Consider the following 57,671-nt stretch of genomic DNA (forward strand, 5'->3'; position numbering starts at 1 on the left):
GTAGCAGGCGGCGTGTGGCTGGGCTCAACGCCCCCAGGCCGCGGCGGTCCAGGCCCGCAGCGGTTTGCAGAACCCCTAGTGCCATCTGGCTGAGTTCCGTCTGACTGTCCCGCACCTGGGACACCCGTTCGGCCAGATCGCTCATCCTTTGGGTGCTGCCTGGATGCAACGCCTCCAGCACAGGCAGCACCTCCTGGCGGATCCGGTTGCGGCTGAACTCCGGGGATTGGTTGCTGGGGTCCTCCCAGATCGGCAGGGCGAGGTCTTGGCAGATCTGGAGGGTGTCACGGCGCTGCAGGTGCAGCAGCGGCCGGCGCAGGAGGGGCCCTTCAGGGCTGAGGGGGCGGATGCTGGGCAGGGCCGCCATGCCGGCCATGTCGCTGCCGCGGGCCAGCTGCAGCAGCATCGTTTCGGCCCGGTCGCTGGCGGTGTGGCCCGTCACCACATCGGCGTCCGCTTGGCGGCCCCGTTGGGCCAGCCGTTCGTAACGCCACTGCCGGGCCTTGGCTTCGCTCGGCACCTTTCCCGGCGCTGCCTGGTCCACCTGCAGTGGGAGCTGCCGCTGCTGGCACCAGCTGCTCAGTTCCGCGGCGATTCGGCTGGAGTTGTCGTGCCAGCGGTGATCGCCATGCCACAGGCTCAGGCTCCAGCCATGCAAGGGCGCCAGATCCTGCAGCAACGCCAACAGGGCTATGGAGTCCTGTCCGCCGGACACCGCCAGCAGCAGAGAGCTGCCCTGGGGCAGCAGCTGTGGCTGCATCAGCAGGCGCCGGTGCAGGCGGTCATGCCAGGACGTCCAGCCCAAAAAGGAGGGGTGCGTTTCCCCCACGGTGTGAGAATCAGGGCATTGCTGTCCAGTCCCCCATGACCCGTCTTCAGCACCTGCCCGTTTCTCTGCAGCGCAGCTTTGAGCAGCGCACTGCGCTCAAGGTGATCGCTGGCTTGATGAATTTCGATGCCGCCAGTGTGGAGCGGGTCGCCCGTGCCGCTGGGCGTGGCGGTGCTGATCTAATCGACGTGGCCTGCGATCCTGCCCTGGTGCGTCTGGCGATCGAGGCCTCCGGTGGCGTGCCGGTGTGCGTGTCGTCAGTGGAGCCTGAGCAGTTCCCCGCGGCGGTGGAAGCCGGTGCGCTGATGGTGGAGATCGGCAACTACGACGCCTTCTATCCCCAGGGCCGGATCTTTGATGCGGCTGAAGTGCTGGAGCTCACCCGCCGCACCCGCCAACTGCTGCCCAGCGTGGTGTTGAGCGTCACCGTGCCCCACGTGTTGCCGATGGATGAGCAGGAGCAGCTGGCCATCGATCTGGTGGCGGCCGGAGCTGATCTGATCCAAACCGAGGGCGGCACCAGTGCCAAGCCCTTCAGTGCTGGTCACCTGGGCCTGATTGAGAAGGCTGCCCCCACCCTGGCGGCCGCCCACAGCATCAGCCGCGCCGTCGATGTGCCCGTTCTCTGTGCTTCGGGTCTGTCGGCGGTCACGCTGCCGATGGCCATCGCTGCCGGTGCAGCCGGCGTGGGCGTCGGTTCTGCCGTGAACCGCCTGCAGGATGAGCTGGCGATGGTGGCGGTGGTGCGTGGTCTGCGTGATGCCCTCGGCAGCGCTGTCGCGACCCGCGTCTGAACCTGAATCTGCGCTGAGCGGAGGCCTCTTCCCCTTCATGGTGTGAAGAGTGCTCCGCTCGCTCGCGGGAGCAACACCTCTCGTGTGAAAATCGACTCCTGACTTCCAGCTCCATGCAGTTCATCAACACGCTGACCGTTCTGGCCCTGGTGGTGGCATCGTTTGCCTTGATCGTTGCGGTCCCTGTGCTGTATGCCTCCAGTGAGGACAGCGGCCGCTCCAACCGTCTGATCCTGCTGGGCAGTGCTGTGTGGGTGGCGCTGGTGCTGCTGAACTGGGGTGTGAGCTTCTTCGTCGTCTGAGCTCAGCCTCAGGCAGAACCTGGCGGGTGCCACGATGGCTGAGATTCAGTCGGCACCTTCCCAATGGCCACGTTTGAAGGACGTTTCTCTGACGCAGCCGGGCTGCGCGTCGGTATCGTCGTGGCCCGTTTCAATGATCTGGTCACCGCCAAGCTGCTGAGCGGTTGTCTCGACTGCCTCAAGCGCCATGGCGTGGATGTGTCGGAGACCAGCTCCCAGCTGGACGTGGCCTGGGTGCCGGGGTCGTTTGAGCTGCCGATCGTGGCCCAGCAGATGGCCCGCTCCGGTCAGTACCAGGTGCTGATCACCCTCGGGGCGGTGATCCGCGGCGACACGCCCCATTTCGATGTGGTGGTGGCGGAGGCCAGCAAGGGCGTTGCAGCGGTGGCGCGCGACACCTCCGTGCCGGTGATCTTCGGCGTGTTGACCACCGACACGATGCAGCAGGCGCTGGAGCGGGCCGGCATCAAGAGCAATCTCGGCTGGAGCTACGGCCTGGAAGCCCTGGAGATGGGCAGCTTGATGCGGGCCTTGCCATCGGCTTGATGCTTCAGGCCGCCAACTGATCCAGCACCTGACGGGCCCGTTGCACCACGGGCTTGGGAACGCCGGCCAGGCGTGCCGCTTCGATGCCGTAGCTGCGGCTGGCGCCGCCGGCCTGCACCTGATGGAGGAACACCAGATCCTCACCGGTTTCCTCCACCAGCACCTGGAAGTTGGCCACGTTGTCGCGCTCGGCGGCCAGATTGTTGAGCTCGTGATAGTGGGTGGCGAACACCGTGCGGCTGCCCAGGTCGCCGGCCAGGTGCTCGCTCACGGCCCAGGCGATCGAGAGGCCATCGAAGGTGGCGGTGCCCCGCCCGATCTCATCGAGCAGCACCAGGGAACGCTCGCTGGCGTGGTGCAGGATGTTGGCGGTCTCGGCCATCTCCACCATGAAGGTGGACTGACCGGCGGCCAGATCATCCACGGCACCCACCCGGGTGAAGATCCGATCGGCGATGCCGACCGTGGCGGATCGGGCCGGAACCCAGCTGCCGATCTGCGCCATCAGCTGGATCAGGCCGATCTGGCGTAGATAGCAGCTCTTGCCACTGGCGTTGGGGCCCGTGAGCACCACCAGATCGGTGCCCTCACCCAGCTGCACATCATTCGGGGTGAAGGCAGTTTCCACCAGCCGTTGCTCCACCACCGGATGGCGGCTGGCCTCCAGCTGCAGCCCCCGACTGTCGGTGATGTTCGGGGCGCAGTAGCCACCGCTGGCGGCCACATCGGCCAGGCCGGTGAGGGCATCGAGGGCAGCAACGGCTCGGGCCGCTTGGCGGATCGGGGCGGCCATGGCCCCCACCTGCTCACGCAGCTGGCAGAACAGCTCGTATTCCCGCTGGCAGGCTCGGGCCCGCAGCTGGAAGATGCGGCCCTCCCGCTCCTTGAGATCGGGGGTGATGAAGCGTTCCTCGTTGGCCAGGGTCTGGCGCCGGATCCAGTGGTCCGGCACGGCGGTGGCCTTGGCTTTGCTCACCGCCAAGAAATAGCCGAAGGTGCGGTGGTGCTGCAGTTTCAGCGTGCTGATGCCACTGCGTTGGCGCTCCTGCTGCTCCTGGTGGCTGAGCCAGGCGTCCTGATCGTCCAGCTGGTTGCGCAGCCCATCCAGCAGCGGGTCGACGCCGTCATGGATCAGCTCGCCCTCGGAGAGGGAGAGCGGTGGGGCCTCCACCAGCTTGTGGCGAATCGTCCGGGCCAGCTCGGCCAGTGCTGGATCGGGGCTGAGCAGCTGCTGCAACCACTCCGGCCCCGAGTTGATCGCAGAGTCCAGCCGAGCGGTGAGATGGGGCAACCGTTCCAGGCCATCGGCGATGGCCACCAGATCGCGGGCACCGGCATGGCCCGCTCCGGCCCGGCCGGCCAGCCGTTCCAGGTCGCCCATCGGCCGCAGCAGTTGGCGGATGGCCAGCCGCAGGCTGCGTTCATCCACCAGGCTGCTCACCAGATCCTGGCGCTGCTGAATGGCCTGGCGGTCCATTAATGGTGCTTCGAGCCAGCGGCGCAGGCAACGGCCGCCCATCGCGGTGAGGGTGCGATCGATGGCCCAGAGCAATGACCCCTGCAACTGGTTGTCCCGCTGGGTGGCGGTGAGCTCGAGGTTGCGGCGGGTCTGGGCATCCAGCACCAGGGCATCGCCGCGATGCACGATCGCCGGCACCTCCAGGGGAATGTGGCTCTCCTCCTCTAGGGGCTGGGTGTCCTGCAGGTAGCGCATTAGGCCGCCGAGGGCCTGCAGGGCCAGGGGGTGCTCCGGCAGGCCGAGGCCATCGAGGCTGCTGAGGCCGTAGTGCTGCTGCAGGGTGCGCTCCGCCTCCGCTGGGCTGAAGGGGGTGCTGGCCATCGGCGTGAGCCGTAACCGTTCCGGGCACCAGGCCGGCCGCTCAGCATCGAGGGCGGCGGCCCAGAGCAGTTCGGAGGCCTCCTGCAGGGCCAGCTGCTGGTGCAGAGCGCTGCTCTCCTCCCGTTGCATCACCTGCACTTCGCCGGTGCTCACATCGGCGCTGGCCAGGCCCCAGCGCAGCGGTTGTTTTCCCTGGGCCGGCTCCACCACCACCGCCGCCAGCCAGTTGTTGCGGCGGGCGCTGAGCATCCCCTCCTCCAGCACCGTGCCGGGGGTCAGCACCCGGGTGATGTCCCGCTTCAGTAGGGCACCCTTGGTGGGGGTGGTTTCGAGTTGATCGCAGAGGGCCACGCTGTAGCCCTGCTTGATCAGTTCGGCGCAGTAGCGCTCAGCGGCGTGGTGGGGGATGCCCGCCATCGGCACCCGGCCGATCGCCTTGCCGCCCTCCTTGCCGGTGAGGGTGAGCTCCAGCACCCGGGAGAGTTCGATCGCGTCTTCGAAGAAGCATTCAAAGAAGTCGCCCAGGCGGTAGAGCAGCACCCGTTCGGGATGGGCGGCCTTGAGCTCCACGTAGTGGCGCAGCATCGGTGTGAGCTGCAGCGGGTCCAGCTGGCTGTGGTGGGCCCAGGCCGGTTCGTCGCTGCTGGGTTCGGAATCATTTGCAGCCGGAGCTTTGCTGCTGCCCTCGCTTGCCGTGGCCTGGCGTGTTCGGGGCCGGGCGGCGGCATCGGCCCCCAGTTCGTCGTCGCTGAGGTCGTGGCTGGCGGCCTCAGGCTCGCTGTTTGGTGCAGTCGGTGCGGCCGGCTCCGGCGCCCCGAACAGATTGCCCTGCAGGGCGTCGTCAGGGGACTGGGACGCGGACCGGGGCATCGGCTGATCTGACGGATCCGGATCGTACCGGGCCTGACTGGATTGAGATGCTTCAGCGGCGCAGCACCATCAGCTGCTGGGGGTTCGCATCCTGGAAGCCCAGTTGCCGGTAGAAACCGGCACTCTTGGTGGTCATCAGATACACCCGTTCCACGCCCACCACCGGTGGGGTGTGCAGCAGTTCTTCGATCACCCGGCGGCCGAGGCCGTGGCCCTGCAGATCGCCGGCCACCACGATGTCCCAGAGCACGGCCCGGCTGAAGCCATCGGAGGTGGCCCGGCCGAAGCCCACCAGCCGTTTGCCGCGCCAGAGGCTCACCACGGCATCGCTACCGGCCAGCAACCGCCGCAGCTGAGCAAAGCTGCGGCCGCGGGCCCAGAAGGCGTGGCGATCGAACAGCCGTTGCAGTTTGAGCAGCGCCCGGCTGGGGCGCAGATCCGGCCCGAGGCCCAGCCAACGCAGGCCGGGGGCACCGGGGGCATGGTGAACCAGCCGGATCGGGGTCACGGGTCGGGGAGCCGCAGCACTTCATCTTGCTCCCCGGCGATAATTGACGGCCGCCGTCTGGCCCCGCACCCATGCCCGCCTACGACCTCACGGCTCCGTATTCGCCGAAGGGCGACCAGCCGACGGCGATCAAGCAGCTGGTGAAGGGCGTCAACAGCGGTGAGCGCTATCAGACGCTGCTGGGGGCGACGGGCACGGGCAAGACGTTCACGATGGCCAACGTGATCGCCCAGACCGGCCGGCCGGCGCTGGTGCTGGCCCACAACAAAACGCTGGCGGCCCAGCTCTGCAACGAGCTGCGCGAGTTCTTCCCGGAGAACGCCGTTGAGTACTTCATCTCCTACTACGACTACTACCAGCCGGAGGCCTACGTACCGGTCAGCGACACCTACATCGCCAAGACGGCGTCGATCAACGAGGAGATCGACATGCTGCGCCACTCGGCGACCCGTTCCTTGTTTGAACGGCGCGACGTGATCGTGGTGGCCTCGATCAGCTGCATCTACGGCCTGGGCATTCCGAGCGAATACCTCAAGGCGGCGGTGAAGTTCGAGGTGGGCGAGACCCTCAACATCCGCAGCCAGCTGCGGGAGCTGGTGAACAACCAGTACAGCCGCAACGACACCGAAATCGCCCGCGGCCGTTTCCGGATTAAGGGGGATGTGCTGGAGATCGGCCCGGCCTATGAAGACCGGTTGGTGCGGATTGAGCTGTTCGGCGACGAGGTGGAGGCGATCCGTTACGTCGACCCCACCACCGGCGAGATCCTGCAGAGCATGGACGCGGTGAACATCTACCCGGCCAAGCACTTCGTCACCCCCAAAGACCGGCTGGATTCCGCCATCAGCGCCATCCGCTCAGAGCTGCGGGAGCGGCTGGATGTGCTCAACGGCGAAGGCAAGCTGCTGGAAGCCCAGCGGCTGGAGCAGCGCACCAAGTACGACCTGGAGATGCTGGGGCAGGTGGGCTACTGCAACGGGGTGGAGAACTACGCCCGCCATCTGGCCGGCCGCGAAGAGGGCACGCCGCCGGAGTGCCTGATCGATTACTTCCCGGACGACTGGCTGCTGATCGTGGATGAGAGCCACGTCACCTGTTCGCAGCTGCAGGCGATGTACAACGGCGACCAGGCCCGCAAGAAGGTGCTGATCGAGCACGGTTTCCGCCTGCCCAGTGCCGCGGACAACCGGCCGTTGAAGGGGGCCGAGTTCTGGGAGAAGGCACGCCAAACCGTGTTTGTTTCAGCCACCCCGGGGGACTGGGAGATGGAGGTGAGCGGCGGCGAGGTGGCTGAGCAGGTGATCCGCCCCACCGGGGTGCTCGATCCGATGGTGGAGGTGCGGCCCACCAATGGCCAGGTGGACGATCTGCTGGGTGAGATCCGCGATCGGGCAGCCAAGAACCAGCGGGTGCTGGTCACCACCCTCACCAAGCGGATGGCGGAAGACCTCACCGACTACCTGGCGGAGAACGAGGTGCGGGTGCGCTACCTCCACTCGGAGATCCACTCGATCGAGCGGATCGAGATCATCCAGGATTTGCGCCTTGGGGAATACGACGTGCTGGTGGGGGTGAACCTGCTGCGGGAAGGTCTGGACCTGCCGGAGGTGAGCTTGGTGGCGATCCTCGATGCCGACAAGGAAGGCTTCCTGCGGGCTGAGCGCTCCCTGATTCAGACCATTGGCCGGGCTGCACGCCACGTTGAGGGGGTGGCGCTGCTCTATGCCGACAACATGACCGACTCGATGGCCAAGGCCATCTCCGAAACCGAGCGGCGCCGGGCGATCCAGCAGACCTACAACGAGAAGAACGGCGTGGTGCCCACTGCCGCGGGCAAGAAGGCCAGCAACTCGATCCTCAGCTTCCTGGAGCTAAGCCGCAAGCTCAAGCAGGACGGGCCCGATGCCGATCTTGTTGAGGTGGTGGGCAAGGCCGCCCAGGCCCTGGAGAACGATCACGATGCTGGCTTGGCGCTGGAGGCGCTGCCGGAATTGATCGATCAGCTCGAGGCCAAGATGAAGGAGGCGGCCAAGAAGCTCGACTTCGAGGAAGCCGCCAACCTGCGGGATCGGGTGAAGCAGCTGCGCCAAAAGATGGCGGGGTCGCACTGATCCGCGACTCAAAGAAGCATCAATCAGATTTGAATTGACCAAGGGCACCTCTGTGGTGCATCATCATCATGTCGCTGAGATCACTTCCAGCGGACACCTTGCGGATGTAGCTCAGTGGTAGAGCATCTCCTTGCCAAGGAGAGGGTCGAGAGTTCGAATCTCTTCATCCGCTTAATTGATAATTATTGAACAAATATTCGCGCTCAATTTTACTGCGCGCTTTGTTCGACTGATTTTTTGGTGTTGATTCGTGCGTCAACCACGCTGATTCGATTTGTTTGCATTAATTTGTTACCCAAGCTTTTGGCAAAATCAAATATTTGTCGATGTTCGCCCATGTGACAGTCTCTGCACCTGTGCAGAGTCTTCTGTTTGAGACTGATGTCTGGTTTTGAAGGAGGATGTGGTGATGTTGGTTTGCAGTCGACATGCATGATCCGCGCTCGCTGATCATTCGAGCGTTGCTGCTCGATGGCGCTGGTCAGCTGTTGATTCTTGGTTTCATTCTCTGGGTGCCGCCGTTGATCGGTTGGTCGATCGGTGGGAGCAATTTGGAGGGACAGGGCAGCTGGCTGTTGTTCTCGTTGCTGCTTTACCCCTTCTTGGGCTGGTTGTTCGGCAGTTATACGGTGTTGCGCTGGCGGCGCCTCACTCTGCCGGTGCTGTTTCAGCGGCTTGGGATCACAGCGGTGGTGAGCGTGATGGTGGTGGCTGTTGTCCGCTGGTTGATCAATCCTGACGATTCCGTATGGCTGGTGTATCGAAGCGTTCAATTGTTTTGGATGCTTGCACTCACCGGTTGGGCCCTATTGGTGCGTCTGGCACTGCGGAGAGGTCTTCTGTTGCCTGAGAGTCCAAGGCTGTTGTTGCTGGCCCAACAGAACGAGATCCCTACCGTGCTCGCGGCCTGGCAGCGCGTTCCTCACCGACAGCGTTTGTCCCCTGTGGATGCTTTGCGTCTGCGAGGCCGACTGGAGCGGCCGGAACAACCTCTGCTGGTGGCTGTGAGTTCGGAGATGCGCCGTGATTCAAGCCATTGCTCGCTGCTGGAGAGCCTCGAGATGAGGGATCCACGGGTCGTGCGCAGTGTGTCGGTGCTGAGATTGTTTGAACAGCAGCAGGAACGTTTGCCACCCGTGTTCATGGGGGATATTTCTTTTACTTATGAAGACCTCCCCTGGGCATCCACCTTCAGTGTTCAGGCCCAGCTCAAGCGCCTGGCAGACCTGGTGGTGGCGGCCCTGTTGCTGTTGATCACGGCGCCGTTCATGGCTGCGGCGGCCTTGCTGATCTGGATCGAGGATCGTGGACCCGTTTTTTACGCTCAGCAACGCAGCGGCTGGCTAGGGCGCCCGTTCACCGTGCTGAAGCTCCGCACCATGACGGTGCAGCCGGCCGATGCCCCAGCGGAATGGACGCAGGTTGGTGATCAGCGCATCACGGCTGTTGGAGCTGTGCTCCGCCGGGTGCGCTTGGATGAATTGCCGCAGCTGCTGAGTGTGCTCACTGGCGAGATGAGCCTCATTGGTCCGCGGCCAGAGCGCCCGGAACTCGAGCAGCAACTGGAGCAAAGCATTCCGCACTACCGCAAGCGTCACTGGATGCGTCCAGGCTTGAGCGGTTGGGCTCAGGTGTGTGCGCCCTACGCCAGCAGCATCGAGGATTCAGACCTCAAGCTCTCCTACGACCTTTACTACCTGCGGCACTTCAGCACCTGGCTTGATCTGGTAATCCTGTTTCGCACAATCAAGACGGTGCTCAAGGCCGGAGGCCGCTGAGCATCCTTCATCCCTCTGTCATCAGTCATGGCTTGAAGAGGATTCAGACACATTTTGGCCATGCGATTTCGGTACGTTAATTACATAATTCTTTCCGGCTTGGTCTGCCATGTGCCTGCTTTGTGATCAAGCAAGCGGACGGCAGTTTCAGGCCGGTGAGGGATCTGATGGTCGGGCGCTCTATGGGCTTTCGATTGCTCCGGCTGAATTGCTTGACAACGGCAGTGTGGCGGTGACGCGCCGCGCGACGCATACCGACGGCGTTCTCGACTATTACCTGCACAGCCCGGGTGGTGCAGTGACGGTGTCCGGGGGTGGATTCGGCGAGCAGACCATCCAAGCGCTGTCGATGTCTGGCGCAGATCAGGCCTATTTCAACGCCATGGTGCGTCGGCTCGACAGCATCATTGACTTGGATTTCCGCCAGGTGGGTGGTGCGGCCGCGGCGGATGTGGGGCTCTACTACGACAGCGAAATTGAGTTGGGTGGCGGCAGCAACTTGATCGGCCTCGCCACAAACGATCCAAATGGTGGCTGGGAGTTGTTTGTGAATTACCCCAAGGTCGAAAGCGACGAGGCCTACAGCCGTTACGTGTTGATCCATGAGTTTGGCCATTCTCTTGGTCTTGAGCACCCCTTCGAGGCGGGCGATGGCGATGCGGTCAATGGCATCACCGACCCCTGGCTGAGCGCCTATTCGGAAGACACGGTGATGGCCTATCGGAATCCATTCAGTGGCTCCTGGCCGGACTTCTTTACCGACAACGACATCAACGCCCTGATCGAGGCGTGGGGTGCGGAAACCAGGCTGTTTGGCGATGCGCGGGATCTCATCACCGGAGCTGCATAACGCGACATTCTCCTCGGTGCTGGCGGTGACGATGAATTAAGAGGCTGGAAAGGCGCTGATCGTGTTGAAGGCGGTCTAGGTAATGACCAGGTGATGGGTGGTGATGGGGCTGATGATTTGCTGGGTGGTGCTCGTGATGACTCCATCTTTGGTGGTTATGGGCATGACACGATTACCGGTGGAAGCGGAAATGATCGTATTCGTGGCGGTTTCGGGAGAGATCTGTTTGTTTGGTCATCGGGCTTTGATCTGATTGAAGATTTTCGATTATCAGAAAATGACCGCATTGGTCTCCAATCTGGGATTGGCTACGAACTGCATCAGCAGGGTGATGATCTCCAGTTGATTTCCTCCCTGGGCGTTACCACGCTCTTGAATGTTGACTTAGGTGGCTTTTCGGCTATTGATCACATAGTCGCGCTTTGATCTTGATTTTTTGGCGTGATGAATTCTCTGGTGCTCCCTTCTGTTCAGTGTTTCACTGTTATCGGAGTTGAAAGCATCATTGGCATGGTTTCTCAAAGGTTTTCCGGCTGCATTGTTGTGCGCATTGGAATAAAGGGATGACCTTGCGTCTCCAGCTCCATGTAGGCCATGGCAAAACCGGTAGTTCGTATCTGCAGAGCTGGCTGGCTGCCAATGCCGCCGTGCTGTTGAACAAGCATCAGCTGCTGTATCCGCAGGTCTGCCCGCTGACGCGCGTCCGCGACTGCCGCGCGGAGCAGAGTCAATTCAGCATGGGCAATGGGTTTGTGCTCAACCCGGTGCTGGAGGACGGGGTGAACTGGCGTCGTCAGCAGCGTTGGTGGCGGCGGCTGTGCCGGCAACAGTCCCTGCAGCCGCAGCAGCTGGCATCGCTGGTGTTCAGCCATGAGCCCTGGGCGCGCCAATTGCCATCGCAATGGCCGCAGCTGATGCAGCTGGTGGCGTTGATGGAGGTGCAGGCCCTGGATTGCTGGTTGCTGGTGCGCGATCCCCTCGAACATGCCCTCTCCGTGTACGGACAGATGGTGAAACGCCATGGCTTTTCTGGCTCAGTGGAGGACTGGCTCGGCGTCTACGACTTCCCTGACGTGTTGATGCGTTTTCTGGATGCCGTTGAGGCCTCAAGCCATGCGGTGTGTCTGCGGGTGGATCACTACGGATCCAGGCGTCAGGAGCTGTTGCAATGCCTGAAGCAATGGTTGGTGCTTCCCGCCGATGGCGACTGGAAGGCGATCAGCGAAGACCGGGTGAATCGCTCACTGACTGCCGCGGAACTGACCCTGATGCGTTGGTTGAACGCCCGTGACCCTGACTTGGCCTTGCGCACGGGTGAGCATCTGATTCAGCGCCTGCCGCAGTTGCGTGGTGCTGTGCAGCCACCGTCCGCGCCGGTGATCGAACGCTTTGTGCAGAGATGGCAGGGCACGGTGGATCGGCTCAATCAACGCCTGCCATCCCATGCGCGGCTCCACTTGCCGAGGCCGGAGGAGCATGGCTTGCCTGGCGACGATGTACTTGCTGACCCTGCCCTGACCTTGACACGGGAGCAGCTTGACTGTCTGTTGGATGCAGCCCAGGGGGTGCGGTGATGACGGAGCGCAGCGGTCCCAGCAATTGGTTGCTGATCAGCGTCGATCAATGGCGGGGTGACTGGTTGCACCAGCCCTGGTTGCAGCTGCCGCACCTCCAGCGCATGGCCCGTGAGGGCTGGGACGTCAGGCGTTGCTACACCTCGAGCCCCCAGTGCATTCCGGCGCGGGCCAGTTGGCTGACGGGGCTGACGCCGGGGCAATTGGGCGTGACCGCCAACGCGCACTACACCGTGCCTGCGGATGCTCCTTCGTTTGTGCGTGACCTGCGCGATCAGCACGGTTTTCACACGGTGCTGGTGGGCAAAACCCACTGGACGCCCCACACCAAAGGCGTTGATCTGCGCGACAACCTCCCTTTGATGCGGGAGCTGGGGTTTGAGCATGTGCGCGAAATTGCCGGGCCGCGGGCTCTGGCGGAGGTGTCATGCGAGTTGACGGATCGATGGCAGGAGGCCGGCGTGATGGAGGCCTATTGCGCTGATCTGCTGGATCGCTACCAAGACGGTTGCGCCCACACGGTGCGTCCCTCGGTGCTGCCGGATGCGCTCTATCCCGATCTGTGGCTGACCGGCGTGGCCCTCGAGGAGTTGGCCCGTATGCCGCAGGATCGACCGTGGTTGCTGTGGGTCAATTTCCCCGGCCCGCATGAGCCCTTTGATGTGCCAGCCAGCTGGCGCGGACACCACGGTGCGATTCCTGCGCCGGAGCCTCGCCCGCAGGATGCACAGGAGCTTCAGCGCTGCGCTCCCGAAGGATCCGAGCTGGCGCGCAAGTTGCAACGCTGGCCCGATGGCCTGCCCGCAGAAGCGCTGCAGGCGCTGCGATCGGACTACGCCGATCACCTGCATCTGTTGGATGCCCAGATTGGAACGTTGTTGAAGGCGATGGCCGACCGCAGCGACGGAGCCCAGACGGCGGTCAGCGTCTGCAGTGACCACGGTGAATTGCTGGGGGATTGGGGCCTGTTGCTCAAGGGCTGCTTCCTCGAGGGAGCTATGCGCAGCCTGTTCCTGCACCGCCCCCCCGGTGGACGCTCCTGGCCGCGGCGTCTGTGGCAACCCAAGGGGCGGTCGCATGGGTTGACTCAATGCCTGTGGGATGCCGCAGCGGCCGTGACCTGGCCGCAGGAGGGAAGTTTCGGCTGGCGCTTGCGCCGTCAGGATCCGGAGGTGTTGGTGGAGTTCGCCGCTGAAACGCTCACGCTGCGTTGAGCGGTTGCCGGTTGCTGTCGATCAGGGTCTGGAGGTCGAGCTGGAAGGTTTGGCAGAGCTCGGCGGGTGTGCCGTAGAGCTTCACGCCTTGCACCCGTGGCAGAGCGATCTGCTCGCCAGCCTCCAGCGCCGCTTGCAGCATGGGAGCGATGTAATGCTCGCCATTCATGGTGGCACCGTTGTTCAGCTGCTGATGGGCTCGGTCCAGAAACTGCGCGGCTGACAGGAAGCCGTAGAGACCGATGGAGGCGAGATTGGAGATGCGCCGCTTTTCGGCGATGGCGATTGCTCGCAGAGGATTCTGCGGATCCGGTTGCCCGAAGGACCAGTGCTCTCCTTCCGCTTCAAACACCGGCATGCTGGCGAGCCCGTCCACCTGCCCCAGGGCCGGAGACCAGTGGAATCCGGTGTCGCAGTTGTGGATCAACAGGCTGAAATCCCTGCACTGCGGTTGTTCCTGCAGCAGGGCGTCCACAGCCGCTGCGCTGGTGGCCAGCTGGCCGGGCAGCAGTTGATCCAGCTCCAACCAGTGCAGGCGGAGCTGGGGATAGCTGTGCGCCAGACGCGCGCTGATGGCCTCCTGGATGCCGTGGCGCCGTTGCACCGCCAGCATCAGATGATCACCATCTTCGAAGGCAAAGCTGGTGAGCGTGTGCTCCAGCAGGGTCTGTCCCTGCACCTGAATCAGAGGCTTGGGCGCTTTGATGCCGGCTTTGGCAAACCGGCTCCCCTCGCCGGCGGCGGGGATCAGCACAAGACGGCTCATCGGTGATGCGGAAATGTTTGTAGGTAGCTCAGAAAGGAGGGGTGGCCGTGCTCCACGGTTAGAAATCCCTGATGTGGTGCGGCTGGTTTGAGCACTGGAAAGTGCTGCAGCACGGTGAGGGTGACTGCTGTTTCTAGGGGGCTGACGAAGCCGTCATTGGGGAGCGCCTGCTGGCGCAGGTGTGCGACCTGCTTCGGGCTCAGCACGAAACAGCCTGAATGGGGGTTGTCGGTGATGTTGAAACTGATTTCATCGCCTTGTGGATCGAAACGTCCTCGCACCGCATTGGCTTGGGGGGTGCAGAAATGACCAATGAACTCAGGGCGAAGTGGGCCATCTACCAGCAGCCGAGCCTGAGGGCCGGAGGCAATGGGTTCGAAGCGATGGGGCATCAGCACCAGTTGCTCGTCTGTTCGACTCAAAAACCAGTGCTGCTTATCGAGAAACAAAGGATCGACGATCACCAGATCGTCTTCTAGGTAGAGCGTGAGATCGGCTATGGGCTCCTGCTGAATCAACCAGTTGCGAGTGGCCAGTGGCAAATGACGTGGGTTCTCCAGCTGCACGTCATGCACCTGTATGCGGCTGCCATAGAGGGCCAGCACATCCTCCAATCGGTGTTCGCCGTCGGTGAATACATGCAGATCAATTTCAATGCAATCGAGGCGTTGCAGAACATCGCGAGGATTGCTCCAGTGGTCGATGCGTTGCCCCCCGATGTTGAGTAGGGCATCGCTTGGCGATCGACGCAAACCAAGCAAGCTGCCGAGGCAACGGCTCAGGGCAAGGCATCGAGTAAGCCTATGGCCAGGACGGCCGCTGCCATATCCACTCCCACCCTCCGTTTCGCGGAAGAAATGCGGGATCCCGATTCTTACTTTGATGGTGGTTTTTGCTGTCATCGCAGCACCGCGTTGAACTGGCCATCAAGGATCATCAGGCCAATGGCGATAAAGGCCAGGCATCGCCCCCCATCCTCGCTATGGAGCGGCAGCATCGAGAAGAACAAGCTGCTGGTGAGCCAGCGTTCCTCTTCTGGCACCAGATCGTGCAACAAGCCCGAGCTGTGCATCGCTTGCTGGACTTCGTCGTAGTGAGCCGGCACATCTAGTTGGAGGCGCAGATGTCCAGGGCTGAGCTTTTCCAGATCGAACAGATCATTCACCACCACGTCGTAGAGGTAGCGGCCTGAATGCAGCAGTTTGATCTGGTCATATCGCGGATCGCCGAAGCCAATGGGCCATGGCGCGTCATCTGGTTGTTCTCCCCGGGGGTCGATCAAGCGAATGGAGCCGCTTTGGGGTTCGGCAAGGATGTTGTTGAAGCAAAGATCACCGTGGATGCGCTGAAGTTGGCGTGATGCCTCCAGGCTGGGGAGGTGCTTCAGCAATGCGCTGGCGGCAGCGGCGGGGGCCGGCAGCTTCAGGGTGTGGGTGGCATCGCCATGGCGTGCGCTGAGGTCCAGCGTCCAGGTCCGGGTCCACCAGTCAGACCAGAGGCTTCCATCCGCCAACACGGGTGGTTGGCGCTGCAGTTGCTCCAGCCGCTGCTCCAGTTTGCGGCTGTAAAGCCAATTCACGGTCACGGCCGGCGGCGTCGTGATGGCGGGGGCTTCCGCCAGGACGGTGCGCACACGGCTGAGGCGTTGCATCAACTGACGCCAGCTGTTGGGCCCGATCTGCCAGTGCAGAAACAGTTCCGCGAGGCTGGGGAAGGGGATGTATTCCAGTTCAAGCTGCCCCGGTTGATGGCCAAGGCAAGCCGGGAAAAAGCGCTTTAGGGGCTGCGGCAGCGCCTCGAAATAGGCCGCCTCCTGGGCCAGCCGCGTGGCGTCCTGCGAGCGCTTGCGGATCAGGTCGTCGCTGGCGCAGTAGCTCACGCTGTTGAATCCGCGACTGGTGAGCCGGCTGAGCCGGCGGCGACTGGCGGTGGCCCGGTGACCCAGATCCAGCCACGGCAGCCGTTCCAGGCGGGTGTCGCCCTGCTTCCAGAGGGCTTCAGCGATGGAGAGCAGATCCAGATCGCTGCTGGGTGCCCAGCTCGGTTGTTGCTGGCGCTCTGCCAGCAGCTGGCGCAGGCGTGCGGTGGGAGCGCTGATCAGGCCGGTGAAGGGATGGCTGTCAGGTTCGTGATCCGTTTTCAGCTGCTGCTTCGGGTGGAACTGTGGTGTATCAGTGTCGAGGGCACTGACGGCCGACCAGTTCTCCCGTGGCAGCGCTTGCTCCCCCAGTCCGATCCAGCAGCCCTGCGGTAGTGAGGTGGGCGGCAGGGTGGTGATCGGTTGCACCAGCACCTGCTCGGTGGTGATCGAGGCTAAGGCAGCCTCCAGGCTGGCCACCACACTGGGCTGGGCGGGGATGGCCAGCCATTGCCATTGCTGGCGCTCCCGCATCGGCCTCGCCTGGGGAGGGTCGGCATCGACCACCACCATCAAGGCGATGATCGCTGGCGCGTTGTGCAGGCGTTCGCGGATGTGATCCAACGCGTAACCACTGCCATCGGGAAGCTCCGCCGGGCTGCGGCTCAGCAGGGGGCTGGGTCCCAGGGTTTTGCCTGCCAGGCTGCCACCGGCGAGCACCAACGCAGTGGTGGAGGTCACAGGCAGGTGTTTCGGTCGCTGTAGAGGAAGCCTCGCAGGCTGCGGCAATCTCGGAAGGGAATGCCGTTGAAGTTGAGAAAGCGGGCGAAGCTCACTTCAGAGGCAAAACGCGGGTGGCCTTGAAACAGGCGGTGATAGGTGGTGTTGGGGCCTGGTTTGAACTGAGCCAGGGCCGTGGCCAAACCATCACCGCCCTTGAGCAAAACCTGGCGCCAGGCTTCGGTGGTCTCGGGCTGGCCGATCAGTTCCACAGGCCAGTTCATGCCGTACCACTTGAGGGCCTCGTCGGAGGCCAGCACCTGCGCCAGGTTGATCGGCCAGTAGTGCTGTTCGCGATCATCGAACCAGCCTTCCAGGCTCTGGAAGAACCCCTGGAACAGCATCATCCAATCGCGCGGTCCGCCAAACACCTTGTCGGAGGCACCGACCAGCCCAGCCTCGGGCTGTTGTGTCTGCTGGATCACATCCTTAATAAGGCGTTGAGGGTGCACATAGAAGTAGTCACTGCGCAGCTTCAACAGATGGCTGTAGCGCCGCCCGCGCCGTTGCTCAGCGGTTTGCACCAGCTGCAGCGCCAGGTGGAGCTTGTGCCACTGCTTCATTGAGCCCACGGGGAAGCGCTGATCATGTTGTGCTTCGGCGGGCAGCTGATCCACGATCAGGATTTGATCAGATCGGGTCAGTCGCTGCGCGGAGTCGGCATAGGCGGCAGTGGTGACGATGAACAGGTCGGCTTCCTTGTTCAGGCGCTGCAGCAAGGCTTGGCTACGGCTGAGACAGCGCAACTCTCCCGTGAGTAGCAGCGCGCAGTTGTGTTTGCGCCAGCGAGGCCGGACTGATGATTGTTGTTGCTGCAGAGAGCTGGGTTCTTGTTGGTTTTGCAGGCGAGCCTGAATTAGAGGTGGGTCGTCAAGGGGGGGGGTGCCCGTTACGAGCGGGTGATCTGCCGAAGCACTAAGCAACACCCAGCTTGCCTGGTGTCTTGTTGGCTGGGATGGGGGCACGGCAACACCAGGGCTAGCGTGCAACTGCGTAACAGGGCTTTTCCAAAACACCAAGCGTTTGCTATAAGACAAAAACAATTACGTTTGTATGCTGATATTTGGCTTCGAGCCAGTTAGTCAACTGCCTTGCGTTCATTGACGTGTTGGTGATGTTTCGATAGACATGGGCCGCACGTTCAAGGTTTTTTAACCAGTGGTTGCTTCCCTTCCTTCGCAAACCATTACCGGAACCTCCGCCGCCGATACCCGGACATCCACGCCCGGAACCAACGCGCTGGTTGAGACTCTCGCAGCTGCCGACTCCATCACGCTGAGTAATGGTGGTGACTACGCACTGTCAGGTGATGGAAATGACTCCATCGTCGTTGGTGGTACCGCCTCGATCAGTCTTGACAACAGTGTTATTGGTGGCTCCGGTAACGACACGATTCGCGTCACATCTGCGACTACGACCGTAGTAGACGTTGGGGCTCGACTTGAAGCTAATCAGGGCAACGACTCGATCGCCCTTGGCGCTGCTGGTCAGAGCTACATCCTTAGCGACGCTTTCATCGGCGGTGGTTTGGGCAACGACACCGTCATCGTTTCTTCTGCTGTTTCTCAGTCTGTCTCCTCCAGCATCAAGGGCGGTGACAACGCAGACAGCATTACCCTCCAAACCGGTTTCGGCATTCTCTCGAATACCTACATCTCCGGTAACAAGGGCGCTGACACCATGGTGGTGGCTGCCACTTCCGCCAACGGAAGTTCCGTTGTTGGCGGCGCTGGTCATGACTCCATCACCATCGACACTGGTGCAGTTGCTGGCGTCATCAACGGTGGTGCAGGTAATGACACCATCACCCTTCTGACAGGCGCCAACGCAGCCACCATTGCTGGCGGCGGCCTTGCCGACACCATCGCCATTGCATCTGCTGGTCTTAACGGCACCGTCATTTACGGTGACGCCTACGGATTCACTGGGTCTAAGGGTTCCGGAACAGGTGGTACCGCTGACGGTGCTGACCAGATCGGTACCTCTGCGGTGCAACTCAACTCCGGAACCTCTGTTTATGGCGCCGGCGGTAACGACACCATCGAATTCCTGGGAGCAGCGGCTGTTACCGGCGGCACTGTCATCCTCAATGGTGGTCAGGGCGCTGACTCCATCAACCTGCAAAGCAGTTTGAATACTGGTGGTGCTTCCTTGTTCGGTGGCGATGGTGCTGACACCCTCAGCCTTGCTACCGCTGGCAAAGTGGCTCTTTACGGTGGTGCTGGACAAGACAGCCTGTTTGTTGGTGCTAACTCAGCTCTGACCATCAACGGTGGTGCTGGTGTTGACACCATTCTGTTCACCAACGGTGCTTCAGCTAACACCATTGACGGTGGAAACCACGGCGACAACATCTATGTCGGCGCTTCAATTTCTGCTGGCACAGCTCTGGCGGTATTCAATGGCGTTGGTACCCTGAACGGCGGTGCTGGTGCTGACACCATTGCAGCTCTCGGATTTGGCTCTGCTGGCTCTATCACAGGTGGTGCTGGCAACGACAGCATCGTTATGGGAACTGCTGCAACACTGGCTTGGACTGCCAATGGCACCATCAACGGTGGCGCTGGAGTTGACACCATTATTCTTCAGGGTTCTGCTGGAGCAGGTCTCTCTGCAACCAGTGGTCTTGCAACTGGTATTGCAAGCATCGCTTATGCAGCTGGTGACGTCATCAGAATTGACTTCACTGCAGGTGGTACTCAGGCTGTGGGTGGCACTGTCAACATTGGCGCAAGTGCAACCAATGGTTTGACTGGTATCACCGTTTCTGCAGCAGCCAATGGCGGTCTCTACGCCTGGAGTGATGGAACCGATACTTACTTCGGCTTCAACTCCCAGTCTACTGACGCTGGTCAAATCGTCTCCTTCCGTGTTACTGGTGCTGACTTGATCAATACCACTGGTATTGATCAGAATGTGGCAGCTAACACTTCTAACGTGAGCTTCTCTCTGGGTGGTTCTACTACCACAGGTCTCACCATCACACTGATCTGATCCCTGAGTTCATTCTCTTGTAAATTAAGGGCCTTCGGGCCCTTTTTTTTATGGCTGCTGTGCTGAGCCACGATGCTATGCAATTGCTTGCAGTGAATCAGCAGGCAGCCAAAGCATCAATGGGTAAACGCTATGAGCAACTAGATTGGGATGTTATTGAATCTCGACGTGACAACTGTCAAATAAAAGAGTCTGAAAGTCCATGGAAAGTTTCACCTGAAAACTTTTTGAAGTTACCGGCATTAATGCCGAAGTCAGACAAGATTGCCAATATCTATGCAGAGATGAATAAGGGATTGATTTTGGGCGGTGAAATTGAGCAGTATCTTGATGTTCATGCCAAAGATCCTCATCTTCTTCAGCCATTGTTAGAGATGAGGCAAGTTGTTTCTGATTTGGGATTTGATCCTAATAATGACATAACGACTAGTGAAGGATTACGGCCTTATTTTTTGATAGCGCTTGGAACCGGGGATGGGTCGACGCTCCAATCGCTAGTTAATTATTTCAAGCCTTATCATCTTGTAATTGCAGTTACTGATTGGCAAGATTTTGCTACCAGTTTTTGGAAAATTAACTGGCAACAGTTATCTCATCTTCAAGAGAATGAATGGGGTGGCAAGATTACTGTAGGATGTTATCGTGAAAGTAATCAGTTGCTTTCTTTGCTTGTCAATGAATGTCATGCTGGCGTTGACCATGCAGTAGTATATGTTCCACCTGAAGGTGGATGTTCACCAAAGGCTAAAATCCTACGCGATCAAATTACAAGTAGTACTTTAAGTAGTACTGTCAATTATTTGGGTTATACAGTTGACGAGCATAATATGGTGTGGAACACATGGCAGGCATTGTCACGACAGCCCCGAATATATCGTAAGCCTCAATTGCCGTTAGGTGAACGTATGGTGGTTTGTGGAAGTGGTCCTAGTCTAGATGAAAGCCTTGAAAAATTACGTGAATTAAGTCGTACTCATTGGGTCGTATCTTGTGGGTCTAATTTTCGTACATTGAAGGCAAATAATATCCGCGTTGACTTTTTAGTACATATGGAGCGTTCAGATGATACTTATCATGATATGAAAGAGGTAGTTGATGTATATGGTGCAGACAACACCCGTTTGATTGTGTCTTCAACGTGCCATTGGCAGATGGCTGAAATGTTTGTTGATAACATGACCTTTTTTAGGCCAGCCTTAACTCCGCTCTCTATTTTTTCAAATAGTCCGAACGAAGTTTTGAATTTTGAGGGGCCTGAAGGTGTTAATGCAGGGGTTGGCCTGGCAGCTGCTTTGGGTATGAAGGAACTTTCGTTGATTGGCGTTGATTTGGGTTCAAGGTCCTTGGATAAGGTCAGAAGTCAGCAAGCTATTGGAGCTTCTCCGAGAGTTTTGGATATTGAATGTGAAGCCAACTTTGGCGGTGTTGCATATACATCACAACCGCTGCAGGATGTTCGTAACAGTTTAGAGGCGTGCTTTCATACGTACCCCGATGTCGAAGTGTTTAACCTAAGTGATGGTATCACTATTAAAGGCACTAAGACGTGCAGGATTGAAGATAGAGTCAAAGCTGTTTCTGATAAGCCTGATTTGCATAGCTTTGAAGATACAAAATTGGGTGAGTGGTGGTTAACATCTATGCAATACACTCCCAGACGTTTTTTGTCATCATGGGCCAGTCGTCGACCTCGTGCAGAGTCTGCAAAATTGATTAATTCACTTAGGCAGTTGCTTGAATCGGAGCAAGATTGGAATCCTTTTGTTATTAAGAAAATGACAGATCTTTTAAGCCTAGACGTTCCCCTGTCGGCTCAGTTCCCTCGACGTGTTTTGCGAAGTACATTTCACAAGCTAGTTTTTGCAGCTAATCGACAGCTCATTGTTATGGCATCTGATCCTGAAAAAGCAAAATTATTTGAACAATCTGCTCGTAAGATTATGTCTGATTTGCTTGAGCCATGTGAAAGAGAGCTGTACGCCTTGTGTGATGCGGTCGAAGCTCTTCCTGTTCAGATGGCGTGCGACGATAGGAGGGCTTGATAGATGAAGGCATTGGAGCAACTAGGTACGGATCTTCTAGAGACTAATCGCCTGTGGTTGAATAAGATGGCGCCTTCTTTGGCTAGTCTTGTTACTGATCATCAAGATGATTGTGTTTTAAGAAGCCGATCCGTTGATGCTGATCAGGACCTCTTTTTTAGGGGTGAAAGAGTCCTTGAGGCGTGTCATACAACCTTGCAGTCGGTCCTTAAGCAGCAGCTGGAACGTACTGATGGTGTGGCGATGACCCGAATCATGCGCTCTGCTGATGCCAAATCAGCCTCTTCAACAAAGATCTTGTCGCAGATGGTTGATGTTCACCGTGAAGTTCTCTTTGATTATTTGCCTTCCTTCCCATATGAGGGGACGCCGGAAGCAAATGAAAAGCCTTCATATAAGAATTTAATTTTGTTCGGGAGCCTTATGCTGCTTCCTCTTTATAACTATCTTAATTCTTTAACTGACGCACAATGGATAAGTATTACCTTGGTTGAAGACGATCCATTGCAGTTAAAGGCGTCTTTGTCGTTGTTCAATCTCCCTGACTTTGTATCACTTTGTCGTGAACGAAAGATTGGATTGACTCTTCATATCGATGAGAATAAGATTGCGCTGCAAGACAGGCTTTTTTCTCAGGTTGGAAAAGAAAACCCCACACTATTATATGGATGGCAGGTTCTGCGGAGTCCTGTTCTTTCTCCAGACTTGATGGAGCTGCATAGTTGGCTTCATGCCCCTGAAGGTGCTGCGCAGCATGTCAGTGGTTTGCTAGGTTTTGCTACGGATGACTTTAATCAAACCCAGCAAGCTTTGTGGAATGCACTTACCAATAAGGGTATGAAGGTGTTGTCGCCAGGTTGTTTAGATTCAGATACTCCCATAGTCTTGGTGGCAAGTGGCCCATCATTAACGGAAGAGTTGCCATGGCTCCGTAAGCACGCGGCTAAGTTGAATATCGTTGCGGCTGGAAGTGCTCTAGGATCACTTTTGCGAGCTGGAGTGAAGCCTTCTGCTGTTGTATGCCTAGAGCGTAGTGCTGAAACTTACACTGATCTCATTGACTTGCTCGCAGAGGGGCTTAGCCTTAAGGATATTGATTTGATTGTTAGCAGTACGATTGATCCACGGCTTCCAAAGTTATTTAAGAATGTATGCTTTTTTCACAGGCCTGCGTCTGCGTCTGCCGGATTGTTTCCTGATGATGCAAATGCAGTTTTGAGAATTAGTGGCCCTCATGTTATTAATGCCGCATTAGAAGCAGTATTGGCTCTTGGTTCTCGAAGATTATTGTTCGTTGGCGCTGATTTTTCTGCGGCATCACGTAGTCAGCCTCGCGCTGAAGGTGCTCTAGGTGTTTCCCCTCGTGAATTTGCAATACCTGTTAAAGGTAATAAAGGTAAGACCGTATTCTCCGAGCCAGGTCTGATGCACACTAGTTATTTGTTAAATAGAATGATTGAAGTTACTCCTGATTGTATAGCTAAAAGGCTAGGACAGGGTGTGATTCTCTCAAATGTAGAGTCTGTTGACGATTCTGATGCTTTGGCTGCTGAGTTTTCTTTGGCTCCTGGAGCTCTTCGTCGTGGATTATTATCGTTGCCTTATAGCAGTTTTACGGTTGAAGATTGTGATGCCCTCTTTGACCTTTTGCTTGTAGATTTGGCTGAGATCATAACGAAACTTCAGTCTGTGATTGAATCGTCGAATGGCTGGTCGAAGGATCTTGCAGATAGTTTGTCGCCGTTACTGCAACGTTTGCATGATGGCGACAGTCGTCAGCGTCGGATACTTTCACAACTGCTATGCCAGCCATTGTTCTATTCAGCAATGTCAATGTATGACTCCTTGTCTAAACATCCAGAGACTTTTGCCGTGTCTAAAGATAATTTTCTTTCGAGCTTGAGGCTTTTAGATTCTGTGGTGACGACTTGGTTGACTGTTATGAGGCCTTGGCTTCATGTTCCTGAGTTGCCAAGTTGGGATCCTGAATGGTTGCGCACGCGGTATCGCAGAATGGATTCTCAGCAGGCTTGATCCGATGTTCGATTCTTCTTCCAGGCTTTTGATCACTGGCGGCACTGGCAGTTTTGGAAAGGCCTTTATTGCTCGTGTGCTTCAGCGTTTCCCAGACATTCGTCGTCTTGTCGTTTATAGCCGTGATGAGCTTAAGCAATGGGAGCTTCAGCAGCAATTTCCTGTAGATGAGTTCCCTCAGCTGCGTTTCTTCTTAGGCGATGTTCGTGACCAGGTTCGCCTTAGGAGAGCACTCGAGCAAGTCGACACCGTCATTCATGCCGCAGCGCTCAAACAAGTTCCAGCCGCAGAATATAATCCAATGGAATTTGTTAAAACTAATGTTCTTGGGGCTGAGAATCTTATACAAGCTTGTTTGGATACCTCGGTGAGTAGAGTTGTTGCATTAAGCACTGACAAAGCTGCTGCTCCAATCAATCTCTATGGTGCGACTAAATTGTGCTCCGATAAGTTATTTGTTGCTGCCAATAATATTAAAGGTGCTCGTGACCTTCGTTTCTCTGTAGTCCGTTATGGCAACGTAATGGGTTCTAGAGGTTCTGTCATTCCTTTTTTCCTGTCTAAAGCTTCTACCGGTGTACTTCCGATTACTGATCCTGCAATGACAAGGTTTAATATTTCACTGGATGATGGAGTCGAAATGGTTCTTTGGTCATTACAGAATGCTCTTGGTGGTGAAGTGTTAGTTCCTAAAATACCTAGTTATCGAATTATGGATGTTGCGAAGGCTATCGGTCCCAATTGTGAAATGCCTGTAGTCGGTATTCGTCCAGGAGAAAAAATACACGAGGAAATGATCACAAGCTCTGACAGTTTTTCTACGATAGATTTAGGTGACTATTATGCAATCCTGCCTAGTGATGGATCTGTCCAGAAACTGTATCGTGATGCGGGTATGCCGGTGAATCCTGTTCGTGCTGGTTTTGCCTATAATTCTGGGTCTAATTCCGATTTTCTCGATGTTGAGCAAATCCGCTCATTAATTTTGGAGCATGTTGATTCTTCCTTTAAACCTGTTTGACATCCCAGGTGGTTATGGATCCCGCTGAGCCCTTTCTTCCTTATGGTCGTCAAACGATTACAGAAAGTGATATTAAGGCGGTAACTGATGTTCTTCGGAGCCCCTACCTCACTCAGGGTCCAGTAGTCCCGTTATTTGAGCGTGGTGTTGCCGAAAAGGTTGGTTGTGATCACGCGATTGCTGTTAATAGTGCAACCAGTGCTTTGCATATTGCATGCTTAGCCCTTGGTCTAGGTCCAGGTGATTGGCTGTGGACATCTCCGATTACTTTTGTAGCTTCCGCCAACTGTGCGCGGTATTGCGGTGCAAATGTCGATTTTGTTGATATTGATCCCTCAACAGGTCTGATGAGTGTTGATGCGCTGGAGCAGAAATTGATACAAGCTGAGCAGACTGGTTTGCTTCCAAAGGTAGTAGTTCCCGTTCATTTATGTGGTAGCAGCTGTTCAATGCAGCAAATTTCTTTCTTAGCAAAGCGGTTTGGATTTGCAGTGATTGAGGATGCTAGTCATGCAGTAGGTGCTCGTTATCAGGGTGAGTTTGTTGGTTCCTGTACTTACAGCCAGATTTGTGTCTTTAGCTTCCATCCTGTGAAAATTATCACATGTGCTGAGGGGGGTATGGCTACAACGAAAGATCCACAATTGGCACAACATATGACAGATTTGCGTAGTCATGGGATCACGAAGGATGACAAGCGTTTTGAGTTTCCTGCCCCTGGCCCTTGGAGTTATGAACAACAAAAATTAGGCTTCAATTATCGGATGACTGACCTCCAGGCAGCATTGGGGCTAAGTCAATTGCAGCGTCTGGACGAAATAGTTGCCGAGAGACAGCGTCTATTTTCAGTTTACGAAAAATTGCTAGTCGACCTGCCGCTCCATCTTCTTTCAATTCCTTCCGAAGTAAGTTCATCACTTCATTTGGCAGTGATTCGCCTGCTGAATCCTGATGCGAGACATCATCGTTCTGTATTCGAGGGTCTCAGAACCCTCGGGATTGGTGTGCAGCTGCATTATTCGCCTGTTCACCTGCAGCCCTATTACCAGCGATTAGGCTTCCAAGTAGGTGACTTCCCCGTAGCGGAGTCTTACGGCTCGAACGCAATCAGCCTTCCCTTATACCCAGGTCTTCAGGAAGCAGATCAAATGCGCGTTGTCCGTGCACTTGCTCAAGTGTTGTCTGCATGATCCAACAGCCTCGTTTGTGCTTAGGCACTGTGCAGTTTGGTCTTAACTATGGCATTACCAATTCTGCTGGTCAGGTGTCTGAGATCGAGGTTGCTCGCATCCTGATGAAGGCTGAGCAATCAGATGTTGGTTGGTTGGATACAGCACAGGCATACGGCAACGCAGAGGACGTCTTGGGTCGTCAACTACCCCAAGGCCATCAGTTGCGTCTTATCAGTAAGCTTCCCCCACAACCTTCCTCAGGGTTTGTTGCTCAGGATGTTGAGGCTTGGGATGCGGCATATTTCAATAGCTGCCGTCGTCTTGGCTGTTCCAGTCTCGACTCCTTTTTGTTACACCAGCCGTCAGATCTTCTTAAACCTGGAGGCCGTATTCTTGAGGCTTGGTTGCTGAGTTTGCGTGAGAGAGGCTTGGTGCAGCGTCTTGGGGTCTCTATTTACTCTGCAGCTGACCTTGAGGGCGTCAATCCTGACCTGCTGGATTTGGTCCAGCTGCCGCTTTCGTTGTACGACCAACGTTTGCTTGCGGATGGCACCGTTAGCCGTCTGAAGGCTGCGGGAACGGCGATTCATGCGCGTTCCCTGTACCTGCAGGGTCTGCTCTTGAAACCAGCGGACGAATGGCCTGCGTGGGCTGATGGATCCGTTCGTGACCATCACATGAGTCTGGAGGCTCTGGCGGACGCTAAGGGCTGCCACCTGCTTGATCTGGCTTTGGGCTTTGCCCGTGAACAGACCGATCTTGAAGCGGTGGTGCTGGGTCTTTGCAGTCTTGCGGAGCTCAATCAGTTGCATCGGGCTTGGTCAGGCCCCTTGCATTGGGGGAAGAGTGAGTGGCGAACCTGGGCTCTCCAGGAGCCCGGTATTCTTGACCCACGATTTTGGCCGCGCTGAGTCATGGGTGCCCCTTTTTCCGCTGCTCTGAAGCGCTGCAAACGCTGTTTGTTGCCTGAAACACACGAAACCCTGGTGCTGGATGCTGAGGGCGTGTGCAATGTCTGCAGGGCTCAGGAAGTCAAGGCTGAGATCAATTGGACAGAGCGCCTTGATCAGCTTGATGCATTGGTGGCTGAATATCGCGGCCGCTATCGCTATGACTGTCTGGTTCCGTTCAGCGGCGGCAAAGACAGCACATGGACTCTGTATTACCTGATGAAACGTTACCCAGGGCTCAAGCCCCTGGTGGTTCGTTTTAATCATGGGTTTCTGCGACCTAATTTAAGTGCAAATTGTGATCGCGTATTTCGTAAATTGGGAGTCGATGTTCATGATTTTACGCCTAGTTGGAAAGTTGTCCAACGTTTAATGCTTCAGGCCTTTTTGGAGAAAGGTGATTTTTGTTGGCACTGCCATACAGGAATTTTTGCATATCCCATGCAAGTGGCTTTGAAGGAGCAGGTTCCTTTGATTTTTTGGGGTGAGCCTTCGGCGGAGTACACCGCTTATTACAGTTATGATCAGCCGGAGCAAGTCGATGAAGAGCGGTTTAACCGCTACGTGAATCTCGGTATTTCTGCTGAAGATATGTTGATTCGCTTAGATGGCTTTTTGGAGGAGCGTGATCTTGAGCCTTTTCGATATCCTGCGTTGAAAGATCTGCGCTCCCTTGGCTATCGTTCTGTGTGTTTAGGGAGCTATATCCCTTGGGACGTGAAGATGCAGGTTGGCAAAATTCAGTCTGAGCTGGGTTGGCAGGGTGATGTTGTTGAGAACGTTCCAGAGGATTTTAATTACGAAAAAATTGAGTGTTGGATGCAGGGTGTGCGTGACTTTATTAAATACATCAAGAGGGGTTATACAAGGCCCACTCACTTGGCTGCTATCGATTTACGTAACGGCCGTATTTCCAAAGAGGAAGCTCAGGCGATGATTCGGCAGTTTGAGGGTCGCCGACCTCCAAGTCTCGATTTGTTCCTTGACTATGTCGGCTTGAACGAAGAAGAGTTCTACACGATTGCTGCAGGACATCAGGTCTCACCTTGGAAGTTTGAGGTCTCTGAGCTGCGTCAAGGTGAATCCACGCCTGACTTTTCAGATTGGCTTCGTGGAGATGGATTAGATCCTGCTGATGCTGAAGATCAGGTTGGCCGTTGGGCTGAAACCTGCGCGAATTGTGGCTCCTCTGAGGGGTGTGGCGCGGGATGACGCGTCCTCATGTTTTGGTGATTGATGCAGGTCTCGGCAACATTGGCTCGGTGGTTGCTGCACTTCAGCGTCAGGACTGCGATGTACGAAAATTGAAAGAGCCTCCTGCCTCACAGTTACAACATCCATTCACCCATGTTGTTTTGCCGGGGGTTGGTGCTTTCGCCGCGGGGATGCATGCGCTGAACTCGACAGGATGGTCGGCATGGATCAAGAATGTTTGGCTTGAGGTCGATCGTCCTTTGTTAGGGATTTGCCTGGGTATGCAGTTGCTGGCAAGCCATGGTGTGGAAGGAAGTCAGGACGGCAGCGACATTGCTGGTCTTGATCTTGTTCCAGGCCATGTTGAGCGTCTCGCGATAGATCCGCAACTTGCTCTGCCACATGTTGGTTGGAACTCACTTTATTGGAAACATACTGGTCATCAGCTATCTAAATCCATTCCAGCGGGGGGTGATATGTATTTTGTTCATAGTTATGCTTTCCAAACATTTGCCCCTGCTGATTGTTTGGCGGTTTCCGATTATGGGGATAAGTTTGCGGCTGTTGTCGGACGCGGAATGTGTCTTGGCGTTCAGTTTCATCCAGAAAAAAGTCAGCGTTTAGGTCGTTTTTTGCTCGCAAACTTTTTGGGTATGACCTCATGTTAAAGAGACGCCTTATTCCTAAATTGCAGCTTGCTCTTCGACAGAGTTTTCGGGGTGCACAGCCTGTATTGGTTGTCACAAGAAAATTTTCAAATCGTCGTGCCATTGGAGATCCGTTATCTCAGGCCAAAATCTATGAAGCTCAATTAGCTGATGAATTAATTCTCGTTGACCTGGAGCGCACGCAGCATAGTTGGCCAGTTTTGCTTGAGACCGTTGAGAATGTCAGTGACGCTTTGGCGACCCCTTTGGCTGTAGGTGGTGGTTTGCACTCGTTTGATCAGGTGCAGGCTTTGTTGGACCGAGGTGCTGACAAGGTGATTTTGAATACTGCCGCTCTGGATAGCCCTCAGCTGATTGATCAGGTGGCGAGTGCATACGGTGCTCAGTGTGTGGTCCTCAGTCTTGATGTGCGCCTGCAGTCAGGGAATGATTGGCGTGTGTGGACCGATAGCGGTCGTATTGACAGTGGTCTTCACCCTTTAACTTGGGCTGAAGAGGCCGTCAAGCGTGGCGCTGGTGAGGTGATGGTGACATCCATCGATCGGGACGGTAGTGGTTCAGGATTGGAACTTCGTTTAATATCTCTCTTATCTGAGAATTTAATCGTGCCTGTTATCGCCTCTGGCGGTTGTGGATTAGCCCAGCATTTTGTTGAGGGCTACGCGGCTGGAGCCTCCGCCGTTGCTGCGGGTACATTTTTTTCACAACGTGATCAAAATCCAATGCAATGCAGGTCTCATATCCGTAATGCTGGTGTCTCTATACGCCTCGAGGTTTAACCATGCTTAACTCAAAGCGTCTTGTGCTGAGAGCACTTCACCCATCTGACCTTAGTACCCAATACTTGAGTTGGTTGAATGATGGTGATGTTAGCCGCTATCTGGAAACTCGCTTTTTGCCACAAACGATGGAAGCGCTCCAATCGTATTGGCAGAATCATCGTGACGACCCTGCGAATCCTTGGTTTGCAATTTGCCTTGTCGAGGATGGGCGTCACATCGGCAATATCAAATTAGGTCCCATTCAATGGCTGCATCGACGTGCCGATCTCAGTTTGTTCATTGGTGATAAAAGTTGCTGGGGCTTGGGTTATGCCAGCGAAGCCATTGGGCTTGTTCGCGACTGGGCGTTCCGGGAGTTAGATCTTCAGAAGTTGAACGCTGGAATTTATGCCGGCAATATCGGTAGTCGTCGTGCTTTCGAGAAGAATGGGTTTGAACTTGAAGGAACCTTGCGCCAAGAAGCGGTGAGCGATGGTTCCAGGGTTGATGTCTGGCGCATGGGTTTGCCTCGATCCTCTTGGTTGTCTGCATCATGACAATCCTCGGCATTGTTCAGGCGAGATCTACTTCATCACGTTTGCCTGGGAAAGTGCTGTTGCCCATTGAGGGCGTTCCGATGGTCGTCTACCAGTTAGAGCGCCTGAAGCGGTGTGAGAGTTTGGATCGTCTTGTGCTTGCCACGTCATGTGACAGCTCAGATGATGATTTGGCATCCGTTGTTGAATCGGCTGGTTATACGGTTTACAGAGGTGACTTGCAGGATGTTCTTCGCCGTTTTCGCGATTGTGCGCTTCATCATGATGCAGACATTGTTGTCCGTTTAACAGGTGACTGCCCATTCAGTGACCCGATATTAGTTGATGAATTGGTCGAGGCATTTATCGATGGAGTCTGGGATTACTTGGCTAATTGTGTTGATGAGAAACAGTTAAGTGTTCCTGATGGTTTTGATGTCGAAGTTTTTCGTGCTCCTCTATTGGAGCGAGCCCTCAATGAGGCGCGATTGCAGTCGGAGCGTGAGCATGTAACGCCATGGTTTCGTAGCGAGCATGCTGGTCTTGTTTGGGGCCACTTCCAGCACACGCCTGCTCGTCCTTTCTATCGCGTCACTGTTGACGACCCTGAGGATTTAGAGGTTGTTCGTCAGATTGCCTCAGCCTTGGGTGCTGATAATCCGTGTTTTGGTGTTGATGCCGTTGTGGATTATTTGCACAACCACCCCGCTCTTGCTGGTCGTAATTTGCACACCGAGCGCAATGCTGGATACCTGAAGTCGTTAGCCTCTGATTCTGATGGAGGTGTGTAAGTGACATTGGGGCAAGGCAAAGGTCAGGAGCTCTGGTTGCGGGCTAAAAAATGCATTCCTGGCGGCAATATGCTGCTTTCAAAGCGGGCGGAAATGTTTCTGCCGGATCAGTGGCCTGCCTATTTCTCCAAAGCGAAGGGTTGCCGCGTATGGGATTTGGACGGTCGTGAGTTAATTGATATGAGCATTATGGGTATTGGCACCAACTTGCTTGGTTATGGCCACTCAGATGTGGATGCTGCGGTGGCCTCCACTTTGGCAGCCGGCAACATGAGTACCCTCAATTGTCCAGAAGAGGTTTGGCTTGCTGAGCGTTTGATCCAGTTGCATCCCTGGGCAGAGATGGTTCGTTTTGCTCGTAGTGGCGGCGAGGCCAATGCCATTGCAATTCGTATCGCGCGTGCTGCCACTGGTCGAGATACTGTTGCGATCTGTGGCTATCACGGTTGGCACGATTGGTACCTAGCCACCAACCTTCAAAACGACTCTGGCTTGCAAGAGCACTTATTGCCGGGTCTTGAACCCAAAGGAGTTCCTCAAGGCCTTGCAGGTAGTGTTCAGCCTTTTTCTTTCAATCGGTTGGATCAATTAGAGGCGATCGTGTCTAGCCACGAACTCGCTGCCGTGAAGATGGAGGTACAACGATCTTCTCCGCCCGATCCTGGTTTTTTAGAGGCTGTTCGTGAACTTTGTACGCGTCGGGGCATTGTGCTGATCTTTGATGAGTGCACATCTGGCTTCCGTGAAACCTTTGGAGGCCTTCATCTCAAGTATGGAGTTGAGCCGGATATGGCCATGTTTGGCAAAGCCCTTGGCAACGGTCACGCGATCACAGCTACGATCGGCCGACGTTCCGTCATGGAGGCTGCACAGACAACGTTCATCAGTAGCACGTTCTGGACAGAACGCATTGGACCAGCCGCTGCACTTAAAACGCTCGAGGTGATGGAACGTGAGCGCAGTTGGGAGGTGGTTACGGCGATTGGTAATCAGATTCGTCGCCAATGGCAAGAGTTGGCTGACCGTCATGGACTCTCCATTCGCCACAACGGTTTGCCTGCCCTTGCTGGATTCGCTTTTGAGAGTTCGTTGGCGTTGGAATACAAAACACTGTTGACTCAGGAAATGCTCAAGATGGGTTATTTAGCGTCGACCAGTTGTTATGCATGCATCATGCACACACCAAGAGTTTTGAGCCCATATTTTGAAGCGTTGGATCGGGTTTTTGCTTTGATTTCTGAATGTGAGGATGGTCGCTCTGTTCACGCATTGCTTGAAGGTCCTGTTTGTCACTCTGGGTTTAAACGGTTGAATTAATGGATTGTTGTTTCTGGTTGTGAATCAGGTTCTCTTTCGCTGCGATGCGTCCATGACCATTGGGAGTGGTCATGTGATGCGTTGCCGCACGTTGGCTCGAGAGTTGCTTCGGTCTGGGGCTGATGTTGTATTCCTCTGTCGTCGTCAGCCTGGTGATCTGATTGAGATTCTTGCGCAGGAGTTTTGTGTTTTGACCTTGCCTGAGCTTCCTCTATTGACTTGTGAAGAACTGGAGGGACGTACGTTGTATGAAGCCTGGCTGGGCTGTAGTCAGCAACAGGATGCAGATCAAACCTTTGACCTGATTTCAGCCGCGGGGCTCCAGTCGATTGATTGGGTCGTGGTTGATCATTATGGAATTGATGCTGTTTGGGAAAATCATCTGCTTCAGCGGTTTGGTACGCGTTTTTCTTCAAAACTTTTGGTGATCGATGATCTTGCTGATCGGTCGCATCAAGCGGATCTGTTGTTGGATCAGAACTACGTCGGTTCAGGAGTGGACACGCGCTATTCAGGTCTTCTTCCGCAGCACTGCCGCACATTTCTTGGGCCTCACTACGCTCTCCTTGGTCCCGAATATCCCCGGTTTCATGCTCTCGTTCCTGCCCGCAGAGAGTTGCACCGAGTGCTTGTGTTTTTTGGTGGAGTCGATCTCAACAACCTGACGACGCGTGCTTTAGAGGCGTTGATGGCGCCTGAGTTGTCTTGCGTCGCAGTTGATGTTGTTCTCGGTCATCAGTCTCCCCATCGCGAGACTGTTGCAGATATGGTTTCGCGTCGACCCCTCACCACCTTGCACGACCCTCTTCCCAGCCTTGCTGGGTTGATGGTGCGTGCTGACCTGGCTATCGGTGCTTGCGGGTCGACTGCTTGGGAGAGAGCTTGCTTAGGGCTTCCAACTTTGGTCGTGGCGATCGCTAAGAACCAATTGCCCTTTGCCCAGGCTCTCGATCAGGCAGGATTTCTGATGCTTCTGGGGGATGCATCAGAGGTGCAGGTGCCGCAGATCGTTGATGCATTGAAGGCGCGACTTGTTGAGCCGTGGCCCGCCGAACGCAGTATTCAACTGACGGATGGTTATGGTGCCGCTCGTCTCGCCATGGCCATGCTGCGCTTGAATGCTCCCCTCACATTGAGGCGTGCAGAATTAAGAGATGAAGCACTTTTGTTGAAGTGGGCCAATGACCCTGACGTGCGAGCCAACAGTTTTTCGCATGATCTGATTTCTGCGGACGATCATCATTGCTGGTTTGAACAAGGCTTGCTGAATCCGAACCGTTTGATGTTGATTGCTGTGACTCACGATGGCTGCCCCGTTGGACAGATCCGCTTCGACCGGAGTCCGGCGACTGGCCCTGGGGGAGTAGACGAAGCTTTGATTGGCTTGTCTCTCGATCAATGTTCTCGTGGATGCGGCCTCTCGGTTCCCTTGGTGCGTCTTGGTCTTCAGGTCATGCAGCAACGCTGGGGGCAAAGCACCCACGCCGTTGCGGAAGTGCTCAGTTCAAATGATGCCAGCAACGCCTGCTTTGAGCGATGTGGCTTCAAGTCCGATGCTGAGGTTTCCTCGAAATCCCGGCATGACATGAAACTCTGGCGATGGTGTTCCATGGATTAGACCCTTCTGCCGAATCAGTGAGATCATTTTGAACTTTGGGTCGTTGACCTCCACAACCGCCTCCCTATGACGATTGACATCGCAGGCCGCTTGATCGGCACGGGTTACGCTCCGTTTGTGATTGCAGAGATGAGTGGCAATCACAATCAAAGCCTGGATCGAGCTCTCGAGATTGTTGAGGCTGCTGCCCGTGCCGGTGCCCATGCCATCAAGCTGCAGACCTACACAGCCGACACCATGACGTTGGATGTTCGTGGCGGCAGTTTTGAGATCAAGGATTCAGATTCTCTTTGGTCAGGAAAGAATCTGCACGACTTGTACAAACTGGCTTATACACCCTGGGATTGGCACAAGCCGATCATGGATCGAGCCCGGGAGTTGGGTCTGATCTGTTTCAGTTCACCGTTCGATGAGTCTGCTGTTGATTTTCTGACTGACCTGGGAGCACCTGCCTACAAGATTGCCAGTTTTGAGAACAACCATTTGCCATTGATTGCCAAGGCTGCATCCACCGGTAAGCCTTTGATTATCTCCACTGGCATGGCGTCTCTGGCAGAGCTGGAGAAGGCGGTTGAGACCGCTCGAGCTGCGGGTTGTGACCAGTTGGTTTTGCTCAAGTGCACTAGTACATACCCTGCTAGCGCTGAAAACACCAACATTCAAACCATTCCTCATCTGCGCGACTTGTTTGGAACGGAGGTCGGCCTCAGTGATCACACTATGGGCTTGGGTGTGGCTGTTGCATCCGTGGCCCTGGGGGCCAGTGTGATTGAAAAGCATTTCACGCTCTCGCGTGCGGATGGAGGTGTTGACAGCGCATTTTCATTGGAGCCCAATGAGCTTCATGCCCTGGTTACTGAGGCTGAACGTGCCTGGAAAGCATTGGGCCAGGTGCGTTATGGCCCTACAGATGCAGAGCGTAAAAGCCTAGTGTTTCGCCGTTCTATTTATGTTTCAGCTGATATTGAGGAAGGTGAGGCCTTCAGCACAGAAAATCTGCGGATCGTTCGCCCTGGTGATGGGGCGCCACCTTATCTCTATGAGCAGTTATTGGGGCGTCAGGCCAGGCGAGCCTATACGCGCGGCACTCCGCTGAACTTCGATCAACTGTTGTGAGTGAGGCAGTGGTTGATGAGATTTTGCCACTGTGCGAGGCTATTGGTAAGGGCGAAGTCTGTTTTTAACGAACTGCGTTGTTTGTTGCCATGATTTTGAAGTGCCCTGACTATTGTGTTGTTTAGTGTTGTTTTATTATCAAGATTAACCCATGTGACCAACTCTGAATTTTCGACAATATTTTCCGTTGCAGGGGACTGGTTCACGCAAAGTCTGGCTCCGCACGCAGCTGCTTCAAAAAGGCTCCAGCTTGTCACATATGGGCGTGTGAAATAACAGTGAAGGTTGCTGCGTTGGAGTAGTTGTTTGTAGTGCTCATATGGCATTAAGCCGGTAAAGTGCAACCTATCTTGTCCGGGAAAATCTCCGAGTTCCTCGAGGATTTTGCTTTTCCAGCTTCCTGCGTGGCTTGGTGCGTCATAGCTGTAGGCGCGTCTGTCGCGTCCGGCGATCACTACTTGAAGATTGGGAATTTCGCTGAGCGCACGGGCTGCTGCTGCGAGAAACTCTGGAAATCCGCGAAGGGTTTCCATGCCACGCGTTGCGTAGCTAAGTAGCAAGTTGCTAGGTTTTATTTGGAGTGGGGCTGTAAGTTCTTCGCCCTCAAGATTGATAGTGGTTTGATCAATGCTTGGTTCTGGCTTGAAAAAGTTCATGTCGATTCCATCAAAGATCACTTGTAGCTTATGGTGAAACTCTTTCGGGAATTGTTGCTTCTGCCAGGTAGTGGGGACGACGCCAACGTCGCAGCTGTTTAGTTCATCGAGGATCGGCAAATTTCGCATTCTGGTTTGTAGCTGTTCGTTCAGTTCGAAATTTGGCAGCAGCCACCGGGCGGTTTCGGGTTTGAAGAACCACTCAAACAGGCCAATATGAACTGCCTTTGGTAACAGGTCTTTTACAAACAGTCCGAGTCCTGTGCCCGCATGACTGATCACTAGTCGTGGGATAACCCCCTCTTGCAACAGCTCATGCAGAGCCCGCAACACCGATTGACCTTTTAAAACCGCTTCTTCTGTGGCCACGAGATAGTGATGTGTGCTCTCACACGGCATGCGGTGCATAGCAAGCTGACGTGTCTCGACGCCTTGAATCGGTTGACTAGCGGCGTCAACCCGGTCCGTCAGGAAAATTACCCGATGGGCTTCCGTGCTGCCTAGAGCAGCGGCGAGATGGCGGAATTGGGCGGGGTAGTTGCCATGGATGAAAACGATGTCCAAGGCCTTTCAGTTGCGGATGTCTGATTCTCTCCTGTCAAGATCGACGCATTGCTCCCTATGCATGCGAATTCTCTTTGTCCACCAGAGCTTCCCAGCTCAGTACCTTCATGTGGTGCGAGCTCTGGCCTCCCAGGGTCATCAATTGGTGGGGCTAGGGATTGAACCGCTCACGGAACCCATTCCTGAGGCCGTGACTTATCTCCGTTATGGCCTTAGTCGCGGAACAGGACAGGACGTACATCCCTGGGCTGCTGAAACGGAAGCCAAAGTGATCCGTGCCGAGGCCTGTGCAAGAGCTGCATACCAGCTGCGAGAGCAAGGTTTCGTGCCAGATCTCATTTGTGCGCATCCTGGATGGGGTGAGGCCTTGTTCCTGCGTGATGTTTGGCCAGAGTCGCCACTGCTCAGTTATCAAGAGTTTTATTACAACGCTCGTGGTTTCGACTTTGATTTTGACGACGAATTGCAAGGGCCATTGGAGTGGGAGGCGTGTGCCAAGTTGCGTATGAAGAATGCCAATCAGTTGTTAATGCTTGAGGCCAGCAGTTGGAATGTCAGTCCAACTTCTTTCCAGCGCAGCAGCTTTCCTCATCACCTACGTAATCGCATAAGTGTGATTCACGACGGCATTGATACACGCATTGCTGCGCCGGAAGTAAACCCTTCTCCAATTCAGATGTCGGATGGAACTCTTTTGTCTGCTGGAGACCACATCATCACTTTTGTGAATCGGCGAATTGAGCCTTACCGCGGATGTCTCACATTTATTCGTGCGATTCCGGCCATCCAAAAGTTATGCCCTAATGCGCATATTGTGATTGTTGGAGGGCATGAGGGTGCTGCCTACGGGAAGCAGCCGCCTGTAGGGACTTGGCGTGACCTTTCTCTAGCTCAGATTAAGGGTCAATATGATCCCTCTAAGGTTCATTTTCCTGGGAATCTTCCCTATGGGCTATTTCTGCAATTGTTGAAACTTAGTTCATGCCACGTTTATCTCACCTATCCCTTCGTTCTCAGCTGGAGTTTGCTTGAGGCGATGAGCACTGGATTGCCCATTGTCGGGTCGTCCACAGCCCCTGTTCAGGAGGTGATTCGAGATGGTGTCAATGGATTATTGGTGGATTTCTTTTCTCCGGATCAGTTGGCCAATGCTGTTTCTGACTTGCTGGGCAATCGAGAACGTGCTGATTCACTTGGCAGAGCAGCGCGGGAGTCGATCCTCGCCGACTACAGCCTGGAGCGTTGCGTTCCCCGTCAGCTGCAGTTGATGCAGTTGGTGGCAGATCGGGTGCTTCAGGCGTCACCTTGATGGGCATAGAGGGTGGCATAGCGCCCGCCAAGATCCATCAACTGTTCGTGAGTCCCCTGCTCGACGATCCGTCCCTGATGCATCATCACGATGCGGTCGGCGTGTCTGACAGTGCTGAGACGGTGGGTGATGAAAAACACCGTTTTCCCCTTGAGCTGATCTTGGAGATTGCGACACACGTTGGCTTCGGTGTCGTAGTCGAGGGCGCTGGTGGCCTCGTCTAAAACAAGAAGATTTGGATTTTGAAGCAAGGTCCTGGCAATGGCGATACGTTGTCGTTGCCCTCCGCTCAGACCTGCTCCGCGTTCACCGAGGTGTGTGCCATAGCCATCTGGGAGTTCCATGATGAAGTCATGGGCCTCTGCGGCACGAGCAACCCTAATGACTGCTTCGGTGTCAGCTTCTGGAACATTCATGGTGATGTTCTCGCGGATAGTGCCTTCAAAAAGAAGACAATCCTGGGGGACAATGCCGATTTGCTGGCGAACACTGCTCAGGCTCACTTTGCTGATGTCATAGCCATCGATCAGGATTCTGCCCTCGTTGGGTTCATAGAGCCTGGGAAGAAGTTTCATCAATGTGCTTTTGCCGCTTCCGCTCTGACCAACGATGCCGATGAAGCTACCCGCCTCAACAGAAAGATCAACGCCATCAATCTGCATGGGGCCCTGAGTGCCAAATCGGAATTTCAGCGTGTCAAAGCTCACGTTGCCCTTGATTGGTGGAAGCGAGATTTGATCGGCATCCCGTTCGCCTGCTTCCGGCACTTGGTCAACGATGTCAGCGAGGCGCTCCATGGAGATCCCAACTTGTTGGAAGCCCTGCCACAGACTGGACAATCGCAGGATGGGTCCTGTGACATAGCCCGCAATGATGCGGAAGGCAATCAGTTGTCCCAGACTTAGATCGCCGTTTACTACCTGATAAACACCCACCCAGATAATCAGTAGTGAACTGAGTTGATTTAAGAAGTTACCTATTTCGCCTGCACTGCTTCCCAGTACGACACTTTTGAAACCTTCAGCAATCTGGCCTGAATATCGCTCCTGCCAACGCCAGCGGGAATTGAGTTCAAAATGCTGTGCTTTAACGGTTTGAATCCCCCCCAAGGTTTCGATCAAGTGGCTTTGTGTTCGGGCAGCAAATTGAGCTTGGTGGCGGATGAGCTTCCGATAGATCGGCGCGATTAACAGGATCATCAGCACATACAGAGGCACTGTGCCGAGAGCTACAGCCGTCAGGAGTGGGCTGTACATCAACATAATTAGGATGTAAATGGTGGCAAATAGCAGATCCAATGCGCTGGTAATTGCCGTACCTGTGAGAAATCCACGCAGCGTTCCAAGCTCGCTGAGGCGTTGCGAAAGTTCACCTACAGGTCTTTTTTCGAAAAAGCGAAGCGGTAGCCGCAACAGCTTGTCGATCACTTGGCTTCCCAGCAGTAAGTCCATGCGGTCGGTGGTGTCGATCAACAACCAGGTGCGCACCGCTGTAAGCAGCCCTTGGAACAACGCAGCCACGACTAGAGCGGCACCCAACACCTGTAGGGCTGAGAGGTTGCTCTGATTGATCACCTTATCGATGATCTGTTGCAGCAGCAGAGGATTGGCGAGTTGGAACAATTGGATGAACAGTGAGGCCAATAAAACCTGAATCAGCGGCCACTGAAAGCGCTTTAGAACAGGGGCAAACCAGCTCCATCCAAATTGCTTCGTTGGTGTGTCGGCGAGGCGTTTGACCAATACCACTTGCACGTCGTTGCCCCAATCCGCCCGAACCTCTTCAAATGGCAGGGTGCGCCAGCCGCGTTCTGGATCTGCCAACAACACCTTGCCTTCTTTAACCTGTGTTAACAGCGCAAAATGACTATGAGCTGCCACGATTACGGGCAGCTCAAGGCGATGCATCTGTTCGAATTTCACGGAGCCAACTTGGGTTTGTAAACCCATTGATTCGGCCAGCTGGCCAATGGTGTGAATCGGAATCTGGCCACTGCGTTCGCTTGCCCCCTCCAAAACTTTTTCGATCACGTCCACTGGACAGGGCGTGTCGTAAGCTCGAGCCAGCATGCGCAGAGTGGCTAAATTGGCACCAACGGGTCCATGCCCTCGTATGGGCCTAAATCCCTGCAGGTCAGTCTGACTTTTTGCGTTGCGCAGACCCAGTTGGTCTAAATCGAGATTGTGGCTCGCATTCCAGATCTTGGGTGTTTCTTGGTTGCTTGTGGGGTCTGATTGTTCAATTTCAACGGGTTGTGATACTGAAGACGCGGGTGAAGCGTCTTGAACGGGAGTCCATGGCCAAAATCGAAGCGGCAGCGGGCTGAATTGGCTTAGCGCCTCGTTTTGTTCAGAGTTGAGTGTTGACCCTGTGAGTTCTGCATGCTCAGGCAGGACCGTGCTCAGCAGTTGTTTTGCCTGATCGGAGTGATTTGTTCCTGGTGCGCTGTTTCGCAGCTGCGCCAGGATCCATTGGCAGGGATCGGCTGGAGGGTGGGGCAGCTTGCGCAGGTGCTGGCTGAGCACGGCTGCCCCCTCGCATGCCGACCAATGGTTCTGGAGACCCGCTTGTAGGCCCTGATCGTCTCTCATCAGAGTGTTTAGAAGTTCAAGCGGGAGGCTTATGAGTTGTGTGGGGCGGCGTGCGATCGCTCCTTCGCAGGGGGATTGACGCAACAATCCGACAACTCCCACCAGTTCGCCAGCTTCAGCTCGGCCCACGCTGAACAGATCGCTGTGAAAGGGCTCTTCAGCAAGCAACCGCAGTGCTCCATTGGTAACCACGAATGCATGCGTTCCCAACGCGCCAACCTTCAAAAGAGTCTGGCCTTGTCGCAGCTCGATCAACTCGGCCTCATCAGCAAGCCGCTGTATGGATGTGTTTGAGGCTTGCTCAAACTCCTTCAATCCTCGAAGCAAGGCCAATCGGTTGGTGGGGTTGACGCTCGCAGTCATTCCGGAAACTTGATCTTGTTCAGCATCCTGCTGCATTCCTGGGCAATCCACTCGTCGAAAGCTTGTCTCAGTAGTGCTGTCCGCACCTCATCTCCGAACACGCTTGGCCGAAATTGCTCAAGAGCGACAACGATCACCTGGCTGCCAATTCGCACAGGTCGGGCTACGCGACCTGGTTCGCTTTTCCGTAGGGCGTCAAGCACTGGCGCTTCCACATCAGCCACAGGGATTGGCCCCCGCATAGCGGTGGCATCAGCGGGTGCACCAGGAAATTGGCGGGCCAAACCGTCCCAGCTTTCTTCACCATCCTTCAATCGGAAATAAATTTCCTGCATCACATCAGCATTACTCGACTCGAGGCGCTGATACGTCACCATATCGAAGCGCTCCTTGTGTTGAAGATAGAGGCTTTGCGCAAATGGACCCCAACGTTCTTCCCGATACTGAACAACTTGCAGCGGACGGGACAATATTTTAATTAAAAGAGATTCGTCGATATGACGTGTTTGTAAGTGGTCCGCATATGCTTCGTCGCTCGTTAAGTGGTTGTTTTCTCTGTAGTCACTAAGCGCATTTAATTGCGTTTCTGGATCAATATTAATATGAGCTAATGTATTATCCAATATCCAATCTTGTACTAAAAGGGGCAATCCTCCCTGCCTGCGTATGATTTTAACGATCTCATTGCCAGATATAGGAGCTTCGTCGATCCACATTGCCGATTTGTCGTAGTTTTGATTCAAGCTCATGGTTGACGCAGGCGCTTCAGGCTTTCGCTCCGATTGGTAAACAAATCGCTTAATAATTCAATTAATCGTCTATCACGGAGTTTCAAGTTCGTAGTGATAGTCATACCTGATTGCAGCGGAATTACTGTGCCGTCTTTGGTCTCAAGGTTTGAGCGGCTCAGGCTCAAGTTAACGGGAAAGTGATAAGAACGGATCAGTTCGTTTGGGGGCAAGGAATCGGCACCAATGCTTCGAATGGTGCCGTCGATCTCGCCGTACTCCGTGTATGGAAAAGAGTCGATGCGAATTTTGGCTGCTTGCCCAGGACGTATAAAGCCAATGTCTTGATTCCCTACGTTAACCTCCCCGCCTAATTTGCCTTTAGGCACAATTTTCAGCAGCGGTTCAGCGTTGGTGGCCACGTAGCTATTGTTGTCAGGCTGCAGGTCAAAAATAGTGCCGCTGATAGGTGCTTTTACGATTTCGTTACGTAGCTGGCTTTGTATTTGCTTCAGTTGACCTTCGAGATTTGCAGTTCTGCTTTGGCTGTCGTTTTGAAGCTCATCACGTTGTGTTTGGAGCTGTAGCAATTCGTCGCGTTGTGACTCCAGTTGGTTGGATTGCTGCAGGACTTGTATTTCACTAATTGCACCACCACGTTGTAGTGGTATGAGTCGTTCGAGTATTTCCTCGGACAGGCTGATGTTACGGGTGAGGGTCTGTTGGCGTTGGCTGTTCCGCCGCAGCTGATCTTTCACGCGCTCGCGTTCCAGTTCTAGTTGCCGTCTTAAGGAGTTCTCCTGGGCTCTTGCCGCCTTGACATCAAAACGCAGCAGTGGCTGATCCTCCTCGACCTGATCTCCATTACTCACCAGCAGCTCGTTGAGCTGCCCGCTCACGGGACTCTTTACCTCAACTCCACCTTTCTGTGGCACGAGGCGGCCTTGGACTGTGATCACTTCATCCAGCCGATAGAACCAGGCCGTGGCGAATGCGGTTGCACCCAGGCCCACCAGCGAAAGCAGGAAGATCTGTCCCCATTTGGAGGTCTGACGCACCATCACAGTGTGTTCCTGAGGCAGGAGCATGAAGCGCCGTTTCTGCCGTGTGCTCAAGAACCTTTGGGCAAAATCTTCGGCATAGCCTACCGGTCTCCCCCGGTGTCGCTTTGCCCATGGCAGCCAGTGATGTGCTGTTCATCAGCTTGGATTCCTGCCGCTTCGACACGTTTGCGACCGCCCATAGCCAGGGTGCGTTGCCTCATTTCGCTGCCATCGGCCCCCTGCATCAGGCCCTGGCACCCAGCTACTTCACCTATGGCAGCCATGCTGCCTTCTGGATGGGCTTCACGCCGGGGGTTGAGGGTTGTGCTGAGCCCTGGTTGAACCCCAAGGCAGGCAAGTTGTTTCGGATGGCTTTCGCTGGCCATGCCGGCCATGACGGTGAGCAAAGCTTCCGCCTCGAAGGCGCCAACATCATTGAGGGTTTTCGCCGGCAGGGCTACTGCACGATCGGCAGTGGCGCGGTCGATTGGTTCAACACCGCCAGCGACACCGGGGCCGTGCTGGCCCAGCCCTTTGAACACTTTCACTTCGCAGGTAACACCTGGAGCCTGGGCGCGCAGTTGCTCTGGATTGAGCAGCGTCTGGCGCAGGCGCCGGAGAGTCAGCCACGCTTTGTGTTCCTCAATGTGGGCGAAACCCATGTGCCTTACTGGCATGAGGGGGCTGATTGGGAGCGTTGGCCCAGCCCCTGTGTGCCGTTTGGATCGGAGCACTGCTGCGCAGTCGAGAGCGCCCGTCGTCAGCGCGCTTGCTTGGAGTGGGTTGACCAACAGTTGGAACCCCTGCTCGAGTGTTTTGCTCATGGAACAGTGCTCGTCTGCGCCGATCACGGCGATTGCTGGGGGGAGGATGGCTTGTGGGAGCACGGCATCAGCCACCCCGCCACGCTCACGGTGCCTCTGCTGATGCGGGTGCGTGGTGTGCCCGTTCAGGCTCAAACGACCTCAAGACTCTCCAAACGGCAGCTTCTGCGCCGCATGCTCACCAACCTCCTGCCCTGAGTGCTGTGCGGTCCTTGGCCGTGCAGCGTTGTGTCTGGATCGGCAGCGTTTGCTGCAGGTGAGCCAGTTGCGCGTTGGCAGCGTTTTCCAAACCGCTGATGTCGTTCGCGGTGGCCTCCCAGCCGAAACGTTCACGCAGCTCCGCTGTCAGCTGTGTCCAGTTCAGTTGGGCGACGCCTTTCACCCTTGGGTTGGCGGGGGGCAGCCAATGCAGGGCTTGCACGGCATCGATCCAGCGCAATTGAGGGAAGCGGCTGCGCAGTGCTCGGTCCATGCCCCGCCAAAGGGGGCGCCTGGCGATCACCGTCACGGTCTTGTCTGGTTGGCGGCCGATCAGTTCCAGTGCATGCAGTGCACTGCCTTCCGCCACAATTAAATGTTGCGTGGAGTGCAGCAGCTTCAGCTGCTCTTCGAGTGGCAGCGTTTCTGGATACACAATCCGAGCGCCTTGGCGTTGCATCCATGCATCCAGGGCCGCTTCCCCGGCCACAGATCCCCGCAGGCTGGGCTGGTCGCGGCCGGCTGCATAGCGAGAGCGCGACAGCACCAACACCTCATTGACGGACGAGGCTGAGCGCTTGAGACGGCCGAGGGACCGCAGATGGTGAGCTGTGGGCGGGCAGCCCAGGCGTTGCTGTTGAGGGATCACCACCAGCTCTCGTGCCCGCAAGCCCCCGCCGCGGATCAACACCGGTTTGTTGGTTGGGTTGAGATAGCGGATCCAGGCCTGCTGCCAGCTGGTGAGGTTGTCGAAGGCTTGATCCCCGTCTGGATGCAGAAACAGCAGCTGCCCTGGTCGTGGATCGAGGCTGGCCAGCAGGATGCGGCCGCCGAATTCCCCCAGTTGGTGGCCGAAGTGATGCACGATCGGGCCGCACCAGAACAGGCGGCCGCTCTCCACAGGCCACTGATCGGCTGACTCCATCCTTAGGGCGGGATCATCGGCCGGTTCGTCTCCGCGGTAGTGGCGTAAGCCTGGGCAGATCGGATGCCACGGCATCAGTTGCGGACCTCCTCTCCAGACGCTGCCGCCTGCCCAACGCATCAGCAGTTCTTCAATCGGCGCAACCGGGACGTCCCGCAGGGTCATCCGTTGCCAGCGTCCGGGTTGGCGTGTGCGAAAGCGCCAGTCCTCCCAGATCAGCTGACTCCAGTCCTTGACCTCTCCGATCCATCCCACGCGATCAGCTCCAGCCCCAGTCGATTCCGTAGCGCTGCTTCACGCCTGAAGCGGTGGTTGAAAGCGCCTCTCTGAGTTGGCCCCGCACCGCAGCAGGCACCTGTGCTGCCTCACCACTGCCGGCATTCGCTTTCGGCAGGGCCATCGGCAGCGGGATCGCCTCCAGATTGAGGAACTGCTGGATGGTGTGCCAAACAGCAGGGGTGTTGTTGAACAGGGCTTCGCTTTTCAGCACCAGCAGCTGTCGCTGAGGGAACAGCGCTTCGTAGCGATCGAGCTGCTCCAGGTAGCGACTGCGCGCCACGTAGCTGTGTTTCTGGAAGCTGTAGGCACCCCCTGTGGCCAGTCGCTCAGGTTCCGCCGCCAGAGCATCCGCCACTTCCAGCGCTTCAAAACCATGGCGGCGGGCATGAAATACCTGTGACAGGGTCCGTTCCACCGGATCCCGCAGCAGCACGATCATCTTGGCCCTCGGCAGCAGCGCGCGGATGCGGGCCGGCACGTCGGGATGGAACAGATAAAAAGGTGTGATGTCGCCCCGTCGCTGGCCGCGCCGGGCGTCGCGGTAGTGCTCGGCGTACCAGCGCAATGGTTCTTCTGCGTGCTGGCTGAAGTAATGCACCTCCTTGCAGGGCGGCAGGTACACCCCGGGGTGCTGCTCCAGCAGTTTCTGAAGGCTGGTGGTGCCCCCTTTCTGGGTACCAAGCCCGAGAAAGTGGGGCAGTCGCAACCTCTTCCAGGGCCATCCGAGTTTTTTGGGGGGATGGAGAGCCACAGGGTGCGGGTTAGCGTCACCCCATCCTGCAGCGCTTGTTGTGTCCAGGCCTCCTCTGTTGCTGGTGGTCGGCATGCATCGCAGCGGCACCTCACTGTTGGGCGGGATCCTGCAGCGACTGGGGGTCGAACTTCCTGGCGAAACCATTGCTGGGGATCAGAACAACCCCGAGGGGTATTTCGAGTGGGATGCCGTCGTGGCTTTGCAGGAGCGCCTGCTGATTGATCTTCAGCGTTGGTGGCCAGCAGAAGAAGGCACTTTGGCCTTGCCTGAGGGGTGGTTGCAGCATCCCGCCACTCGTCAGGCTTACGTCCAGCTCCTTGCTCTGCTGGCAGCGGCCAGGGATCAGCAACAGGGGTTGTGGGCGATCAAGGATCCCCGTAGCAGTCGTTTGCTGCCGCTGTGGGTGGAGCTCTGCCGCGAGCTAGCCATCCCCTTGCGCCTGCTGTTGGCGGTTCGTGATCCGGCAGAGGTTGTCACCTCCCTGGTGCGGCGTGATGGCCCATTGGTGGGAATGGATGCCAACCGCGCCCAGCAGTTGTGGTGGCGTCACAACCTGGAGGTGATCAGTGCCGCTCAGCAGGCGGATCTGCCTTGGCTTGTGGTTGATTTTGACCGCTGGTTTCAGGCGCCAGAGCAGCAACTTGAGGCTTTGGAACAGGCTTTGCCCGATCTGCGTCCCTCCCCGCAGCAATTGCAGCAGGCCTTGGCTTTGATCAAGCCCCAGCACCGCCGCAGCCTTCGCCCCAAGCAGGCATCCAAGGTGCAGGGCAGCGTGCGCCGCTTGCACCGCCGCTTGATGCGCCAGCCCTTGCCCCATCGCTGGCCTGCTTTGCGCCCTCCCTTCGGCGGAGCTGATTCAGCAATGGCACAGTCGACTGTCTCGGCCGATCGACCAGAAGATTGGTTTGATTGGCTCTCAGCTCATCGTTGCTTCCCTGCACCGCGTCTCACGGAGAAGGTGCATTTGGCGCAGCATTGCCTCCTTAATGTTTGCGGGGCCACCTGGCTGGAGCTCAAACCTCACCTGCTCCTGCAGCATCTGCCGATACCAACTTTGGGCCAGTGCCAAGTTGATTTTTTGCACTCGATCACACATCAGCTGAGGTTGGAACTGCCCGCTGGCCATGTTGTGGCAACTTCTAACCCAGTTGAGCGGCTTGCACTCAATCTGGAGTTGCCCCCACTGAAGCGATCAGCCGATTGGTTGGCGCATCTTCAGGGCCACCAATTGATCATGGATCCCGAGCCTGCCCGAGTGCTGCTCTTGAGAGCATTGGGTTTACCGGCCTGGTGGCTTGATCCCGAGGCCGAGGTCAACGGCTGGTTGCAGCTACCTCAGGCCGTGGATCACCATCAGTGGGGTGCCCGTTTGGGGCTGATGCCTCCTCCAGAAGGGCAGCTGCAGGTGCTGGGACCGGCGGGGGCTGGTTTTGAGCGAGCCCTCACCCAGGAAATGGCGTCACCGGTCGATCCAGGGGCTCAGCCCAGTGGCCCGGCCATCGCCTACTGGCCAGGCTGGCCCGAGTTGGTGATTGACAATCCCGCTGCGGGCTTGTTGCGGGCTGGTTGGTTACAGGCGGCTGCCCTACGGGGGGCAAGGTTGGTCTGTGGGGGCGCTGATCATTGCCCTGCTGAGTGGGATCTGCTGCAAACCCCGTCGGCTTGTCTGGCCCATCCATGGGGTACCCCGCCGGCGGAGCTTCGGGCGCGCCATGACGGCCAACCGCTGATGGCCATGGCGGAGGATCGCCCCATGCCGCCCCTCCAGACCCTGCGTCAGTGGCAATCCCACGATTTGGACCAGCGTCCGCCTTTGGGAGCGGTGGTGGTGACCCTTTACAACTACGCGGACCGCATTACCGAGGCGCTTCACAGCGTCAGGGGTCAGACCCAGCAGCGCCTCGAGCTGATCGTTGTTGATGACGCCTCCAGCGATGACGGTCCGGCCGTCGTGGAGCGCTGGATGGATGCGTGCCTAAGCGCAGATGGCCACCCTTTTGTGCGGGTGCTGTTGCTGCGCCATGGCTACAACGCAGGTCTGGCAACGGCCCGCAACACCGCCTTGGCCCACTGTCAGGCCCCCTGGTGTTTTGTGCTCGATGCCGACAACGCCCTCTTCCCGGATGCGGTGAAGGATTGTCTGGCGCTGGCCGATGCCAGCAATCCCCTGGCTGCTGTGGTGCATCCTTTGCTGTCGGTTGAGGCCGAGCCGGGGTGTTGGGATGATCAGCGCACGTTGGTGAGTACAGCCAGTTGGCAGCGTGAGCGGCTTGCGTCAGGGAACGTGGTGGACGCGATGGCCTTAGTGAGACGCAGTGCCTGGGAGCAGGTCGGGGGATACACCCACATCGAAGGAGGCTGGGAGGATTACGACTTTTGGTGCAAGCTCGCGGAGGCGGGTTTTCACGGGCTTCAATGCCCCCGGATCCTGGCCGTGTATCGCAGTCATGCCGGGTCGATGAGCCATTGCGCTACCAATCGCAGCTGGCATGCACTGTCCCGCACCTTGCAGCAACGCCACCCTTGGTTGCAGTTGCCGCTCGCTCAGGTGGAGGGTGATTGATGAAGCTTCGGCTTGGGTTGTCGCGCTTTGTGCGGAATTTGTCTGCTGATCGTTCCGAGCGTCGCCGCCTTGGAGCGGCGGTGGTCCGGTTGCTCCATCAGCGCCGCCGCAGCCTCTTGGCCATGGGTCCGCTGCTGCGGATTGTGCCCACCGGTGGCAAGCCCAAACTGCAGCTGTGGCAGGCCCTGGCCCTCAGCCGTGCTGCTGATCGCCTGTCGTGGTCGTCCCCTGAGGCGCCAAACACAGTGGCGGCTGCGATCCGCTCCACCCAGGCCTATACCGATGCCGCAGTGGCCCTCAGCCGTGATCGCAATGGCTTTCTTCAGCGCGGGCCCGACTACACCAAGCTGCGCCAACGTTGGCGTGAGCAGCCCCCGCACCGGCTGCTGGTGTTTCATCACTACGACTCCCGCGGATTTCTGCCCTACAGCTGGCGTGAGGCGCTAATAGCGCTTCACGCGGCCGGCTGGCAGGTGGTGCTCTCATCGCCCCACGTCGATTCAGCCATCAGTGGTGTGTTGGAGTCCTTCGGAGTTCAGATTGTGCGCCGGGCCAACCTTGGTCTCTGTCTTGGCGCCTATCGCGACCTGGCGTTACTGCTCCACTCCACTCCTGCGATGCACCAGCCATTGGAAGCTTTTGTGTTGTGCAACGACAGCAACCTGCTGGTGCAGCCACCTGAGGTTTTACTGGCTCAGCTGGAGCGGTGGACGACTGAGCACTCCATGGCCCCGCCGGTGTTAGCGGGCCTAACGGACTCGGTTGAGCGCGGTCGTTATCACCTCCAGTCGTTTCTGCTGCATGCCAATCGTGCGCTCCTGGCGCACCCTGCTTGGTTGCGTTTCTGGCTGGACTACGCCATTGAAGGTTCTAAGGATGATTTGATCAATCAAGGGGAGATTGGTCTTTCTCAAGCGATGTTGGCGGCGGGGGTGGAGCTGAAGCCCGCCTACTCATTGGTGCATGGCCTGCTGATGGATCCAACCATGGCTGCAGAGTTGCAAGGTTATGGCCGGTCTCAGCTTGAGCAGGTGAATCAAAGTTTGTTTGCTTGGCGCAGTCTTCTGGGTCGTGGATTTCCCTTTGTCAAGAAGCATGTGCTGTTTCAGCTGGCGGAGCACCAAGGACGGCCACTGGCGATTTCCGAGCTAGCGAGTTTGCTTCCATCGGAACGCTGCGATCTGCTGGCTCGCGACATTGAACAGCTGCTCATCAGCCGCAACAGCGACGGCACACCGCCCATGCGCTGAACGATGGTGGAGCAACTTTTGCGTGAATGGCCCCCGGGCTACGGCGGCGTGGAGCGGGTGGCCCATGAACTGGCCAGCGTTTGGGGTGGTGCGGTTTACAGCTTTGACGTGCAGCGTCAGGGTGCAGATGGCCACGATCCACTGCCCGTGGCTTATCCCCGCCGTCGTCTGCCCAGTACCAAGATTTTCGGACGTCTGCATCTGCCGCTGCCGTCCTCGGCACTAGGGCGTCTCCTTCGCTCCAAGACTCCTCTCCATGGCCATCTGCCGTCGCCGGGAGTGTTGCTGGTGTTGCTGTTGGCCCGCTTGATCTGCCCTCGCCGCCGGGTTACGGCCCACTGGCACTGTTTTCTGCAGCAGGGCCATGGGGTGAACGGCCTTCTGTTTGCGCTTTATCAGTGGCTCGCTTTACAGCTTTTGCCTCATCTTTCTGGCGTCATCACCACATCGCCCGTGCTGGCCCAGGAGCTGCAGCATGGTGGGTGTGCTCCGCACCGGGTGTACGTCTTGCCCTGTTGCCTCAGTGCTGAACAAGAGCGTGCGGCTTTGGGTCTGCAGCAGCAGCAGGGGATGGAGGGATCGCCGTTGAGGGTGCTCTTCATCGGCCGGCTTGACAGTTACAAAAGACTCGACTGGCTTCTCCACGACTTGGCAACGGTGCAAGCCCCATGGCGTTTGGTGGTGATTGGCGAGGGTCCACGCCGCGAAATGTTTGAAGCACTGGCTGTCAAGTTGTTCGCGCAACAAGCTTTTGATCGCGTTTCGTTTCTTGGCCGTCTTTCTGAAGCCGACAAGCTTGCGCAATTGGATGAAGCAGATCTTCTGGTTCTCCCTTCGGACCGGAGCAATGAAGCGTTCGGTATCGTGCAACTCGAGGCGATGGCTTCAGGTATTCCTGCCCTTGCATTTCGTTGCCCTCGGTCTGGCATGGGTTGGGTTGGTCGGTTGTCAGGTTTTGATTGGCCTCAAACTCCGGATGCGTTGCCAGATGTTTTGCAGCGCTTGGCTGATGACCCTTCCCTTTGTCTGCGGCTTGGCCAGTACGCCCGCGAGCGTTACTTGAGCGTGTTTGGGCGAACTGTCTGGCTTCAACAACTGAAATCCTGGCAACAGCAGTAGTCTTTCAGCCATGACAGAGCATTTGTTTTCTATTTCATCAAATGTGGATCACGATGTGCAACGTCCAGTTGCTTTGCGTCTGCATAAAGTGCGGTTGGATATTCCGGTAGCCACGACGGAAACCCGCAGCCTCAAGGCATCGTTGATTCGTTCAGTAACAGGTGGCCGTCTAAGTCGTAGGGGTGGTGGAGCCGTGGTTACTGCTCTTGAAGATATCAATTGCACTGTTTATGAGGGTGAGCGCGTAGCGCTTATTGGACATAACGGTGCGGGTAAATCTACGTTTTTGCGTCTGATTTCTGGTGTTTATCAACATTCGGCCGGTGTTTTTGAGGTGAATGTAAAAGTTCATCCCATGATTAATAAAAGTTTTGTCACAAGTCCTGAGCTGAGCGGCTTACAGGCAATTAAGGCTCATTATTTGATGATGCATGGCAGTCTTTGTGGATTTGATCAGTTTCGCGACGATGTTGTTCGATTTTCTGGGCTTGGTGATTTTGTTCGACTCCCCGTAAAAACTTATAGCCAAGGTATGGCCGCGCGATTGATTTTTGCAGTTCTTACTGGTACGAACCATGATTGTTTGGCGATGGATGAAGGTTTTGGAGCCGGTGACAGTAGTTTCTACGAGAAGGCACAAGCTCGTCTTGATAAATTCTTGGCTTCGACTGGAACTCTTTTCCTGGCTTCTCACTCGGATGTTTTGCTCAAACGTTTCTGCCAACGAGGATTGGTTTTTCGAGAAGGGGGGATTGTGTTTGATGGACCTCTAGATGAAGCTCTCAGCTTTTATCACCGATTGCAGGGCTAATTTTTATGACTACGATTATTTCTTTGAATCAGTCCCAGCGCTGTTCTGTTCGTAACACGCTTCTGGAAGCTTGGCGCAGTCGCCGGGTGTGGTGGTTTACAGCTACAGCGAGGACCAAAGCTCGTTTCGCTCGGACGGCTTTGGGTAGTTTTTGGCTTGGCCTTTCCAATTTGTTTTCAATTGCAGTTTTAGCCGCTGTTTATGGAACGGTATTTAAGGTTCAAAATTTTTCTGTTTACGTGGTCTACCTCGGTATTGGGTTAGTTGTTTGGAACAGTATCAGTTCTGCAGTCGGTGGTGCTCCCAATTTGTTTGAGCACAATCGGGACCATTTGCATAATATCAATCTCCACCCCATTTTTTACACCTTGGAAGAATGGGCGTTTCAAGTACAGACTTTTTTGCAGTCATTTCTTCTTGTTGTTATTGCACTGAGCTTTTTCCAGCATGACCTGTTGCTCAATTTATTGATCTGGGGTTGGTTGCCACTATTTAATCTGCTTCTCTTTTTATTTTGGTTCCCGCTGTTGACGTGTTTGGTCGGCGCAAGGTACAGAGACTTGTATCAATTGGTGCCCATTGTTTTGCAATTGGTTTTTCTATTGTCTCCAATTTTGTATGAAAAGAAAAATCTTGGGGCGATGGCTTGGACTGCAAATCTCAATCCCCTTTATCGCGTTCTATCACCTGTTCGTCATACATTGATGACCGGAGAATTGCAGTGGTTAGTTGGATTCGCTGTGCTTTTAGTAAATGTTTTGGGCCTCTGGATTTCGATCCGTTTGTTAAATCGTGACCGACGTAATATTCCTTTTTGGGTTTAATGCGATTAATTAATTTACTCTCATGGTTGCCTGGCCATTCTGGCTTTGGAAGTTACGTTCAGCGTGTTTTGCCTGGTCTGGAAGGGTGGCGCCTGCAGCTTGATCAGCGGGGGCATGGTCAGTTGGTTGCTGCCGAACAATGGCTGCCTCAATCACCCCCTTGGGCATCTCATCGGAAGATGCGGTTGCTTCAGCGCTATAGCCTTGTTCAGCATGGTTTAAGTCTTGCGGATGTACTAAAGGCGAACAACGTTAGTACCGGTCAGATTGAGGCGATTTATTCTCCTTTTTTTGATGCGCTCCTTTGTTGGCCACACATTCCACAATTAATCACGTGCCACGATTTAACACCCTTGGTTGCTTCTAATAGTCTCAAAGCCTGGTTTCGTTATCGTTTTTGGCAGCCGCGTCATTGCAAAGTTGCGAAGCGTTTGATTGCTATTAGTCGTTATGTTGCGGATCAACTAATGATGTTTGGTGTGGATGCCAGCTCAATTGAGGTGATCCCTAATGGCATTACCATCGAGCGACCTCGTGTTACTTCACCAGGAGGTGAAGATCTCTTGGCTCTGGCTCGTCACGATGTCAACAAAAATCTCCCGGCGATGTTAAGGGGTGTGGCGCAACTTCAGAGTACATATCCTCAATGGAAAGGAGTACTTCGCATTGTTGGAAAAACAGGTAGGCAGACTTCACTTGTGAAGAGGTTGCATCGAGAGTTGCCCGATCCGCGTCAGGTTGAATTGATTGATGCTATGTCACATCAAGATCTCTTGATGTGCATGCGTTCTTCCTTGGCTTTGATTTCTGCCAGTAGTGAAGAAGGATTTGATTATCCGGTGCTTGAAGCAAAGGCTGAAGGTATTCCAACGATTGTGAGTGATATTGCTGTCCATCGGGAGTTTCACGATGAGTCGTCGTTGTTGTTTTCAGGTGAAGATGATGGAACAGTATTTGCGCATCATGTGCGTTCTCTTTTGTGTGATTCTGCGCTTTGGGGCCAGTTGTCTCGTGACGGATTTGTATTGGCACAATGTTTGTCAGTTGAAGCTCAGCAATCGGCTATTCGTTGTCAGTTTGACAGCTTAGCTAAATGAAGCGATTAATTGCTTTACTCGTCTGTTGCGCCTCCTGAAATTAGTAGATCGCACACCGTTCTTTGAAAAGTCTGGTCGATCAGCATTTTGTGGTGACGATACCGCTTAATACGTTCTGCACGCAGTTGGTTGATTTTTTTGATTTGATCTTGTGGGGATAATGTAGCGACTACTTGCTCATGTTTTAGCGTGATTAAGCGCATTGCACTTGCCCAGTCACTGGAGATGAGTGTTGAGCAAAGCAGCACATGGTCTGAGAAATCATTCATGGCTTGGATTTCCCGGTGTGATCCAAGCGGACTAGCGATTGTGCTTAGCCCGAGACATGCAGCATCAAGTACCGGTATTCCGAATCCCTCAATAAGGGAGGGGCTGAGTAAAGCAAGCGCATTCAGGTACAGCTTTCGTTTGGTTGCTTCATCTACATAACCAGTAAAAATTACACTCTCATGATTTGCGGCCACATGGCCGACCAATTTGCTGTAATCGTCTTTTTGTAGCTTGCCTGTAATGCACAAGGCGATATTTTTATGCTCAAGTCCCGACTCCATGAATGCGTTAAGTGCGAATAAAAGGTTTTTATGAGGAACAACTGATGAGTTGAATAAGAAGTAGCTACATGGGGCAAGAGAATATTGCTTCTGATTGTTGGAGAGTATTTTGATTTGTTGTGTCCGGGCTTCCCAGTCGAGGGAGTCCCCGGGAAACTCAAGGGATGGAGACTGCGTAACCACGCACTGCGAAGGACTCAGGATACGTTTTTCTCCAACAAAGCTATGTTCATAGTTTGATTTTGCATCGTTTGATACAAAGATTTTGCTAGCTTGATTGGCTGTATTTAGTCGCTGTGTGAAGCTAGGTAGATGATCCTTCGTGCGTTGATAATCAAGAGGAATAAGGTCGTGAATCGTCTGAGCAAAGAGTTCGGTGTTTAACGGTTTGATATTGAGTGGACTTGTGGTGATCAGGCCATCGAATCCACGCAGATCAATAAGCAATGGCTGTGATCTTTTGGATTTTGCAAGATTAAATGAGTCTAAATAGCAATTTCGAGCACAAATTAGGCCGTCAATGTATTCAATGTATGAGAGGCGTTCGCATCGTTTGTATGGACTGTTTATAAATTCCGCTTTTGGAATTATCTTTAGCTTTCTGTTGCTGATTAGTCGTCGTGGAAATAGAGAGCTTTTGAGCTTTCTCCCTTCTTTCTTTAATATTTTGGATAGGCCTAGGATTTTTCTTGACAGTGGTAATTGATTGAGGAGTTTGATTATTGAGCTTTTTTCATCTTCTGTATCATCACCGCTGTTGAGCTTCTCTAGTACACGAGATGTTGTGACGCGTGTCTCGACAGCTTTTGGTACCCGCGCGATTGCAAGATCTTGTGTGGAAGGCTGGAATTCTGTTAAAAGCCAGATTTCTGCTCCTGCTGCTTTTAGAGCCCGCAGAAGCCCTTTGGTGAATACAGCAATGCCTCGGTGTTCTTGCTGCTCGAGTTCGAAGCCGCTTACAACCAGACGAAGGCCATGTAGAGGTTGTGTCATTGAAGTCCTCCTTTCAAGATTTCGATTTCTTGTTTGAGTTTTAGTCGTTCCTCGCGCAAGTCCATCAAAATTCGTTCTTGCTCTTTTTCAAGGGTTTGGAGCTCTATTAGATCTTCTCGGATGAGATCTCTTAGTTGTTGAGATTCTCGTTGTTGTTGTTCCAAGAGAACTCTCAGCTGATCAGCAGTTGCCTGCTCTATGAATGATTGTGTTCGTGCTCTCAGTCTTAGAAGGTCTGCGCTGTTCTGAGATTGGTCAGGTTGTTGACTGCGAGTTGTTTCCGATTCGTGAATTGCAGTTGCCTGATTGCATAGCCACACTTGTTGATGTAGATATTCTTGTACATCGAGGCAGAGTTCAACATCTTCGCCACAAACCTGATAGCTTGTGTTGAAAGGATGTTTGAGGAAATCTCGACGACGAATCCACTGCAATGCTCCGGTCACGGCTGCGATAGGTCCGCCTGGGCTCAGTCTAGTTTGAGATGATTTGATAAGTTGGTCTAGAGGGTGATAGCTCGAGTATTTACTGTCAAACTGAATGCCTGCATGGGTAAGTTGCCCTTTATTGTTGCGTAATCGAGCTCCCACAAGACCTACTTTTTGGTGTTTTGAAAGCACAGCTATTCCTTCGTCGACACATCCGGGGTCGAGCACAAGGTCGTCATTAGCAAGCATCAGCACGTCCCCGGTCGCCTTCCTGGCCAGGCTGTTCATGTTGCCCGCAAAATGATATGGATCGTGTTGTGCGACGTGGAAGTCATAGCGGCTAGCGTTCTTTAAAAGTTTCTCATCTTGCTCCGATCCATTCCAAGAGCAGAGAATTTCGGCTTGATCGGCTGGCAGGTTGGATGCCTCATTTAGTCCTGCGCATAGCCTGTTCACCAGGTCTGCAGTGCGAGATATAACGAGAATTGACAGCCGCACGCTTCTGCGTTGAGAGGCTCTAACTCTATCAAGGACTCAGGCATCGCTCACCTGTTGATTTCACTTGAGTTCGTAGGATGCATGTGTGATATCTGGGCTGACTTCTTTTCGAAATGCACTTGATGGGAAAATCGCTCACGATTTTTTCTTTTTTGGACTTGTTAATTGTCTTGGCGATAGCTTTCAACGAGTCAATCTTTCAGTTTTTGGCTTTCTGGATTGGATGGAATTATGTCAATATAATTCTATGTTCGATAATTCGGCATCTTGTCAGTAGTGCTGCATTGATGGTTGATCTGATGTAGCTCTGGCGCATAATGCCGTAATTGCTCATATGCATAATCTATTATCTTATATTTGTGTTCTAGAAAGCCTAATCAGTGCTTTGTTGTTGTGATAAATTTGTTGCTTTTTTTTGGGTGCGGCAAAGTTTTTTTTGTATATATTTCTGGTATCTTGGTTTGCGGCTGATGAGAGTGTGTCCTCTTTGATGGTGACCGCCAGGAGTGGGATTTAATCGCATGCATACTATTTGAGGCGCTGTCCTCTTCGGTTTTCCAGTCAAAAACGTATTCCGGGCTGAATCGGTAAACTTGTGTGGTGTATAGGCTGTCATTGTTTCCATGCTCAAGCTCCTGCTGGGTGATCCCAATGCCCGCAAGCTGAAGCGCTACCAGCCGATCGTTTCCGACATCAATTTGCTGGAAGAGGAGATTGCTCCTCTGTCTGATGATCAACTGCGCGAGAAGACGGCGTCATTCCAGCAACGTCTGGCCAACGCGGGTAGCTTGGCGAACCAGCGCCCGATCCTTGATGAGATCCTGCCGGAGGCTTTCGCGGTGGTGCGCGAAGCCGGCAAGCGAGTTCTCGGCATGCGTCATTTCGATGTGCAACTTATCGGCGGCATGGTGCTGCATGAGGGCCAGATCGCTGAGATGAAAACCGGCGAAGGCAAAACCCTGGTGGCTACCTTGCCTAGTTACCTCAACGCCCTTACCGGCCGCGGGGTGCACGTGGTGACGGTGAATGACTACCTGGCGCGTCGTGATGCCGAATGGATGGGCCAGGTGCATCGCTTTCTCGGACTTTCCGTGGGCTTGATCCAGCAGGACATGCGGCCGGAGGAACGGCGGCGCAACTACAACTGCGACATCACCTACGCCACCAACTCAGAGCTGGGTTTCGACTACCTGCGCGACAACATGGCCGCCGACATCTCGGAGGTGGTGCAGCGGGAGTTTCAGTACTGCGTGATTGATGAGGTGGATTCAATCCTCATCGACGAAGCCCGCACCCCTCTGATCATTTCCGGCCAGGTGGAGCGGCCTCAGGAGAAGTATCAGCAGGCCGCCCAGGTGGCTTTGGCCCTCGAGCGTGCCGCCGAAATGGGCAAGGACGGCATTGATCCCGAAGGCGACTATGAGGTGGATGAGAAGCAGCGCAGCTGCACCCTCACCGATGAGGGCTTTGCCAAGGCGGAGCAGATGCTTGGTGTGCAGGACTTGTTCGACCCCAAAGACCCTTGGGCCCACTACATCACCAATGCCCTCAAGGCCAAGGAGCTGTTCGTCAAGGATGTGAACTACATCGTTCGCGATGGCGAAGCGGTGATCGTGGATGAATTCACCGGCCGGGTGATGCCAGGGCGCCGTTGGAGTGACGGTCAGCACCAGGCGATCGAGGCCAAGGAGGCCCTGCAGATTCAGGCGGAGACCCAGACCCTCGCCTCGATCACTTACCAGAACTTTTTCCTGCTCTACCCCCGCTTGGCCGGCATGACCGGTACGGCCAAAACAGAGGAAGTGGAATTCGAGAAGACCTACAAACTCGAAACCACCATCGTGCCCACCAACCGGGTGCGGGCCCGCCAGGACTGGGCCGATCAGGTGTACAAAACCGAAACGGCCAAGTGGCGGGCCGTGGCCAACGAAACCGTCGAGATCCACAAACAAGGCCGGCCGGTGCTCGTGGGCACCACGTCCGTGGAAAAGAGCGAGTTGCTCAGTTCCCTGTTGGCGGAGCAGGAGATCCCCCATAACCTGCTCAACGCCAAGCCCGAGAACGTGGAACGGGAATCGGAGATCGTGGCCCAGGCCGGTCGTGCTGGAGCGGTGACCATCGCCACCAACATGGCGGGTCGGGGCACCGACATCATCCTGGGCGGCAACAGCGACTACATGGCCCGTTTGAAGTTGCGGGAAGTGTTGCTGGGCCGTCTGGTGAAACCGGAAGACGACCACAAGCCCCCGATGCCTCTCCAGCGCAGTTCGCCGCCCGGCGGTTTTGCTGTTGCCGCTGCCCCAACGCTGCCCCGCAGTGCTGAGAGCCTCTATCCCTGTTCCCTCACTGACGACACCGATCAAGCCCTGGGTCAGTTGGCCCGTGATCTGGTGAAGGCCTGGGGCGACCGAGCCCTCACAGTGATCGAGCTGGAGGAGCGCATCGCCACCGCCGCTGAAAAGGCCCCCA

The 57,671-nt window shown here is 55.5% G+C and carries 47 protein-coding genes, 1 tRNA gene and 1 pseudogene (2 of these 49 cut by a window edge); 34 read left to right on the forward strand and 15 right to left on the reverse strand.

Annotation, left to right across the window (positions count from 1 at the left end; genetic code table 11):
• A protein-coding gene (tilS, locus tag NCN05_RS03195) for a tRNA lysidine(34) synthetase TilS (protein WP_250396959.1) crosses the window boundary here: on the reverse strand, nucleotides 1-829 show its 5' portion. It extends 176 nt beyond the left edge of the window; the window shows 829 of its 1,005 coding nt (coding positions 1-829); it begins with the start codon at nucleotides 827-829; the stop codon falls past the left edge of the window.
• 35 nt (nucleotides 830-864) lie between these two features.
• On the opposite strand from tilS, the gene NCN05_RS03200 reads away from it, so the two are divergent.
• From NCN05_RS03200 to ribH, 3 genes are all read left to right on the forward strand, one after another.
• Nucleotides 865-1,623 (forward strand): DUF561 domain-containing protein, encoded by a 759-nt coding sequence (locus tag NCN05_RS03200; RefSeq protein ID WP_250396960.1) that lies wholly within the window; start codon nucleotides 865-867, stop codon nucleotides 1,621-1,623.
• 113 nt (nucleotides 1,624-1,736) lie between these two features.
• A complete protein-coding gene (gene psbZ / locus NCN05_RS03205; RefSeq protein WP_006850156.1) occupies nucleotides 1,737-1,925 on the forward strand; it encodes a photosystem II reaction center protein PsbZ in 189 nt (62 codons plus the stop codon).
• A 63-nt stretch (nucleotides 1,926-1,988) separates the two neighbouring features.
• Entirely contained in the window at nucleotides 1,989-2,471 is a 483-nt protein-coding gene (ribH, locus tag NCN05_RS03210; protein WP_115009674.1) for a 6,7-dimethyl-8-ribityllumazine synthase, read from the forward strand.
• Between the two features lie 4 nt (nucleotides 2,472-2,475).
• Here the strand turns inward: ribH and mutS are convergent, their stop codons facing one another.
• On the reverse strand, nucleotides 2,476-5,181 hold the full coding sequence (gene mutS / locus NCN05_RS03215; protein WP_250396961.1) for a DNA mismatch repair protein MutS: 2,706 nt from the start codon (nucleotides 5,179-5,181) through the stop codon (nucleotides 2,476-2,478).
• Nucleotides 5,182-5,233: 52 nt separating this feature from the next.
• On the reverse strand, nucleotides 5,234-5,689 hold the full coding sequence (locus NCN05_RS03220; RefSeq protein WP_115009672.1) for a GNAT family N-acetyltransferase: 456 nt from the start codon (nucleotides 5,687-5,689) through the stop codon (nucleotides 5,234-5,236).
• 71 nt (nucleotides 5,690-5,760) lie between these two features.
• Here NCN05_RS03220 and uvrB point away from each other — a divergent pair, with 71 nt between their 5' ends.
• The 8 genes and pseudogenes from uvrB to NCN05_RS03255 all read left to right on the forward strand — a co-directional run bounded on the left by uvrB (nucleotide 5,761) and on the right by NCN05_RS03255 (nucleotide 13,216).
• Nucleotides 5,761-7,800 (forward strand): excinuclease ABC subunit UvrB, encoded by a 2,040-nt coding sequence (uvrB, locus tag NCN05_RS03225; RefSeq protein ID WP_250396962.1) that lies wholly within the window; start codon nucleotides 5,761-5,763, stop codon nucleotides 7,798-7,800.
• 100 nt (nucleotides 7,801-7,900) lie between these two features.
• Nucleotides 7,901-7,972: transfer RNA gene (locus NCN05_RS03230), tRNA-Gly, on the forward strand.
• A 256-nt stretch (nucleotides 7,973-8,228) separates the two neighbouring features.
• Nucleotides 8,229-9,578, forward strand: a complete 1,350-nt coding sequence (locus NCN05_RS03235; RefSeq protein ID WP_250396963.1) for a sugar transferase — start codon at nucleotides 8,229-8,231, stop codon at nucleotides 9,576-9,578.
• Between the two features lie 109 nt (nucleotides 9,579-9,687).
• On the forward strand, nucleotides 9,688-10,428 hold the full coding sequence (locus tag NCN05_RS03240) for a zinc metalloprotease (protein WP_250396964.1): 741 nt from the start codon (nucleotides 9,688-9,690) through the stop codon (nucleotides 10,426-10,428).
• 6 nt (nucleotides 10,429-10,434) lie between these two features.
• Nucleotides 10,435-10,509: pseudogene (locus NCN05_RS12580) on the forward strand (hypothetical protein); the annotation flags it as partial.
• A gap of 12 nt (nucleotides 10,510-10,521) precedes the next feature.
• Nucleotides 10,522-10,854: a calcium-binding protein gene (locus NCN05_RS03245; RefSeq protein ID WP_250396965.1), complete on the forward strand. Its 333-nt coding sequence runs from the start codon at nucleotides 10,522-10,524 to the stop codon at nucleotides 10,852-10,854.
• A gap of 137 nt (nucleotides 10,855-10,991) precedes the next feature.
• The gene (locus NCN05_RS03250; protein WP_250396966.1) at nucleotides 10,992-12,002 is read left to right on the forward strand and encodes a hypothetical protein; all 1,011 of its coding nucleotides are present in this window, start codon (nucleotides 10,992-10,994) and stop codon (nucleotides 12,000-12,002) included.
• Nucleotides 12,002-13,216, forward strand: a complete 1,215-nt coding sequence (locus NCN05_RS03255; protein WP_250396967.1) for a sulfatase-like hydrolase/transferase — start codon at nucleotides 12,002-12,004, stop codon at nucleotides 13,214-13,216. Before NCN05_RS03250 ends, NCN05_RS03255 begins: the two co-directional genes overlap by 1 nt.
• Here the strand turns inward: NCN05_RS03255 and NCN05_RS03260 are convergent.
• From NCN05_RS03260 to NCN05_RS03275, 4 genes are all read right to left on the reverse strand, one after another.
• Complete coding sequence (locus NCN05_RS03260; RefSeq protein ID WP_250396968.1) at nucleotides 13,203-13,982, reverse strand: NTP transferase domain-containing protein; 780 nt, start codon at nucleotides 13,980-13,982, stop codon at nucleotides 13,203-13,205. The two genes, NCN05_RS03255 and NCN05_RS03260, sit on opposite strands and share 14 nt — an antisense overlap.
• Nucleotides 13,979-14,734, reverse strand: a complete 756-nt coding sequence (locus NCN05_RS03265) for a hypothetical protein (RefSeq protein ID WP_250396969.1) — start codon at nucleotides 14,732-14,734, stop codon at nucleotides 13,979-13,981. The genes NCN05_RS03260 and NCN05_RS03265 overlap by 4 nt, the downstream gene beginning before the upstream one ends.
• Before the next feature lie 146 nt (nucleotides 14,735-14,880).
• The gene (locus NCN05_RS03270) at nucleotides 14,881-16,581 is read right to left on the reverse strand and encodes a hypothetical protein (protein ID WP_250396970.1); all 1,701 of its coding nucleotides are present in this window, start codon (nucleotides 16,579-16,581) and stop codon (nucleotides 14,881-14,883) included.
• Nucleotides 16,578-17,339, reverse strand: a complete 762-nt coding sequence (locus NCN05_RS03275; protein ID WP_250396971.1) for a hypothetical protein — start codon at nucleotides 17,337-17,339, stop codon at nucleotides 16,578-16,580. Before NCN05_RS03275 ends, NCN05_RS03270 begins: the two co-directional genes overlap by 4 nt.
• 439 nt (nucleotides 17,340-17,778) lie before the next feature.
• On the opposite strand from NCN05_RS03275, the gene NCN05_RS03280 reads away from it, so the two are divergent.
• The 14 genes from NCN05_RS03280 to pseI all read left to right on the forward strand — a co-directional run bounded on the left by NCN05_RS03280 (nucleotide 17,779) and on the right by pseI (nucleotide 34,834).
• Nucleotides 17,779-19,614: a beta strand repeat-containing protein gene (locus NCN05_RS03280; protein WP_250396972.1), complete on the forward strand. Its 1,836-nt coding sequence runs from the start codon at nucleotides 17,779-17,781 to the stop codon at nucleotides 19,612-19,614.
• 50 nt (nucleotides 19,615-19,664) lie between these two features.
• Nucleotides 19,665-21,656 carry a 6-hydroxymethylpterin diphosphokinase MptE-like protein gene (locus tag NCN05_RS03285; protein ID WP_250396973.1) on the forward strand — a complete coding sequence of 664 codons (1,992 nt, stop codon included), beginning with the start codon at nucleotides 19,665-19,667 and terminating at the stop codon, nucleotides 21,654-21,656.
• A 3-nt stretch (nucleotides 21,657-21,659) separates the two neighbouring features.
• Nucleotides 21,660-23,690: a motility associated factor glycosyltransferase family protein gene (locus NCN05_RS03290; RefSeq protein ID WP_250396974.1), complete on the forward strand. Its 2,031-nt coding sequence runs from the start codon at nucleotides 21,660-21,662 to the stop codon at nucleotides 23,688-23,690.
• 4 nt (nucleotides 23,691-23,694) lie between these two features.
• Entirely contained in the window at nucleotides 23,695-24,711 is a 1,017-nt protein-coding gene (gene pseB, locus NCN05_RS03295; RefSeq protein ID WP_250396975.1) for a UDP-N-acetylglucosamine 4,6-dehydratase (inverting), read from the forward strand.
• Nucleotides 24,712-24,725: 14 nt separating this feature from the next.
• Complete coding sequence (gene pseC, locus NCN05_RS03300) at nucleotides 24,726-25,901, forward strand: UDP-4-amino-4,6-dideoxy-N-acetyl-beta-L-altrosamine transaminase (RefSeq protein WP_250396976.1); 1,176 nt, start codon at nucleotides 24,726-24,728, stop codon at nucleotides 25,899-25,901.
• The gene (locus NCN05_RS03305) at nucleotides 25,898-26,794 is read left to right on the forward strand and encodes an aldo/keto reductase (RefSeq protein WP_250396977.1); all 897 of its coding nucleotides are present in this window, start codon (nucleotides 25,898-25,900) and stop codon (nucleotides 26,792-26,794) included. The genes pseC and NCN05_RS03305 overlap by 4 nt, the downstream gene beginning before the upstream one ends.
• Before the next feature lie 3 nt (nucleotides 26,795-26,797).
• Entirely contained in the window at nucleotides 26,798-28,045 is a 1,248-nt protein-coding gene (locus tag NCN05_RS03310; RefSeq protein ID WP_250396978.1) for an N-acetyl sugar amidotransferase, read from the forward strand.
• Nucleotides 28,042-28,695 (forward strand): imidazole glycerol phosphate synthase subunit HisH, encoded by a 654-nt coding sequence (hisH, locus tag NCN05_RS03315; RefSeq protein ID WP_250396979.1) that lies wholly within the window; start codon nucleotides 28,042-28,044, stop codon nucleotides 28,693-28,695. The genes NCN05_RS03310 and hisH overlap by 4 nt, the downstream gene beginning before the upstream one ends.
• A 20-nt stretch (nucleotides 28,696-28,715) precedes the next feature.
• Nucleotides 28,716-29,474: an imidazole glycerol phosphate synthase subunit HisF gene (gene hisF, locus NCN05_RS03320; RefSeq protein WP_250396980.1), complete on the forward strand. Its 759-nt coding sequence runs from the start codon at nucleotides 28,716-28,718 to the stop codon at nucleotides 29,472-29,474.
• Nucleotides 29,475-29,476: 2 nt separating this feature from the next.
• On the forward strand, nucleotides 29,477-30,013 hold the full coding sequence (locus NCN05_RS03325; protein ID WP_284500205.1) for a GNAT family N-acetyltransferase: 537 nt from the start codon (nucleotides 29,477-29,479) through the stop codon (nucleotides 30,011-30,013).
• The gene (locus NCN05_RS03330; RefSeq protein WP_250396982.1) at nucleotides 30,010-30,783 is read left to right on the forward strand and encodes a cytidylyltransferase domain-containing protein; all 774 of its coding nucleotides are present in this window, start codon (nucleotides 30,010-30,012) and stop codon (nucleotides 30,781-30,783) included. Before NCN05_RS03325 ends, NCN05_RS03330 begins: the two co-directional genes overlap by 4 nt.
• On the forward strand, nucleotides 30,784-32,100 hold the full coding sequence (locus NCN05_RS03335; protein WP_250396983.1) for an aminotransferase class III-fold pyridoxal phosphate-dependent enzyme: 1,317 nt from the start codon (nucleotides 30,784-30,786) through the stop codon (nucleotides 32,098-32,100). It begins immediately after the preceding gene.
• Nucleotides 32,101-32,107: 7 nt separating this feature from the next.
• Nucleotides 32,108-33,718: a UDP-2,4-diacetamido-2,4,6-trideoxy-beta-L-altropyranose hydrolase gene (gene pseG / locus NCN05_RS03340; protein WP_250396984.1), complete on the forward strand. Its 1,611-nt coding sequence runs from the start codon at nucleotides 32,108-32,110 to the stop codon at nucleotides 33,716-33,718.
• Nucleotides 33,719-33,784: 66 nt separating this feature from the next.
• Nucleotides 33,785-34,834, forward strand: coding sequence for a pseudaminic acid synthase (pseI, locus tag NCN05_RS03345; RefSeq protein ID WP_250396985.1), 1,050 nt, complete (start codon nucleotides 33,785-33,787; stop codon nucleotides 34,832-34,834).
• Here the strand turns inward: pseI and NCN05_RS03350 are convergent.
• Nucleotides 34,822-36,054: a glycosyltransferase family protein gene (locus NCN05_RS03350; RefSeq protein WP_250396986.1), complete on the reverse strand. Its 1,233-nt coding sequence runs from the start codon at nucleotides 36,052-36,054 to the stop codon at nucleotides 34,822-34,824. The genes pseI and NCN05_RS03350 overlap by 13 nt on opposite strands.
• Before the next feature lie 61 nt (nucleotides 36,055-36,115).
• Between NCN05_RS03350 and NCN05_RS03355 the strand changes: the two genes are divergently transcribed.
• Nucleotides 36,116-37,363, forward strand: a complete 1,248-nt coding sequence (locus NCN05_RS03355) for a glycosyltransferase (protein ID WP_250396987.1) — start codon at nucleotides 36,116-36,118, stop codon at nucleotides 37,361-37,363.
• Here the strand turns inward: NCN05_RS03355 and NCN05_RS03360 are convergent.
• The 3 genes from NCN05_RS03360 to NCN05_RS03370 are packed head-to-tail and all read right to left on the reverse strand — an operon-like array spanning nucleotide 37,348 to nucleotide 42,133.
• Nucleotides 37,348-40,353 (reverse strand): ABC transporter transmembrane domain-containing protein, encoded by a 3,006-nt coding sequence (locus NCN05_RS03360; RefSeq protein WP_250396988.1) that lies wholly within the window; start codon nucleotides 40,351-40,353, stop codon nucleotides 37,348-37,350. The genes NCN05_RS03355 and NCN05_RS03360 overlap by 16 nt on opposite strands.
• A complete protein-coding gene (locus NCN05_RS03365) occupies nucleotides 40,314-41,066 on the reverse strand; it encodes a peptidylprolyl isomerase (protein WP_250396989.1) in 753 nt (250 codons plus the stop codon). The genes NCN05_RS03360 and NCN05_RS03365 overlap by 40 nt, the downstream gene beginning before the upstream one ends.
• Complete coding sequence (locus tag NCN05_RS03370; RefSeq protein ID WP_250396990.1) at nucleotides 41,063-42,133, reverse strand: HlyD family secretion protein; 1,071 nt, start codon at nucleotides 42,131-42,133, stop codon at nucleotides 41,063-41,065. Before NCN05_RS03370 ends, NCN05_RS03365 begins: the two co-directional genes overlap by 4 nt.
• Nucleotides 42,134-42,219: 86 nt before the next feature.
• On the opposite strand from NCN05_RS03370, the gene NCN05_RS03375 reads away from it, so the two are divergent.
• Nucleotides 42,220-43,110: an alkaline phosphatase family protein gene (locus NCN05_RS03375; protein ID WP_250396991.1), complete on the forward strand. Its 891-nt coding sequence runs from the start codon at nucleotides 42,220-42,222 to the stop codon at nucleotides 43,108-43,110.
• Here NCN05_RS03375 and NCN05_RS03380 read toward each other — a convergent pair.
• A complete protein-coding gene (locus NCN05_RS03380; protein WP_250396992.1) occupies nucleotides 43,091-44,290 on the reverse strand; it encodes a glycosyltransferase 61 family protein in 1,200 nt (399 codons plus the stop codon). The two genes, NCN05_RS03375 and NCN05_RS03380, sit on opposite strands and share 20 nt — an antisense overlap.
• Nucleotides 44,291-44,294: 4 nt before the next feature.
• A complete protein-coding gene (locus NCN05_RS03385) occupies nucleotides 44,295-45,065 on the reverse strand; it encodes a sulfotransferase family protein (protein WP_250396993.1) in 771 nt (256 codons plus the stop codon).
• Between the two features lie 40 nt (nucleotides 45,066-45,105).
• Here NCN05_RS03385 and NCN05_RS12585 point away from each other — a divergent pair, with 40 nt between their 5' ends.
• Genes NCN05_RS12585 through NCN05_RS03415 form a run of 6 tightly spaced genes read left to right on the forward strand, consistent with a single transcriptional unit; the run spans nucleotide 45,106 to nucleotide 52,732 of the window.
• Nucleotides 45,106-47,631, forward strand: a complete 2,526-nt coding sequence (locus NCN05_RS12585) for a glycosyltransferase (RefSeq protein ID WP_250396994.1) — start codon at nucleotides 45,106-45,108, stop codon at nucleotides 47,629-47,631.
• The gene (locus NCN05_RS03395) at nucleotides 47,631-48,881 is read left to right on the forward strand and encodes a hypothetical protein (RefSeq protein WP_250396995.1); all 1,251 of its coding nucleotides are present in this window, start codon (nucleotides 47,631-47,633) and stop codon (nucleotides 48,879-48,881) included. The genes NCN05_RS12585 and NCN05_RS03395 overlap by 1 nt, the downstream gene beginning before the upstream one ends.
• Before the next feature lie 3 nt (nucleotides 48,882-48,884).
• Nucleotides 48,885-50,000 carry a glycosyltransferase family 4 protein gene (locus NCN05_RS03400; protein ID WP_250396996.1) on the forward strand — a complete coding sequence of 372 codons (1,116 nt, stop codon included), beginning with the start codon at nucleotides 48,885-48,887 and terminating at the stop codon, nucleotides 49,998-50,000.
• Between the two features lie 10 nt (nucleotides 50,001-50,010).
• Nucleotides 50,011-50,811, forward strand: coding sequence for an ABC transporter ATP-binding protein (locus NCN05_RS03405; RefSeq protein ID WP_250396997.1), 801 nt, complete (start codon nucleotides 50,011-50,013; stop codon nucleotides 50,809-50,811).
• Between the two features lie 5 nt (nucleotides 50,812-50,816).
• Nucleotides 50,817-51,635, forward strand: coding sequence for an ABC transporter permease (locus NCN05_RS03410; protein WP_250396998.1), 819 nt, complete (start codon nucleotides 50,817-50,819; stop codon nucleotides 51,633-51,635).
• Nucleotides 51,636-51,661: 26 nt separating this feature from the next.
• On the forward strand, nucleotides 51,662-52,732 hold the full coding sequence (locus NCN05_RS03415; RefSeq protein WP_250396999.1) for a glycosyltransferase: 1,071 nt from the start codon (nucleotides 51,662-51,664) through the stop codon (nucleotides 52,730-52,732).
• 14 nt (nucleotides 52,733-52,746) lie between these two features.
• Here the strand turns inward: NCN05_RS03415 and NCN05_RS03420 are convergent, their stop codons facing one another.
• Both NCN05_RS03420 and NCN05_RS03425 read right to left on the reverse strand, forming a co-directional pair.
• Nucleotides 52,747-54,276, reverse strand: coding sequence for a glycosyltransferase (locus tag NCN05_RS03420; RefSeq protein WP_250397000.1), 1,530 nt, complete (start codon nucleotides 54,274-54,276; stop codon nucleotides 52,747-52,749).
• Nucleotides 54,273-55,202: a glycosyltransferase gene (locus tag NCN05_RS03425; RefSeq protein WP_250397001.1), complete on the reverse strand. Its 930-nt coding sequence runs from the start codon at nucleotides 55,200-55,202 to the stop codon at nucleotides 54,273-54,275. Before NCN05_RS03425 ends, NCN05_RS03420 begins: the two co-directional genes overlap by 4 nt.
• Nucleotides 55,203-55,825: 623 nt before the next feature.
• Here NCN05_RS03425 and secA point away from each other — a divergent pair.
• Nucleotides 55,826-57,671, forward strand: the 5' portion of a protein-coding gene (secA, locus tag NCN05_RS03430; protein ID WP_250397002.1) for a preprotein translocase subunit SecA. Its footprint extends 968 nt past the window's final position; 1,846 of the gene's 2,814 nt are visible here — the first part of the coding sequence; its start codon is at nucleotides 55,826-55,828; its stop codon lies beyond the right edge, outside the window.

This window comes from Synechococcus sp. MU1651, from assembly GCF_023630635.1.
Taxonomy (GTDB): Bacteria; Cyanobacteriota; Cyanobacteriia; order PCC-6307; family Cyanobiaceae; genus Parasynechococcus.

What these genes read in the sequence shown, in the direction of transcription:
- NCN05_RS03410 (WP_250396998.1), top strand. Translation starts at nt 50,817, where the DNA reads ATGACTACGATTATTTCTTTGAATCAGTCCCAGCGCTGTTCTGTTCGT.
- ribH (WP_115009674.1), top strand. Translation starts at nt 1,989, where the DNA reads ATGGCCACGTTTGAAGGACGTTTCTCTGACGCAGCCGGGCTGCGCGTC.
- NCN05_RS03255 (WP_250396967.1), top strand. Translation starts at nt 12,002, where the DNA reads ATGACGGAGCGCAGCGGTCCCAGCAATTGGTTGCTGATCAGCGTCGAT.
- NCN05_RS03235 (WP_250396963.1), top strand. Translation starts at nt 8,229, where the DNA reads ATGCATGATCCGCGCTCGCTGATCATTCGAGCGTTGCTGCTCGATGGC.
- NCN05_RS03400 (WP_250396996.1), top strand. Translation starts at nt 48,885, where the DNA reads ATGGTGGAGCAACTTTTGCGTGAATGGCCCCCGGGCTACGGCGGCGTG.
- NCN05_RS03375 (WP_250396991.1), top strand. Translation starts at nt 42,220, where the DNA reads ATGGCAGCCAGTGATGTGCTGTTCATCAGCTTGGATTCCTGCCGCTTC.
- NCN05_RS03305 (WP_250396977.1), top strand. Translation starts at nt 25,898, where the DNA reads ATGATCCAACAGCCTCGTTTGTGCTTAGGCACTGTGCAGTTTGGTCTT.
- NCN05_RS03330 (WP_250396982.1), top strand. Translation starts at nt 30,010, where the DNA reads ATGACAATCCTCGGCATTGTTCAGGCGAGATCTACTTCATCACGTTTG.
- NCN05_RS03325 (WP_284500205.1), top strand. Translation starts at nt 29,477, where the DNA reads ATGCTTAACTCAAAGCGTCTTGTGCTGAGAGCACTTCACCCATCTGAC.
- uvrB (WP_250396962.1), top strand. Translation starts at nt 5,761, where the DNA reads ATGCCCGCCTACGACCTCACGGCTCCGTATTCGCCGAAGGGCGACCAG.
- NCN05_RS03310 (WP_250396978.1), top strand. Translation starts at nt 26,798, where the DNA reads ATGGGTGCCCCTTTTTCCGCTGCTCTGAAGCGCTGCAAACGCTGTTTG.
- NCN05_RS03365 (WP_250396989.1), bottom strand. Translation starts at nt 41,066, where the DNA reads ATGAGCTTGAATCAAAACTACGACAAATCGGCAATGTGGATCGACGAA.
- NCN05_RS03245 (WP_250396965.1), top strand. Translation starts at nt 10,522, where the DNA reads ATGGGTGGTGATGGGGCTGATGATTTGCTGGGTGGTGCTCGTGATGAC.
- NCN05_RS03250 (WP_250396966.1), top strand. Translation starts at nt 10,992, where the DNA reads ATGACCTTGCGTCTCCAGCTCCATGTAGGCCATGGCAAAACCGGTAGT.
- NCN05_RS03285 (WP_250396973.1), top strand. Translation starts at nt 19,665, where the DNA reads ATGGCTGCTGTGCTGAGCCACGATGCTATGCAATTGCTTGCAGTGAAT.
- NCN05_RS03240 (WP_250396964.1), top strand. Translation starts at nt 9,688, where the DNA reads ATGTGCCTGCTTTGTGATCAAGCAAGCGGACGGCAGTTTCAGGCCGGT.
- NCN05_RS03395 (WP_250396995.1), top strand. Translation starts at nt 47,631, where the DNA reads ATGAAGCTTCGGCTTGGGTTGTCGCGCTTTGTGCGGAATTTGTCTGCT.
- pseB (WP_250396975.1), top strand. Translation starts at nt 23,695, where the DNA reads ATGTTCGATTCTTCTTCCAGGCTTTTGATCACTGGCGGCACTGGCAGT.
- pseC (WP_250396976.1), top strand. Translation starts at nt 24,726, where the DNA reads ATGGATCCCGCTGAGCCCTTTCTTCCTTATGGTCGTCAAACGATTACA.
- NCN05_RS03420 (WP_250397000.1), bottom strand. Translation starts at nt 54,276, where the DNA reads ATGACACAACCTCTACATGGCCTTCGTCTGGTTGTAAGCGGCTTCGAA.
- psbZ (WP_006850156.1), top strand. Translation starts at nt 1,737, where the DNA reads ATGCAGTTCATCAACACGCTGACCGTTCTGGCCCTGGTGGTGGCATCG.
- NCN05_RS03370 (WP_250396990.1), bottom strand. Translation starts at nt 42,133, where the DNA reads ATGCTCCTGCCTCAGGAACACACTGTGATGGTGCGTCAGACCTCCAAA.
- NCN05_RS03200 (WP_250396960.1), top strand. Translation starts at nt 865, where the DNA reads ATGACCCGTCTTCAGCACCTGCCCGTTTCTCTGCAGCGCAGCTTTGAG.
- hisH (WP_250396979.1), top strand. Translation starts at nt 28,042, where the DNA reads ATGACGCGTCCTCATGTTTTGGTGATTGATGCAGGTCTCGGCAACATT.
- NCN05_RS03290 (WP_250396974.1), top strand. Translation starts at nt 21,660, where the DNA reads ATGAAGGCATTGGAGCAACTAGGTACGGATCTTCTAGAGACTAATCGC.
- NCN05_RS03355 (WP_250396987.1), top strand. Translation starts at nt 36,116, where the DNA reads ATGCGAATTCTCTTTGTCCACCAGAGCTTCCCAGCTCAGTACCTTCAT.
- NCN05_RS03405 (WP_250396997.1), top strand. Translation starts at nt 50,011, where the DNA reads ATGACAGAGCATTTGTTTTCTATTTCATCAAATGTGGATCACGATGTG.
- NCN05_RS03260 (WP_250396968.1), bottom strand. Translation starts at nt 13,982, where the DNA reads ATGAGCCGTCTTGTGCTGATCCCCGCCGCCGGCGAGGGGAGCCGGTTT.
- mutS (WP_250396961.1), bottom strand. Translation starts at nt 5,181, where the DNA reads ATGCCCCGGTCCGCGTCCCAGTCCCCTGACGACGCCCTGCAGGGCAAT.
- NCN05_RS03360 (WP_250396988.1), bottom strand. Translation starts at nt 40,353, where the DNA reads ATGCAGCAGGATGCTGAACAAGATCAAGTTTCCGGAATGACTGCGAGC.
- pseI (WP_250396985.1), top strand. Translation starts at nt 33,785, where the DNA reads ATGACGATTGACATCGCAGGCCGCTTGATCGGCACGGGTTACGCTCCG.